The organism is Brevibacillus invocatus, assembly GCF_003710915.1.
GTDB lineage: Bacteria > Bacillota > Bacilli > Brevibacillales > Brevibacillaceae > Brevibacillus > Brevibacillus invocatus.
This window is the reverse complement of record NZ_RHHR01000019.1, coordinates 57,672-115,020: the sequence shown is the minus strand read 5'-3', so window position 1 is coordinate 115,020 and position 57,349 is coordinate 57,672. Positions and strand designations below refer to the sequence as shown.

Annotated in this window: 62 protein-coding genes and 1 pseudogene (2 of these 63 only partly in view); 45 read left to right on the top strand and 18 right to left on the bottom strand. The window is 47.6% G+C overall.

The window, feature by feature from the left end; translation table 11 throughout:
- Both EDM52_RS12860 and EDM52_RS12855 read right to left on the bottom strand, forming a co-directional pair.
- A protein-coding gene (locus EDM52_RS12860; RefSeq protein WP_122909378.1) for a multidrug effflux MFS transporter crosses the window boundary here: on the bottom strand, positions 1-159 show its 5' end (the start). 1,071 nt of this gene lie to the left of the window's left edge; only the first 159 of its 1,230 coding nucleotides appear in the window; its start codon is at positions 157-159; the stop codon falls past the left edge of the window.
- Positions 134-643 (bottom strand): MarR family winged helix-turn-helix transcriptional regulator, encoded by a 510-nt coding sequence (locus tag EDM52_RS12855; RefSeq protein WP_245996865.1) that lies wholly within the window; start codon positions 641-643, stop codon positions 134-136. Before EDM52_RS12855 ends, EDM52_RS12860 begins: the two co-directional genes overlap by 26 nt.
- Before the next feature lie 181 nt (positions 644-824).
- On the opposite strand from EDM52_RS12855, the gene infC reads away from it, so the two are divergent.
- A complete protein-coding gene (infC, locus tag EDM52_RS12850) occupies positions 825-1,313 on the top strand; it encodes a translation initiation factor IF-3 (protein WP_122909377.1) in 489 nt (162 codons plus the stop codon).
- Here infC and EDM52_RS12845 read toward each other — a convergent pair.
- Entirely contained in the window at positions 1,310-1,777 is a 468-nt protein-coding gene (locus EDM52_RS12845; protein WP_122909376.1) for a PH domain-containing protein, read from the bottom strand. The two genes, infC and EDM52_RS12845, sit on opposite strands and share 4 nt — an antisense overlap.
- 179 nt (positions 1,778-1,956) lie before the next feature.
- Here EDM52_RS12845 and EDM52_RS12840 point away from each other — a divergent pair, with 179 nt between their 5' ends.
- From EDM52_RS12840 to EDM52_RS12810, 7 genes are all read left to right on the top strand, one after another.
- Positions 1,957-2,919 (top strand): AAA family ATPase, encoded by a 963-nt coding sequence (locus EDM52_RS12840; RefSeq protein ID WP_122909375.1) that lies wholly within the window; start codon positions 1,957-1,959, stop codon positions 2,917-2,919.
- 49 nt (positions 2,920-2,968) lie between these two features.
- The gene (hflX, locus tag EDM52_RS12835; protein ID WP_122909407.1) at positions 2,969-4,261 is read left to right on the top strand and encodes a GTPase HflX; all 1,293 of its coding nucleotides are present in this window, start codon (positions 2,969-2,971) and stop codon (positions 4,259-4,261) included.
- Positions 4,262-4,268: 7 nt separating this feature from the next.
- Positions 4,269-5,546, top strand: a complete 1,278-nt coding sequence (locus EDM52_RS12830) for a methionine gamma-lyase family protein (protein WP_122909374.1) — start codon at positions 4,269-4,271, stop codon at positions 5,544-5,546.
- 190 nt (positions 5,547-5,736) lie between these two features.
- Positions 5,737-6,147: a MerR family transcriptional regulator gene (locus tag EDM52_RS12825; RefSeq protein ID WP_122909373.1), complete on the top strand. Its 411-nt coding sequence runs from the start codon at positions 5,737-5,739 to the stop codon at positions 6,145-6,147.
- Between the two features lie 34 nt (positions 6,148-6,181).
- A complete protein-coding gene (glnA, locus tag EDM52_RS12820) occupies positions 6,182-7,516 on the top strand; it encodes a type I glutamate--ammonia ligase (RefSeq protein WP_122909372.1) in 1,335 nt (444 codons plus the stop codon).
- A gap of 293 nt (positions 7,517-7,809) precedes the next feature.
- A complete protein-coding gene (locus EDM52_RS12815; protein WP_122909406.1) occupies positions 7,810-8,187 on the top strand; it encodes a PH domain-containing protein in 378 nt (125 codons plus the stop codon).
- Positions 8,188-9,287: 1,100 nt separating this feature from the next.
- Positions 9,288-9,965: an SOS response-associated peptidase gene (locus EDM52_RS12810; protein ID WP_122909405.1), complete on the top strand. Its 678-nt coding sequence runs from the start codon at positions 9,288-9,290 to the stop codon at positions 9,963-9,965.
- Positions 9,966-10,120: 155 nt separating this feature from the next.
- Here EDM52_RS12810 and EDM52_RS12805 read toward each other — a convergent pair whose 3' ends face one another.
- Entirely contained in the window at positions 10,121-10,759 is a 639-nt protein-coding gene (locus EDM52_RS12805) for a LysE family translocator (RefSeq protein ID WP_122909371.1), read from the bottom strand.
- Positions 10,760-10,983: 224 nt separating this feature from the next.
- On the opposite strand from EDM52_RS12805, the gene EDM52_RS12800 reads away from it, so the two are divergent.
- A complete protein-coding gene (locus EDM52_RS12800) occupies positions 10,984-11,466 on the top strand; it encodes a DUF456 domain-containing protein (RefSeq protein ID WP_122909370.1) in 483 nt (160 codons plus the stop codon).
- Between the two features lie 166 nt (positions 11,467-11,632).
- Here the strand turns inward: EDM52_RS12800 and lexA are convergent, their stop codons facing one another.
- Entirely contained in the window at positions 11,633-12,256 is a 624-nt protein-coding gene (gene lexA / locus EDM52_RS12795; protein ID WP_122909369.1) for a transcriptional repressor LexA, read from the bottom strand.
- Between the two features lie 188 nt (positions 12,257-12,444).
- Between lexA and yneA the strand changes: the two genes are divergently transcribed.
- The 4 genes from yneA to EDM52_RS12775 all read left to right on the top strand — a co-directional run bounded on the left by yneA (position 12,445) and on the right by EDM52_RS12775 (position 15,864).
- A complete protein-coding gene (yneA, locus tag EDM52_RS12790) occupies positions 12,445-12,828 on the top strand; it encodes a cell division suppressor protein YneA (RefSeq protein ID WP_122909368.1) in 384 nt (127 codons plus the stop codon).
- Between the two features lie 76 nt (positions 12,829-12,904).
- The gene (locus tag EDM52_RS12785) at positions 12,905-13,102 is read left to right on the top strand and encodes a DUF896 domain-containing protein (protein ID WP_122909367.1); all 198 of its coding nucleotides are present in this window, start codon (positions 12,905-12,907) and stop codon (positions 13,100-13,102) included.
- A gap of 110 nt (positions 13,103-13,212) precedes the next feature.
- Positions 13,213-13,587 carry a fluoride efflux transporter CrcB gene (gene crcB / locus EDM52_RS12780; RefSeq protein ID WP_122909366.1) on the top strand — a complete coding sequence of 125 codons (375 nt, stop codon included), beginning with the start codon at positions 13,213-13,215 and terminating at the stop codon, positions 13,585-13,587.
- Positions 13,588-13,623: 36 nt separating this feature from the next.
- Positions 13,624-15,864, top strand: coding sequence for a HelD family protein (locus EDM52_RS12775; protein WP_122909365.1), 2,241 nt, complete (start codon positions 13,624-13,626; stop codon positions 15,862-15,864).
- 56 nt (positions 15,865-15,920) lie between these two features.
- On the opposite strand, the gene EDM52_RS12770 is transcribed toward EDM52_RS12775, so the two are convergent.
- On the bottom strand, positions 15,921-16,223 hold the full coding sequence (locus EDM52_RS12770) for a HesB/IscA family protein (protein WP_122909364.1): 303 nt from the start codon (positions 16,221-16,223) through the stop codon (positions 15,921-15,923).
- Between the two features lie 111 nt (positions 16,224-16,334).
- Here EDM52_RS12770 and ltaE point away from each other — a divergent pair, with 111 nt between their 5' ends.
- Complete coding sequence (ltaE, locus tag EDM52_RS12765; RefSeq protein WP_276330115.1) at positions 16,335-17,375, top strand: low-specificity L-threonine aldolase; 1,041 nt, start codon at positions 16,335-16,337, stop codon at positions 17,373-17,375.
- Between the two features lie 109 nt (positions 17,376-17,484).
- A complete protein-coding gene (locus EDM52_RS12760; protein WP_183185062.1) occupies positions 17,485-17,676 on the top strand; it encodes a hypothetical protein in 192 nt (63 codons plus the stop codon).
- A gap of 12 nt (positions 17,677-17,688) precedes the next feature.
- Here EDM52_RS12760 and EDM52_RS12755 read toward each other — a convergent pair whose 3' ends face one another.
- Positions 17,689-18,423 (bottom strand): alpha/beta hydrolase, encoded by a 735-nt coding sequence (locus tag EDM52_RS12755; protein ID WP_122909362.1) that lies wholly within the window; start codon positions 18,421-18,423, stop codon positions 17,689-17,691.
- 326 nt (positions 18,424-18,749) lie between these two features.
- On the opposite strand from EDM52_RS12755, the gene pdhA reads away from it, so the two are divergent.
- The 5 genes from pdhA to EDM52_RS12730 all read left to right on the top strand — a co-directional run bounded on the left by pdhA (position 18,750) and on the right by EDM52_RS12730 (position 24,075).
- Positions 18,750-19,835, top strand: a complete 1,086-nt coding sequence (gene pdhA, locus EDM52_RS12750; RefSeq protein ID WP_122909361.1) for a pyruvate dehydrogenase (acetyl-transferring) E1 component subunit alpha — start codon at positions 18,750-18,752, stop codon at positions 19,833-19,835.
- Between the two features lie 3 nt (positions 19,836-19,838).
- Positions 19,839-20,819 (top strand): alpha-ketoacid dehydrogenase subunit beta, encoded by a 981-nt coding sequence (locus EDM52_RS12745; RefSeq protein WP_122909360.1) that lies wholly within the window; start codon positions 19,839-19,841, stop codon positions 20,817-20,819.
- Between the two features lie 105 nt (positions 20,820-20,924).
- Positions 20,925-22,334 carry a dihydrolipoamide acetyltransferase family protein gene (locus tag EDM52_RS12740; RefSeq protein WP_122909359.1) on the top strand — a complete coding sequence of 470 codons (1,410 nt, stop codon included), beginning with the start codon at positions 20,925-20,927 and terminating at the stop codon, positions 22,332-22,334.
- 6 nt (positions 22,335-22,340) lie between these two features.
- Positions 22,341-23,750 carry a dihydrolipoyl dehydrogenase gene (gene lpdA, locus EDM52_RS12735; protein WP_122909358.1) on the top strand — a complete coding sequence of 470 codons (1,410 nt, stop codon included), beginning with the start codon at positions 22,341-22,343 and terminating at the stop codon, positions 23,748-23,750.
- Between the two features lie 160 nt (positions 23,751-23,910).
- Positions 23,911-24,075, top strand: a complete 165-nt coding sequence (locus EDM52_RS12730; protein ID WP_122909357.1) for an aspartyl-phosphate phosphatase Spo0E family protein — start codon at positions 23,911-23,913, stop codon at positions 24,073-24,075.
- Positions 24,076-24,090: 15 nt separating this feature from the next.
- Here EDM52_RS12730 and EDM52_RS12725 read toward each other — a convergent pair whose 3' ends face one another.
- Positions 24,091-24,822: a hypothetical protein gene (locus EDM52_RS12725; protein WP_122909356.1), complete on the bottom strand. Its 732-nt coding sequence runs from the start codon at positions 24,820-24,822 to the stop codon at positions 24,091-24,093.
- 146 nt (positions 24,823-24,968) lie between these two features.
- Positions 24,969-25,118 (bottom strand): small acid-soluble spore protein P, encoded by a 150-nt coding sequence (locus EDM52_RS12720; RefSeq protein WP_122909355.1) that lies wholly within the window; start codon positions 25,116-25,118, stop codon positions 24,969-24,971.
- A 172-nt stretch (positions 25,119-25,290) separates the two neighbouring features.
- On the opposite strand from EDM52_RS12720, the gene EDM52_RS12715 reads away from it, so the two are divergent.
- From EDM52_RS12715 to EDM52_RS12705, 3 genes and pseudogenes are all read left to right on the top strand, one after another.
- Positions 25,291-26,154, top strand: coding sequence for a HEPN domain-containing protein (locus EDM52_RS12715; RefSeq protein WP_122909354.1), 864 nt, complete (start codon positions 25,291-25,293; stop codon positions 26,152-26,154).
- A 26-nt stretch (positions 26,155-26,180) separates the two neighbouring features.
- A complete protein-coding gene (locus EDM52_RS12710) occupies positions 26,181-27,752 on the top strand; it encodes an ABC-F family ATP-binding cassette domain-containing protein (protein ID WP_122909353.1) in 1,572 nt (523 codons plus the stop codon).
- Between the two features lie 130 nt (positions 27,753-27,882).
- Positions 27,883-28,624: pseudogene (locus EDM52_RS12705) on the top strand (VOC family protein).
- 40 nt (positions 28,625-28,664) lie between these two features.
- Here EDM52_RS12705 and EDM52_RS12700 read toward each other — a convergent pair.
- Positions 28,665-29,750 (bottom strand): phosphodiester glycosidase family protein, encoded by a 1,086-nt coding sequence (locus EDM52_RS12700; protein ID WP_122909352.1) that lies wholly within the window; start codon positions 29,748-29,750, stop codon positions 28,665-28,667.
- Between the two features lie 115 nt (positions 29,751-29,865).
- Between EDM52_RS12700 and EDM52_RS24690 the strand changes: the two genes are divergently transcribed.
- The 7 genes from EDM52_RS24690 (at position 29,866) to EDM52_RS12675 (ending at position 34,993) form a co-directional block, all read left to right on the top strand.
- Positions 29,866-30,009 carry a hypothetical protein gene (locus tag EDM52_RS24690; RefSeq protein ID WP_183185060.1) on the top strand — a complete coding sequence of 48 codons (144 nt, stop codon included), beginning with the start codon at positions 29,866-29,868 and terminating at the stop codon, positions 30,007-30,009.
- 116 nt (positions 30,010-30,125) lie between these two features.
- On the top strand, positions 30,126-31,409 hold the full coding sequence (locus EDM52_RS12695; protein WP_122909351.1) for a DEAD/DEAH box helicase: 1,284 nt from the start codon (positions 30,126-30,128) through the stop codon (positions 31,407-31,409).
- A 63-nt stretch (positions 31,410-31,472) separates the two neighbouring features.
- Positions 31,473-31,628, top strand: a complete 156-nt coding sequence (locus EDM52_RS24685; protein WP_183185058.1) for a hypothetical protein — start codon at positions 31,473-31,475, stop codon at positions 31,626-31,628.
- Between the two features lie 169 nt (positions 31,629-31,797).
- A complete protein-coding gene (locus EDM52_RS12690; protein ID WP_122909350.1) occupies positions 31,798-32,919 on the top strand; it encodes a DUF3900 domain-containing protein in 1,122 nt (373 codons plus the stop codon).
- 26 nt (positions 32,920-32,945) lie between these two features.
- A complete protein-coding gene (locus tag EDM52_RS12685) occupies positions 32,946-33,578 on the top strand; it encodes a DUF1444 family protein (RefSeq protein ID WP_122909349.1) in 633 nt (210 codons plus the stop codon).
- A 149-nt stretch (positions 33,579-33,727) separates the two neighbouring features.
- Complete coding sequence (locus tag EDM52_RS12680; protein WP_122909348.1) at positions 33,728-34,225, top strand: DinB family protein; 498 nt, start codon at positions 33,728-33,730, stop codon at positions 34,223-34,225.
- A gap of 123 nt (positions 34,226-34,348) precedes the next feature.
- Positions 34,349-34,993: a hypothetical protein gene (locus EDM52_RS12675; protein WP_122909347.1), complete on the top strand. Its 645-nt coding sequence runs from the start codon at positions 34,349-34,351 to the stop codon at positions 34,991-34,993.
- Between the two features lie 27 nt (positions 34,994-35,020).
- Here EDM52_RS12675 and EDM52_RS12670 read toward each other — a convergent pair whose 3' ends face one another.
- On the bottom strand, positions 35,021-36,070 hold the full coding sequence (locus EDM52_RS12670) for a DUF2515 family protein (protein WP_122909346.1): 1,050 nt from the start codon (positions 36,068-36,070) through the stop codon (positions 35,021-35,023).
- A 113-nt stretch (positions 36,071-36,183) separates the two neighbouring features.
- The gene (locus tag EDM52_RS24680) at positions 36,184-36,324 is read right to left on the bottom strand and encodes a hypothetical protein (protein ID WP_183185056.1); all 141 of its coding nucleotides are present in this window, start codon (positions 36,322-36,324) and stop codon (positions 36,184-36,186) included.
- A gap of 102 nt (positions 36,325-36,426) precedes the next feature.
- Between EDM52_RS24680 and EDM52_RS12665 the strand changes: the two genes are divergently transcribed.
- Positions 36,427-36,750 carry an iron-sulfur cluster biosynthesis family protein gene (locus EDM52_RS12665; protein ID WP_122909345.1) on the top strand — a complete coding sequence of 108 codons (324 nt, stop codon included), beginning with the start codon at positions 36,427-36,429 and terminating at the stop codon, positions 36,748-36,750.
- A gap of 5 nt (positions 36,751-36,755) precedes the next feature.
- Here the strand turns inward: EDM52_RS12665 and EDM52_RS12660 are convergent, their stop codons facing one another.
- Positions 36,756-37,205 (bottom strand): DUF441 domain-containing protein, encoded by a 450-nt coding sequence (locus EDM52_RS12660; RefSeq protein ID WP_122909344.1) that lies wholly within the window; start codon positions 37,203-37,205, stop codon positions 36,756-36,758.
- Between the two features lie 130 nt (positions 37,206-37,335).
- Positions 37,336-37,644, bottom strand: a complete 309-nt coding sequence (locus EDM52_RS12655) for a YfhH family protein (protein WP_122909343.1) — start codon at positions 37,642-37,644, stop codon at positions 37,336-37,338.
- Positions 37,645-37,739: 95 nt separating this feature from the next.
- On the opposite strand from EDM52_RS12655, the gene EDM52_RS12650 reads away from it, so the two are divergent.
- Complete coding sequence (locus EDM52_RS12650) at positions 37,740-38,504, top strand: SDR family NAD(P)-dependent oxidoreductase (protein WP_122909342.1); 765 nt, start codon at positions 37,740-37,742, stop codon at positions 38,502-38,504.
- Between the two features lie 301 nt (positions 38,505-38,805).
- Here the strand turns inward: EDM52_RS12650 and EDM52_RS12645 are convergent, their stop codons facing one another.
- Positions 38,806-39,423 (bottom strand): cell wall hydrolase, encoded by a 618-nt coding sequence (locus EDM52_RS12645; RefSeq protein WP_122909341.1) that lies wholly within the window; start codon positions 39,421-39,423, stop codon positions 38,806-38,808.
- A 274-nt stretch (positions 39,424-39,697) separates the two neighbouring features.
- Between EDM52_RS12645 and EDM52_RS24345 the strand changes: the two genes are divergently transcribed.
- Positions 39,698-39,844 carry a GrpB family protein gene (locus EDM52_RS24345; protein ID WP_148038751.1) on the top strand — a complete coding sequence of 49 codons (147 nt, stop codon included), beginning with the start codon at positions 39,698-39,700 and terminating at the stop codon, positions 39,842-39,844.
- A 196-nt stretch (positions 39,845-40,040) separates the two neighbouring features.
- Here EDM52_RS24345 and EDM52_RS12640 read toward each other — a convergent pair whose 3' ends face one another.
- Entirely contained in the window at positions 40,041-40,739 is a 699-nt protein-coding gene (locus tag EDM52_RS12640) for a peptidylprolyl isomerase (RefSeq protein ID WP_122909340.1), read from the bottom strand.
- A 143-nt stretch (positions 40,740-40,882) separates the two neighbouring features.
- On the opposite strand from EDM52_RS12640, the gene EDM52_RS12635 reads away from it, so the two are divergent.
- The 5 genes from EDM52_RS12635 (at position 40,883) to EDM52_RS12620 (ending at position 45,117) form a co-directional block, all read left to right on the top strand.
- Entirely contained in the window at positions 40,883-42,028 is a 1,146-nt protein-coding gene (locus tag EDM52_RS12635; protein WP_183185054.1) for a trans-sulfuration enzyme family protein, read from the top strand.
- Positions 42,029-42,159: 131 nt separating this feature from the next.
- Entirely contained in the window at positions 42,160-42,732 is a 573-nt protein-coding gene (locus tag EDM52_RS12630; protein WP_122909338.1) for an RNA polymerase sigma factor, read from the top strand.
- 87 nt (positions 42,733-42,819) lie between these two features.
- Complete coding sequence (locus tag EDM52_RS24675) at positions 42,820-42,990, top strand: hypothetical protein (protein WP_183185052.1); 171 nt, start codon at positions 42,820-42,822, stop codon at positions 42,988-42,990.
- Positions 42,991-43,297: 307 nt separating this feature from the next.
- Positions 43,298-44,728, top strand: coding sequence for an ATP-binding protein (locus EDM52_RS12625; protein WP_122909337.1), 1,431 nt, complete (start codon positions 43,298-43,300; stop codon positions 44,726-44,728).
- A gap of 83 nt (positions 44,729-44,811) precedes the next feature.
- Complete coding sequence (locus tag EDM52_RS12620; RefSeq protein WP_122909336.1) at positions 44,812-45,117, top strand: DUF1292 domain-containing protein; 306 nt, start codon at positions 44,812-44,814, stop codon at positions 45,115-45,117.
- 63 nt (positions 45,118-45,180) lie between these two features.
- On the opposite strand, the gene EDM52_RS12615 is transcribed toward EDM52_RS12620, so the two are convergent.
- Positions 45,181-45,555, bottom strand: coding sequence for a YflT domain-containing protein (locus EDM52_RS12615; protein WP_122909335.1), 375 nt, complete (start codon positions 45,553-45,555; stop codon positions 45,181-45,183).
- Between the two features lie 170 nt (positions 45,556-45,725).
- On the opposite strand from EDM52_RS12615, the gene EDM52_RS12610 reads away from it, so the two are divergent.
- The 7 genes from EDM52_RS12610 to EDM52_RS12580 all read left to right on the top strand — a co-directional run bounded on the left by EDM52_RS12610 (position 45,726) and on the right by EDM52_RS12580 (position 55,871).
- A complete protein-coding gene (locus tag EDM52_RS12610; RefSeq protein WP_122909334.1) occupies positions 45,726-46,595 on the top strand; it encodes a hypothetical protein in 870 nt (289 codons plus the stop codon).
- Positions 46,596-46,629: 34 nt separating this feature from the next.
- On the top strand, positions 46,630-47,769 hold the full coding sequence (locus EDM52_RS12605; protein WP_245996863.1) for an Rv1355c family protein: 1,140 nt from the start codon (positions 46,630-46,632) through the stop codon (positions 47,767-47,769).
- Between the two features lie 447 nt (positions 47,770-48,216).
- On the top strand, positions 48,217-50,208 hold the full coding sequence (locus EDM52_RS12600) for a DNA gyrase/topoisomerase IV subunit B (protein ID WP_183185066.1): 1,992 nt from the start codon (positions 48,217-48,219) through the stop codon (positions 50,206-50,208).
- 2 nt (positions 50,209-50,210) lie between these two features.
- Positions 50,211-52,736: a DNA topoisomerase IV subunit A gene (gene parC, locus EDM52_RS12595; protein WP_122909332.1), complete on the top strand. Its 2,526-nt coding sequence runs from the start codon at positions 50,211-50,213 to the stop codon at positions 52,734-52,736.
- Positions 52,733-53,071, top strand: coding sequence for a hypothetical protein (locus EDM52_RS12590; protein ID WP_245996852.1), 339 nt, complete (start codon positions 52,733-52,735; stop codon positions 53,069-53,071). Before parC ends, EDM52_RS12590 begins: the two co-directional genes overlap by 4 nt.
- A gap of 72 nt (positions 53,072-53,143) precedes the next feature.
- The gene (locus tag EDM52_RS12585; protein WP_183185050.1) at positions 53,144-53,347 is read left to right on the top strand and encodes a hypothetical protein; all 204 of its coding nucleotides are present in this window, start codon (positions 53,144-53,146) and stop codon (positions 53,345-53,347) included.
- A gap of 145 nt (positions 53,348-53,492) precedes the next feature.
- On the top strand, positions 53,493-55,871 hold the full coding sequence (locus EDM52_RS12580; RefSeq protein ID WP_122909401.1) for an AAA family ATPase: 2,379 nt from the start codon (positions 53,493-53,495) through the stop codon (positions 55,869-55,871).
- Positions 55,872-56,119: 248 nt separating this feature from the next.
- On the opposite strand, the gene EDM52_RS12575 is transcribed toward EDM52_RS12580, so the two are convergent.
- Positions 56,120-57,349 carry the 3' portion of a PucR family transcriptional regulator gene (locus EDM52_RS12575; protein ID WP_122909330.1) on the bottom strand. The gene runs 420 nt beyond the window's last position, so 1,230 of the gene's 1,650 nt are visible here — the last part of the coding sequence; the start codon falls outside the window, past its right edge; its stop codon occupies positions 56,120-56,122.

Genomic DNA, 57,349 nt, shown 5'->3' with positions numbered 1-57,349 from the left:
CTGCATATCTTCGGACAGCAGGGGCAAAGCAGGCAAATACATATCGAGCGAAAGCGGGCCAAAAGCAACCAGTGAACCCAGGACGGAGGCCATCCATAGTCGTCTTTTTCGGTTCAATGGCTGTGGGTCATATTCAAGTTCCTTTGTTGTCAGATTCATGAAGAATGTCATACCTTTCATTCTCGATTTCAGTGGAGAGGGATTCCCGCTTGTAATCCTCCATTTCGATTTGGATTTTCAGAAGCATGCTTTTAAACAGTTCTTTTTCCTCATCACTAAAATTCTCAAAACACTTCTTTTCTAAATCCCGCATGACTTCCTTGACAGCAAGTGCTGCTCGATGTCCTTTCTCGGTCAGAAAAACGCGTGAAATCCGTTGGTCTTGGGAATCAGTCTGCCGTGTCACCATTCCGGATTTTTCCATGCGGGTAAGCATCGTGGTAAGGCTGGCAGGTTTGATCAGGATATGCTCCGCTAAATCTTTCTGTATAAGTCCATCCGTCTTGGCCAATCTCAGTAAAATCGGTGGCTGTCCTGGAAAAACATCGTATTGCTGAATGAGCGTATCAACGTTACGACGATGCTGCTTTAAAACGCGCCGCATCAAAACCATCAAAGCTTGGGAATGATCATAATCTTCCACGGATTTACCTCCAGATAGTTAGCATGCTAATTAAACGCAACTATAATGGAAGCGTGCAAGCGTGTCAATACTCAGACTGCATGACAAAACGTCAGGTTTTAGATGCTTCAGTAGAAGATACCTTGTATATTGGATAAAATGGATAAATGCCTTTTCAACTTGCATATAGGAGAACAAAACGATGATAAAGAATGAAAAAATTATAGCTTTTGAAGTGCTGTTGACCGGTGTACATGGGGAAGATCTAGGTATCGTGGAGACCAAAGAGGCTCTTCGTTTAGCAAAGGAACTGGGTGTAGATTTGGTATGCCTGTCTCTTTCAACAAGTCCGCCTCCTTGCCAGTTGGTAAGCCATACTGTACTGAAGGAACAATCCATCAAAGACAAGGCGATGACCAAGAAGCTGGAAAAAGGGGCAAAAGTAAAGGAGATCCGCCTGAGTGCATATATCGAGGAGCATGACTACGATACAAAGAAACGTCAGGCGGAGCGGATTTTGTCTGCCGGGGATGCCGTGCAATTTATTGTAAAGCTGGAGAAAAGGGAGAGCCAGGAAGCCAAGCAATTGATTGAAGTGCTGGTGCGCGATTTGAAGCATTGCGGAAAACAGGACAAAGGAATTCAGGTGAGCGGCAAACAAGTGATTGCAGTGATGAAGCCACTAGACTAGAAGGTCTTTTGATCGATCTGGAAAATGGCATTTGGACAACGCTTTTTTAGTTCCACCAGAAACAAGTCGATTTCTTTGGGTGAGATTTTGACACTGCCGAAAAAAGCTGTCCGATAGTGGATTTCGATTCCTCTCTTTGATGTCAGGAGTTTATACCCCGTGTACATATCCAGGCTGGAAGCGACCCTGGTGATGTCGGAATACCGGATGTGGCTGCGGAAAGGTCCTCCTTGTACGTAAAGATGGTCATCATACAGTGCGTACTTGATACCAAAGAAAGTCCAAAGCATAAAACCAACAGAAGCCAGATAAATCGACAGAATGATGGTCCATTCCCCTGTGGAAAAGATTCTGCCACTTGAAAGGTCGAGGCCGAGCGGTACCAGAAAAACCGCAGAAATGACCACAATGATGACCGACAATACGATGACGAAGAACGAATCGATTTTAGGTTGGAAGTGCATGGTAACATTTCGCTCCTTTGCTACCTAAATATTCCTATCCATTTTACCACAAGCAGCAATGGTGTCGGGAAGTGCTGTCTTGCTTGTTTGCTTTAAACAGCAAGGTACATCAAAAAATAGGGCAGGTTTACCTTGTTCATGAGTATACTAATGTATGACCATGAGGCAGGTGATCACAGGTGAAACCGACCGGCTATCAACCTTCAGCGGAAACTCAGGATGAGAAGGTACCGCATCGTATTCAGGTGGTATTTCACCGACCGGAGCGGGTCAAGCAACCAGAAACGTTGGCTGATCGGGTTCGGACTACGGCGCCAGGAAACGTGGCTGCCGCCTTCGAGGATTTGGAACGCCTGATCGGCTTGCAGGAAGCCAAAAAGCTGATGTACGAGATCCATGCTCTGTTGAGAATGAATAAAGAACGGGAAAAGCACCACTTAAAATTGGAAAAACAGGTATTCCATATGGTCTTCAAAGGGAATCCGGGGACTGGAAAAACGACTGTTGCACGAATTTTTGGCCGGATGTTCCGTGAAATGGGAATCTTGAGTAAAGGCCATTTGATCGAGGTAGAGCGAGCAGATTTAGTCGGAGAATTTATTGGGCATACGGCCCAGAAAACACGAGAGTTGGTAAAGAAAGCATTGGGCGGCATTCTTTTTATAGATGAGGCTTATTCACTGGCGCGAGGTGGCGAAAAGGACTTCGGTAAAGAGGCAATTGATTGCTTGACGAAAGCCCTCGAAGATCATGGTAATGACTTTATTTGTATTCTTGCTGGGTATACAGATGAAATGGAAGCCTTTCTCGAACTAAATCCCGGAATGCCTTCCCGTTTTCCGATTCACTTGAAGTTCGCGGATTACAGTGTAGAGGATTTGCTCAAGATTGCGGACAGTTTGCTGGAAGCAAAGGAATATCGGTTGTCATCTGGAGCCAAAGATAAGCTTAGACACCATTTAACGCGGATGCGTGTGGATATTTTCGAAACGAACTTCAGTAATGCCCGATATGTACGCAATGCCCTGGAGCAAGCGATACGAAAGCAGGCGGTGAGATTACTTGCCGTTCAGGAATTAACTCGCGAGGACATTATGACTTTACTGCCAGAGGATTTTGTCTGGTCGTCCACGTCCACGTAGAGGTTCGGGAAAAATGTGGTATGATAGGATGAAGAAAGGGCGGGATTCCGTGAACGATATCATCAAAACAAAAGAGACGGCGATAGTGGTTGGCTGTCTATTAGATAATCGGGACACAGAACGGATGCGGCTATCCATGGAGGAGCTCCATGAATTGGCGGATACTGCTGGCGTTGAGGTACTGGATGTCATTACCCAAAACCGGGAGCGGGTAGATTCCGCCTGGTACCTGGGTACCGGGAAAATTGAAGAAATCGCGCAACGGGCAGAAGAGCTGGATGTGGATGTCATCATTTTCAACGACGAACTGTCACCCAGCCAGACACGCAATCTGGATCGGGTATTTGACTGCAAGGTGATCGACAGAACGCAGCTGATCTTGGACATTTTTGCAGGACGGGCGCAATCGCGGGAAGGGAAGATTCAGGTAGAGCTGGCACAGTACAACTACCTGCTTCCCCGCCTCGCCGGGCAAGGGAAGCAGCTATCTCGTCTAGGCGGCGGGATCGGTACGCGTGGTCCCGGGGAAACCAAGCTGGAAAGCGACAGACGCCATATTCGCAAGCGGATCAGCGAATTGAAGCAGCAGCTCGAAGATACGGTACGCACGCGGCAGCTGCACCGTGAGCGTCGGAAGAAAAACAACGTTTTCCAAGTGGCACTGGTAGGCTATACAAACGCAGGGAAGTCAACCTTGCTCAATCAGCTGACCGCTGCAGAAACCCTCCAGGAAGACAAGCTGTTTGCTACTTTGGATCCGACAACTCGCCAGCTTACTCTGCCGAGCGGGATGGAAGTCCTTCTGACGGATACAGTAGGCTTTATTCAAGATCTGCCCACGACATTGGTTGCGGCATTTCGTTCCACATTGGAAGGGGTAAAGGAAGCCGATCTGATCCTGCACGTCGTAGACATCAGCCACCCGGATCTGGGTATTCACATGGAGGTTGTGAACCGGATCTTGAAGGATTTGAAGGCTGAGCAAATTCCGGAGCTAGTCGTCTTTAATAAAGCAGACTTACTGACAGAAGGGACTTATTTGCCGCCAGCGGAAGCTTCGATCCTCGTATCCGCCTTACGTGAAGAGGACCAGAAAAAGCTGCTGGATCGCATCGAGGACTTTGTCATGTCATCCTTCGACCGATTTACACTCAAGGTGCCGATAAGTCGTGGAGATATTTTATCTATGCTGCATCGCGAAGGTGTGGAGATGGACCAGGAGTATCAGGAAGAAGAGGAGTCCTACCGGATCACGGTCCGGGTCAATCGGGATCATCCCATCTACGGACGCATTGCTCCGTTCCTCCTGGATCCACCAGAGACTGTAGAAGAGAGTTGGTAAGATTATCATGTTTCAATATTTTTCTCACGGGGAGCAGCTTCGTCCCCTCGTAGCAGAAGTGGAAACCATGGTCGCAGGTCGACACAAAGAAATCGCAGAAGTCGTGGACAGCAATCAATTGAAGGTCCTGCGATCCTTTCAAAAACATGGAGTCAATGAATTCCATTTCGCTCCATCGACCGGATACGGATATGATGATTCCGGACGCTCTACATTGGAGTCCATCTATGCGGATGTTTTTGGGGGAGAGGCGGCACTCGTCCGAAATCACATTATTTCTGGCACCCATGCCATCGCTATTTCGCTGTTTGGCATCCTGCGTCCGGGAGATGATTTGCTCTACATTACAGGCAAACCGTACGATACGCTGGAAGAAGTCGTCGGTGTGCGTGGTGAGGGGCAAGGGTCTTTGAAGGACTACGGAACTGGCTACAGCTACGTGCCGTTGACAGAGGACGGGCACATTGATTTTTCCGCTGTCGCAAAGGCGATTACTCCAAAAACCAAGGTCATTGGGATACAGCGTTCACGTGGATATGCAGATCGACCTTCCTTTACCATCGAAAAGATCGAGGAAATGATCCGCTACGTGAAAGAAATCAATCCAGAGCTGATTGTTTTCGTAGACAATTGCTACGGTGAATTTACCGAACTGCGCGAGCCCTTGCAGGTTGGTGCAGACATCATGGCGGGATCGCTGATCAAAAATCCGGGTGGCGGACTCGTGAAAACAGGCGGGTACATCGTCGGACGTCAGGACCTGGTTCAACTAGCCTCCTACCGCATGGCTGCACCGGGGATCGGAGCAGAAGGGGGCGCTTCACTGTACTCCTTGCTGGAGATGTATCAAGGATTTTTCCTTGCTCCTCACGTCGTGGGAGAGGCTTTGAAGGGAGCGGTCTTTTCCTCAGCTCTGTTGGAACGGCTCGGTTTTCAAACCAATCCGCTCTGGCACGAGCCTCGTACAGATTTGATCCAGTCGGTAGCATTCGGGACGGCAGAACGCTTGATTACGTTTTGCCAAGGGATTCAGAAAGCTGCACCCGTCGATGCGCATGTGACCCCATACCCAAGTGAAATGCCTGGCTACGCGGACCCCGTCATTATGGCTGCCGGTACATTCATACAGGGCGCAAGTATCGAATTCTCGGCAGATGGCCCCATCCGACCGCCATATCTCGGATTTGTTCAGGGAGGTTTGACTTACTCCCATGTGAAAGTAGGGATTCTAACCGCTCTGAATGGCATGCTGGAAAAAGGGTTGCTTGAGCTTCCGCATGCATAAGACGTAAAGACAATAGCGATGGCCACATTTGGTTGGCTGTCGCTGTTTTTTCTTTAGTTCATGCACCATTTAATTGAATTCCAGATTTGCTAATGAATGCGTTTGCGTAATATTTTCTAACATCCATTGACAGGATTTGATGGATTGCATAGAATGAGTGATAAGAAATACCATAGAGGAGGGACAAGTCATGAGTGATGACATTCGCCGGAATATGGCCCTCTTTCCCATTGGGATCGTCATGAAGTTGACTGATCTTACTGCGAGGCAAATTCGCTATTACGAACAAAACGATCTTATCCAGCCTGCCCGCACCGAAGGGAAACAGCGCCTCTTTTCCTTTAATGACGTTGACCGTTTGTTAGAGGTTAAAGCACTGATTGAGAAGGGACTCAACATCGCAGGAATCAAACAGGTCTTGCAGTTGAATGAACCCGCCCCGGTACAGACAGAAATCACAACAACGTCCGAGACAAAACGGAAAGAGATGTCCGACAAGGAGCTGCACCAGTTGTTGAAGCAACAGATCATGTATCGCAATGCTTCGCGCTCAGGCGAGAATGCATTGATACGTGGAGAGCTTTCACGCTTTTTCCACTGATATAAGCTGTAAATAGAGACAGGAGGAGAGAAATGTGAGCAAGTTTACAAAAGAAGACATCATGCGTCTAGCACAAGAAGAGGATGTACGTTACATCCGCCTGCAGTTTACAGACCTGATGGGATTGATTAAAAACGTAGAGATCCCACTGTCTCAGCTGCCAAAAGCATTGGACAACAAAATGATGTTCGATGGTTCGTCCATTGAAGGTTTTGTTCGTATCGAAGAATCTGACATGTACCTGGTTCCTGATTTGGATACTTGGGTTGTCTTCCCTTGGGGTACCGAGCATGGCAAGGTAGCGCGTCTGATCTGTGATATTTACATGCCGGATGGAACTCCGTTCGAGGGGGATCCTCGCTACATCCTGAAGCGCGCTCTGAAAGAAGCGGAGGATATGGGCTTTACCGCTTTCAACGTAGGTCCAGAACCAGAATTCTTCCTGTTCAAACTGGATGAAAAAGGCGAACCAACCCTTGATCTGAACGACCAAGGCGGTTACTTTGACTTTGCTCCACTCGACTCCGGTGAAAACTGTCGTCGCGATATCGTTTTGACCTTGGAAAAAATGGGCTTTGAAGTAGAAGCTTCCCACCATGAAGTAGCTCCAGGTCAACACGAGATCGACTTTAAATATGCCAATGCCCTTCAAGCGGCTGACCAAATTTTGACCTTCAAGCTGGTAGTTAAAACCATTGCTCAAAAGCACGGTCTGCATGCGACATTTATGCCAAAACCGCTGTACGGCGTAGCGGGCTCCGGAATGCACGCCAACCAATCTCTCTTCCGTGGCAAAGAAAATGTATTCTACGATGAGAAAGACGAAATGGGATTGAGCGAAACAGCGAAGCAGTACTTGGCTGGAATCCTGATGCATGCTCGCGGATTTACTGCCATCACCAACCCGCTCGTCAACTCCTACAAGCGTCTCGTTCCCGGATATGAAGCACCTTGCTATGTGGCTTGGTCTGCGAAAAACCGTTCTCCGCTCATCCGGATTCCGGCTTCCCGCGGCTTGAGCACTCGTATTGAAGTGCGCAGTCCAGACCCAGCTACCAACCCTTACTTGGCTTTGGCAGTCATGCTCCGTGCAGGTTTGGATGGCATTAAAAACAAATTGCAAGCTCCTCCTGCCATTGACCGCAACATCTATGTCATGAATGAAGAAGAGCGTGAAGAAAACGGCATTGCAAATCTGCCAGCTAGCTTGAAGGAAGCACTCGAGTGCCTCAAGGCAGACTCCGTTATTTGCGAAGCGCTGGGTGAGCACGCGCTGATCCACTTCGTCGAAGCAAAAGAAATCGAATGGGATATGTTCCGCTCGCGTGTCCATGAATGGGAACGCACGCAGTACATGACGCTGTATTAATACCTCGAACCCCTTGTGCCTGTTGGTGCAGGGGGTTTTTCGTTTGGTGTTAAAAGTTTGTACAAGTTCGATTAATGGTAAATCTGAACAGATGCTGACAGCGCCAGTTTGTCCTCGGAGGAAACGGGAGTGATTCAGAATGACCAAAAGGGTTGTAGAGCTAATCGTTATTATGATTGAGTGGTCAAAGGAAGCCGGTGCGGATCATAAAGTAGTAGTAACAACCAAAAAAGTAGGAGAATTGTTCTATTTGGAGAATATGAATGATCAAACATTCGATTGGGGGAATTACTGTGGGTTTGTTAGACGGTTTAATGGGTAACGCTTCTGAGGTTAACATAACTGATGTTCAAAAAGAGTACGCGAAAATCCTAACGAAAAATGAGAATGTTGAAAAAGCGTACAAATTAATCCGTGACATGTTCATTTTCACAAACAAGCGATTAATACTTGTAGATAAGCAAGGGATTACCGGAAGAAAGATCGAGTACCACTCCATTCCATATAAAAGTATCCATCATTTTAGCATTGAAACAGCCGGGAATTTTGATTTGGATGCGGAACTGAAAATTTGGGTTTCAGGAAGTGCATTGCCGATCCAGAAGCAGTTTAACAAAAACCTGAACATTTATGCAGTACAAAGTGTATTGGCCGAATACGTTTTGGATTAGAAAAAAACCCGCCTTCAAAATTAGGCGGGTTTTGCTTTTAGTTGATTTTTCCCGAAGAAGGTAATGCGCTAAGTAATCATGAGTGTAAGCAGATGTAGGGACACAAGCTCAATTGTGATAGTGAGGTAGGCCCTATAAAAGAATGGTAAAGAAAAATGAAACGAGCCATACTGCAACACTTGTTAGGCAATACCTCCAGATACTAGATGACTTTCGGGCAAATAGAAAATTGCTTCCCAAACAAATGAATAAGTAAATCAGGATAACCAAATACCCGAGGGGACTAGTACTTGGAGATCGGCTACCATCAAGTGCACCTCCGGTCATTATGACAAATATTAGAACATAAACTCCTGCGATTCCAAAGAGGATGTTCAAAGCGACAGCAGATAGCTTCATCCACAAAGGTATTCACCTCGAAAAAGTTGTTATTTGTTTGACGCGCTTTAATCAATAATGTTGTCTCATGCTACAAAACAACATCCTCAATGATGTTAAATAGGCGGTGAATCGAACGAGGATGCTGTCGCTATTCACCGGCATCGGCGAAATTGATTTGGCAGCGACCTATTGACATTATTTGAGGAAGATACCCTTGCCAGAGGAAATATCAGCGATCGAAGGAGAGAGGGTTTTATCACAATGTGTAAAAGCAATAACCCTGCAGCAGCTTCTCCGCAGGGTTTCTATTACTGTTGCTGAAAGAATCCAGCCGAGACAATTAGAATGGTCTCCTAATCACGGGAATTCTCCGTGCTCCATTGCGAAGGAGCCTCTGAGCTTGTTCCCGGTTGATTCTTACAAGTACTGAAGTATCTGTTGCGTTTTCAACGTCGAAAACGGAGAAAAACTGGCGGTACTGAGATGGACAAGGGCATCCCCACAATTTTCGATTTTTGGTATTTTGACTAGAAGAGTGGACGGTCTACAATTCTACAGAGAAATGGGGGACAAATTGTTCTCTGTAGGTGTAAGAGGAGGAGTCATTCTTGTTTAGGTCATGTTCACTTCCACGTTTTACCTGCCTCGATTGAGAGCACATTCAAGACAAAAGTGATTTTCTATATGGAGTCGGTTAAGATATGGTTGAGGTGATGGGGATGTGTGGACGTTTTTCGCTTGTGACTGATCCGAATCAGTTGGTTCTACGCTTTGAACTGGATGACATGCCCTTCGTGTGGCAGACACGATACAACATCGCACCTGGACAACTCATACCAGCTATAATCGAGGATAGAGGGAAGCGCCGTATTGGGCACCTCCGCTGGGGATTGGTTCCGACTTGGGCGCAGGATCAGAAGATTGGTGGAAAAATGATTAATGCACGCGCTGAAACCTTGCATGAAAAGCCGGCTTTCCGACGCTTGCTGGAGCGAAAGCGATGTATCATTCCCGCAGACGGTTTTTATGAGTGGAAACAAACAGGACGATCCAAGCAGCCCATGCGAATCATGATGAAGAGCGGTGAACCGTTCGCATTCGCTGGTCTTTACGACACCTGGACAAGCCCGGATGGCGAGAAAGTACATACCTGTATCATTATTACGACAAGCCCGAATGCAGTAGCTGCCACGATTCATGAGCGGATGCCAGTCATTTTGCGACGAGAGGATGAGCAGATCTGGTTAAACCGCGAGATGTACGATTTGAAATTATTGCAGTCCTTAATGGTTCCATATGAAGCCGAACAAATGAAAGCATACGCAGTGCCAGCTAGCGTTGGCAGCCCCAAGAATGATGGGCCAGAGTGTATTCAAGCAATTACCGATCCCGTATAAAGGACAACTTAGTAGAACCCACCTTTACATGGGCGTGAGATGGAATAGGATTTCTTCCTTTTCCATAATTAATTGAAAAAACCAGCTTATCACGATCGATAATCTGGTTTTTGCTGCTGTATCGAAAAATCAGGGTTATCCTCTGTACTTCAAGCTCACTTTGACTCCAGCGCCACCTTTAAGCCCAGACTGATGTAAATAAAGCCGACAATTTTGTTCTTCCAAGGGCCAAGCCATGTGATTTTTTTGACCAAAACGCCAAGTGGGCGGATACTGCATGCGATGAGGGATGTATACAGCACACTAAGTCCGACGAAGATCAGACCTAAAACCATGAACTGGATAAAGGATGCTCCGCGCTCCGGATGAACAAACTGTGGGATGAAGGCCAGAAAGAATAATGCTGTTTTCGGATTAAGGACCTCTGCTACGATTGCCTGCCAGTAGGCTTTAAAAGATGTGACATCCTTCGTACCGGAGTCAGAGACTTCCTGATTGTCATCCTGCGGCTTCTCCATGATCGCGCGAATTCCCAGATAACATAAGTAAATGACCCCGGCATACTTGACGATGTTGAATGCAAGTGCTGAGTGCATCAGGATCGCGGACAGTCCCAATGCAGCAAAGAGCGTATGGATCAAATCGCCTGTGGCAATGCCCAGTCCAGCCAGAATGCCAGCTCTACGTCCACCCTGCACGGTACGAGTGATCGTAAGCAGCACAGCAGGGCCAGGGATTAAGAATAGGCCTATCACGAACGCGATGAATGTTCCCAATGTTGAAAGCTCAAACATGTTGATCTCCCCCAAAAAACGACTCTCGTTTTATGTTCTGAATCTATTTTTGCAGATGTAAAAGGAAATAATGAACCATTATCCCATGAAAACCACAGAATCCTAAGTGGTATTATCGCATAGGGCTTCCATAATAAATAGATGTTCTTTTTCTAGAAGCAGGCACAACATGCAACGAAGAAGAGGGTTGGTTCGTATACCACTAGAAGAAAGGAGTGCAATTCATGGAGATACTGCTGTGGGTTATCATCGTGGCTCTCTTCCTATTAAGCATCGCTGGAATATTCTTGCCTGTGCTTCCTGATACGGTGCTGTTGTGGGGAGGATTTTTACTTTACCACTTTTTTGTGGCGGGACCTGGAGAGGGATTGCCAGCATCCTTCTGGTGGGGCATGGTAGTGTTAAGTATACTGATGTATGGTGCGGATCTTTTGACCAATATGTATTTTGTCAAACGATACGGTGGATCGAAGTGGTCGTCGTTCGCTGCCGTTGTAGGGATCATTCTGGGGATCTTTATCTTTCCGCCATTTGGGATGATCATATTGCCGTTTGTACTGGTAGTTGTTGTGGAGCTTTTGCAAAATCAGCCTATTGAGCGAGCAGTAAAGGCAGGGGTGGGATCCCTAATCGGATTTCTCAGCAGTGCGGTAGTGAAAGTGGTCATTCAAATTGCAATGATCATCTGGTTTTTCCTCGCGATCTGAGGATGCAAATCGAATGGAGGAAAGCAAAAAGACAGCCGAGGCTGTCTTTTTTGTACGATCGGAAAGTTTAAGTGCGCTAAAGCGCTAAAAAGATTAGCGGAAGATAGTATAAGTGCAACTAAGGCTCCGCCAAAAGCTTGGCGTAGCCAAGTTTTCTAAAGTGAAATTAATGCATCAATCGATAGACACCGATCACTTTGCCCAAGATAGTTACAGTGTCCAGGATGATCGGTTCCATCGTCGAGTTTTCCGGTTGCAGGCGGAAGTGATTTTTTTCTTTGAAGAATCGCTTTACAGTCGCTTCGTCTTCTTCAGTCATAGCTACGACGATATCGCCATTGTTCGCAACACTTTGCTGGCGAACAATCACATAATCGCCGTCCAGAATACCCGCTTCAATCATACTGTTACCAGAGACTCGCAGCATATAGACCTTGTCCGCTGTGACGATGCTCTCTGGAAGTGGAAAATACTCTTCCACCTCTTCGATCGCGGTAATCGGCTGACCAGCCGTAACTTTACCGATGACAGGAACACGAACCACAAAATCTTCAAAATCGTCTTGAAAGCGATCCTCTTCGGACAATAATTCAATCGCCCTTGGCTTGGTAGGGTCGCGACGGATGAGGCCCTTTTTTTCCAGTCGTGCCAAATGGCCGTGTACAGTGGAGCTGGAGGCTAGTCCGACAGCTTCGCCAATTTCGCGGACAGACGGCGGATACCCTTTTTCACGAACTTCCTTGCGAATGAAGTCGATGATGGCTTGTTGCCGATTGGATAGTTTTGACATGAAAACACCTCTGTTTTCTCGAACATGTTTTCTATATTGTACCATGGGATCTTGCGTTCGACAAACATAAGTTCGACTTTTTTCTCGAATTGCTAGAAAAAGTTTGTCAAATGCGCTTGACATGAACAAGTGTTCGCATTTATGATGAGAACAAGAAAACAGAACGTACGTTTGTAGGAGGGTTAATCATGCATGCTACTCATTTACATAACCGATTTGCCAAAAAGGAAGTACGCCGTGTGCGATTTGGCGTTACGAGAGGACAGGCTATTCTCTTTCTCATCACTTTTTCTCTCTTTTTTTACTTGTTGACCGAACTGGTGTTTGCTTCGGTGGCAGAAGGCTCTGCAGGAAAAGAAAATGAAGCGGTAGTTGCGAGCGCTCCTTCTCTCATAGTACAAGAGGTGACAGTACGTGAGGGTGACAGCCTGTGGAAGCTGTCAGTCCGATATCAGGAAGAAGCGAACATGGATGTGCAGCGATTAGTAGAAGAGATCAAGGTCATCAATGAACTGGAAGATGTCGTGATCTATCCAGGCCAGACCTTGCTGATTCCGATCCCTCAATCTTAGACGGCTCTTAGATTTGCGCTGGATAGCCTGTGTGGTATAATAGAGCGGCATACCTGCAAAGTGGGAGGAACCAGCGGTGGTAACTGACGCAGAAATCAAACGTATTAACGAGCTTTCCAAAAAATCTCGCGAAGTGGGATTGTCGGATGAAGAGAAAAGCGAGCAAAAAGCACTTCGCCAAAAATATATCGACGCTGTTAAGCTTTCGTTGCGAGCTAATTTGGATTCCATTCGTTACGTAGAAGACCTTGAAGAAAACGGTCCAAAACAGTAAGATAACAGATACCGATATTCAACAGACATCCACGCATGAGGCTTGGGTGTCTTTTTCTATGAATAATGGATCGGGCAAGGTTGTGATTCTTCACGAATGGAGGAGAAGCAATGGGGTGGCTAGCAGTAGCGGTTGGCGGTGCCGTCGGTTCGTTGTTGCGTTACGCACTGTCATTGGTGGCTAATCAACCCGGTTGGCCGTATGGAACTTGGATCGTAAACATAGTTGGATCATTTTGTATAGGCGTATTTGCGGTCTGGGGAAAGGAACGGGGAGTGCTTTCTCCGGAATTGTACCTCTTGTTCGCAACTGGCTTGATGGGAGGGTTTACGACGTTTTCCACTTTCTCACTGGAGGTTGTCGCGTTTTGGATGGAGGGTCACTACAGTAAAGGGATTACCTATGGTTTGACCAGCGTGGTCGCGAGTATACTGGCGTGCGGTGCAGGGATTTGGCTGGCACGACAGTTTTCAGTGACAGTATAGCTGTCCATCAACCAAACTTTGAGAGGAGGATGACAGTTGGCTATACAGCATCGTGATTATGATCAGGAGCAAAAGAAGCTAGAGGAGACCGTTTCCATCATCGATAATGAGATTGCTCAATTACGCGAGGATATTCGGGACGCTACTGATGATTATGTGAAGCAGGTAGTGAATTTCTCCAAAGCAAAGGACCTGCGCTATTTGGAAGATCAGGGGCGAGAAAAGCCTTATTTTGGTCGAGTGGATTTCTTGAAGGATGAGGTCTATGAACTGGACTCGGTCTACATAGGAAAGCGCGGCATTGTGCGAAGTGATACATTTGACTCCATCGTGGTGGACTGGAGAGCACCGATTGCCAGTCTGTATTACTCCGGTGAAAGTAAGGATGCCTTTTACCGAATGGGTAGAGAGATTGTTCGTGGAGAAGTGAGACTGAAGCGTAATTTTGCGATTGAGCATGGAAAAATAACCGGGATCTATGACGGAGCGGTCAAAGAAACGATCAACCGGGAGATGGGACATCCTGACGAATTTTTGCAGGAGGGTTTTATCGACGAGTTTCTTGCAGCGAACTTGAATGAGACGAACGACAGTCGATTGAAGGACATTGTCGCTACGATTCAATCGGAACAAAACGATATCATTCGTGCTGAAAAAGAAAGGCCGATCGTGGTTCAGGGGGTTGCCGGTAGCGGAAAGACGACGATCGCCCTGCACCGTTTGTCTTATTTGATCTATAACTACCAGGACACCATGCTTTCGAAAAAATTCATGGTGTTTGCACCGAACCGCATGTTCTTGACGTATATCTCCGAGGTTTTGCCAGAACTCGGCGTGGATGACGTCCAACAGTCTACCTTTGTAGATTGGGCTGCTCGTCTGGTCAAACCCATCATGCCAAAAGGCTGGCGAATTACGAGCCCGGATAAGCCGTTGACGCTATTCTTTGAGGAAGATCAGAATCCAAGAGAACAGGAAATGGCGCGAAACCGTCTGAGATTCAAGGGTTCGCTGGTATGCCGTGACACTCTGGAACAGTATATACGGCATATTGTAGGGACAAGAATCCCCTTTAAAAAGCTCAGCTTCGTCTACACGAGGACCAAACAGGTTTTTGCCATTGATGGTGAGTTTATTAAACAGAGCTTTTTGGAGCTATTCTCCAACCTGCCGTACCAGCGACGGCTTGATGCCTTGCGCAAGCACCTGAAGCAGGAAATGAATAAGAAGTTTTACGCGCATTTACGTGAATTAAAAGTAGATCTGGATAAACAGGGCTTGGCTAAATTTGAGAAAATGCTCGATCAAATTCTCGATCAGTACATGACTTCGTTTCCGCGACTTGAAGTGTTTGCCTCATACCGTGAGCTGATGACTGACGAACAGCTTCTGCGCTTGCTGGCACCTGCAGACATTTCAGACGAGATCGTACACGATGTCAGTACGTCAACAATAGAGCTATTTGAACAGGAACGACTGGAAGTAGAGGATATTGCTCCGCTCCTGTACTTGCAGCATCTGATTGAAGGACTGGATAAGGCGGGACATTTTGACCATACGGTGATTGATGAAGCGCAAGATCTGAGTGCTTTGGAGATCGGGGTCATTGCCCTTATGACCAAGGGACATTCGATAACCGTTGTCGGAGATATTGCTCAGGGGATTCACGCATATAGGGGCATTCATTCCTGGGATGAACTGACACAGGGAATCTTTCAGCAACCCCGTGCAAGCTATTACACACTCTCTCAAAGCTATCGTTCTACTGTTGAAATTATGCGCTGTGCCAATGAGATCTTGCGCCGCATTGAATTGCCGGAAACCATTTTAGCGAAACCTGTCTTGAGACACGGTGAAATGCCATCTCTACTTACATCTTCTGCCGAAATAGAGCAGTGGAAAATGGTTGCCGATCGCGTAGAGCAGTATGTACGGGAAGGACTTCAATCGATTGCGATTGTCGCAAAGACCATTCAGGGAAGTAAAAAAGCACACAAGGCACTCAAAGAAAAGCTTCCAAATATAACCTTGCTAGGCAGTAAAGACAAGCAATATCCCGGAGGCATTACCGTCATGCCGGCCTTTTTGACCAAAGGCTTGCAATTTGATGCGGTGATCCTACTCGATGTCCATCAATACGAAGAAAATGAATGGGATGCGAAGCTGCTTTACGTAGCGATGACGCGACCTGTCCATCGCTTGGTGTTGACTGTAAGGCAAGGAGAAAACGCGCCGTTATTGGCAGATCTGCCGGTAGATTACTATGTAAATGAGTAACCAAAAGACCCCCAGCAATGCAAAAAGGAGCTGGGGGTCTTGTCATTCGTTAGAGATTAATGATCGCCGTGGTTACCTTTGGAAGGATTGGTAATCACGAAGCCTTCTTGCGGCAGGTATAGATAATCAATCGTGATTCCATCGAGCAAAGGATCATCCTTTTTTAAAACGACGTCAATTTCTTTGTCCGTCGAAATCACAACATCGTCCTCAGTAGGCTTGTCCAAAGCTAGGCCATAATGTGCATGGTCGCCATGCGCATGTGTTATGTAAGCGCGAAGCTTTAGTTCTTTGTCTTCTTCCTGATCCAAAATGGGCTTGAGTTGCTTCGCCGCATTACGCGTGATTTTTACTTTCATGAGGCAAGTCTCCTAACTTTGATAAAGTCTCTTCTACATTTTAGCAAAGAGGTAAATGCAGATGCAATGTTGAAACTCTAGAGGGAGTCACGGAAGAGAGGGGATAGAGCTGTGAAAAAGATAGATTTGCGCAGTGATACCGTAACAAAACCGACGGAAGCCATGATTGATGCGATGGCCCAAGCGGAAGTCGGCGATGATGTATACAAAGAAGATCCAACCATCAATCGTTTGGAGGAAATCGCAGCTGATTATTTAGGAAAAGAAGCTGCCTTGTTTGTTACCAGTGGAACGCAGGGGAATCAGGTTGCCGTGCTTACCCATTGTGTAAATGGCGATGAAGTGATTCTGGAAGCTGAGTCCCACCTGTTCTATTACGAAGCTGGGGCGATGGCGGCTTTAGCGGGCGTGCAGACACGTACTTTGCCTGGGGTCCGCGGGGCGATGCAAGCAACAGATGTCGAGAAGGCCATTCGCGGGGTGAATATTCATTATCCTCGTACCAAATTGATCTGTTTGGAAAACACACATAATCGAGCGGGTGGGGCTGTCCTTACCCCTGACCAGATGAAAGCCGTATACGATGTAGCATCTGCAAGGCATATTCCAGTCCATTTAGATGGCGCTCGTCTGTATAATGCAGCCGTAGCTTTAGGGATCGATGTACGTGAGCTGACTCGCTATACCGATACAGTTCAAGTCTGTTTGTCAAAAGGCTTGAGTGCACCGGTAGGCTCTGTTTTGGCGGGTGATCGCGACTTTATTGAAGAAGCGAGATGGTGGCGCAAAAAGCTGGGCGGAGGTATGCGGCAAGCGGGGTATCTGGCCGCGCCGGGTATTCTGGCCTTGACAGAGATGACCCAGCGTTTGCAGGAAGACCATGATCGTGCCAAGCAGCTGGAGGTTGGCCTTCAAAAATTGCAGATTGAAGTAGAACCTGTAGAGACAAACATCGTTCTGGTGAACACGCATTCCCTGAAACTTACAGCAGAACAATTTATTTCACGTCTGCGGGAAAAAGGAGTACTTGCCAACGATTTCGACCAGTACGTAACCCGCTTCACGACACACCGACATATTGAAGAACAGGATATTACCCGCGTGCTCGAGATCATGGAAGGCATCGTGGAAGAGACAAAGGCCCTCCGTTAAGTGGGGGCTTCTTTTTTGCGCTGCAAGTGAATCCGTCCATCTTGCGTGTAAATCATCAAAGCCAAAGAAATACTAAGGGTATCCAATCATTAGGAAATGAGGGATAACCATGATTTCAGCAAAAGACAGAGAACGCATCCAAAACCAGATGCAACGTGATGAAAGCAAAATAGTCAATATCGTGCTCGGCAATGATACGCAAGTGGCTGGAGAAATCGATAAAGCCACCCACCAAGGAATTTACCTGGCAGATGGCCGCTATTACAGCTATGAAGATATTCAGGAAATTAACGGCTTGTAGCCTGGGTGAAGCCTACAGGCGGAGAGCAGGGAAAAAGTGACGAAGTCCATCAGGCAATTCCTTTTGCCACAAACCCCAGACATGATCCCCTGGTTTTTCACGGTAGGAGATAGCTGCACCTTTTTGCTCCAGCACATTTTTGGCGAGTCGATTCCAGTGGACGAAGTCATACGTGCCTGTGTGTGTTTCGACGGCTGTTTCATCCAGGCCGACGACCATCCAGATGTTCAGCCAGGAAAGGCTTTCTGCTTGCGCAAGCTGGTCTTGGGTCGTTTGGAAAAAGGCGCCTGATAAGGAGAGAACCCGTCCGAATAGGTCAGGGCGATCCAGTGCAAGATGTAACGATACGGTGCCTCCAAGCGAATCACCAGCCAATACTCGTGCCGAGGAATCCCGGCGGACAGGGTAGCGCTCCTCGATATAGGGGAGCAATTCTCCTGTAAAGAAACGCTTGTACGCTTCGTTGCGTGAACCAGTAGCGGCATATTCACTGGTGCGTTTGCTGCGCTCAACCGAGACGCCGACGATCAGGAATGGTTCAATGCCTTCCTCCAGAATAAGCTGGTTGGCGATCGTAGCAATTCGTCCCATCGTGAAAAAGTCGTTTCCATCCTGACAGTAGACAACGGGATAGGAGAGAAGTTCATTATATCCAGGTGGCAAATAAACTTTGACCAAACGTGGTGAATCCACGTGAGTACTGGGTACTTCTTCTTTGACAATCGTGCGTTTTACATAATCAGACACGTTTTTTGGCCCCCCTGTTTTCATCAAATATAAAACTAAGGCTTGAAAAAAACTGATACAGCTTTTATAGTAAATGATAACAGAGAGGAAATAAACCCTGTAATATCAATACTATAACACATTGAACAGACTTTTCCCTGAGGTATAACAGGGTAGTGTAACAGGTGCTTGAAAACCGATTACACAGATCAATTTTTCTTCTGCTTTCCCAGGGATTCTTCCTTTGGATCATCTATCGCCCAATGACTGAGCAATCGCTTGGTTCATTTGTCCGGCGAGCGAAGGTTACAGGAAAAGCCCTTAAACTAGTGACGAGGTGAAATGTGATGAGCGTATCCACTGCTGTTGAACAAACAGGCAATAACACCCCGCTGCAAATTCTTGCACCGGATGGGACTGTAGTCCGTCCTGACTTGATGCCCAATCTCTCTGATGATGAATTGCGCGAACTCATGCGTAAAATGGTATTCACACGTGTGTGGGACCAACGTGCGATCAGCTTGAACCGTCAAGGTCGTCTTGGCTTCTACGCACCTGTAGCAGGACAAGAAGCGAGCATGATCGGTTCCGAGGCTGCTCTTTCCAAAGAAGACTTCATCCTGCCTAGCTACCGTGACATTCCACAAATGGTGTGGCACGGCTATCCGATGCATAAAGCATTCCTATACTCCCGCGGACATATCGAGGGTGGACGGATTCCAGAAGGCGTCAATGTTCTGATGCCGCAAATCATCATCGCAGCTCAATGTACGCAAGCAACTGGTGTTGCAATGGGCTACAAGCTGCGCGGTGAAAAGCGCGTTGCGATCAACTACTTCGGTGATGGAGCAACTTCGCAAGGTGACTTCTACGAAGGCATGAACTTTGCAGGCGTGTACAAGCTGCCTGTCATCTTCTTCTCTCAAAACAACGGCTATGCGATTTCTCTTCCGTTCGAAAAGCAAACGGCTTCTGAAAACATCGCTGTAAAAGCGGTTGCAGCAGGGATTGCAAGCGAGCGCATCGACGGTATGGACATCATGGCGGTTTACTATGCTGTACAAAAAGCAAAAGAGCGCGGTGTTAACGGCGAAGGTGCAACACTGATCGAAGCTTTGACTTACCGCTATGGCCCTCATACGATGGCAGGGGACGACCCAACTCGCTACCGTACAGGCGAAGAGCAAAGCGAGTGGGAACTGAAAGATCCATTGATTCGCTTCCGCAAATACCTGGAAGGCAAAGGCCTCTGGAGCGAAAAAGACGAGGAAGCTGTCATTGAAGAAGCGAAACAAGCGGTAGCTGACGCCATCAAAAAAGCAGATGAAACACCAAAAATGAAAGTATCCGAGCTGATCGATGTAATGTTCGAGACACTGCCACCTGCATTGGAAGAGCAAAAGGCAGAATACCTGGCGAAGGAGTCGAAGTAAGCCATGGCACAAATGACAATGGTTCAAGCCATTACGGATGCAATGCGCGTAGAGTTGAAACGCGACGAAACCGTACTCGTCTTTGGGGAAGACGTAGGGAACAACGGCGGGGTATTCCGCGCTACTGAAGGACTGCAAGCAGAATTCGGCGAGCAGCGCGTATTTGATACGCCGCTCGCTGAGTCCGGAATCGGCGGACTGGCAGTAGGACTTTCCATCAACGGATTCCGTCCTGTAGCCGAGATCCAATTCTTCGGGTTCGTATTCGAGACATTTGACGCGATTGCTTCCCAAGCAACTCGTATGCGTTACCGTTCCGGCGGACGTTTTTCCAGTCCTGTTACATTCCGCTCTCCATTTGGTGGAGGCGTGAAAACACCTGAGCTGCATGCTGACTCCCTCGAGGGCTTGATGCTGCAAACCCCAGGTCTGAAAGTCGTCATTCCTTCCAATCCATACGATGCAAAAGGCTTGCTGATCTCTGCAATCCGCGACAACGATCCAGTCGTTTTCCTGGAGCATATGAAGCTGTATCGTTCGTTCCGCCAAGAAGTTCCAGAGGGTGAGTACACCATTCCGCTGGGCAAGGCGAACATCGTCAAAGAAGGTAGCGACGTTACCATTATTACGTATGGTGCGATGGTGCATACCAGCCTGAAAGCGGCTGAAGAAATCGAGAAAGCACGTGGAGCGAAAGTAGAAGTAATCGACCTGAGAACGATTAGCCCACTCGATATCGACACGATCGTGGAATCTGTGAAGAAAACCAACCGTGCCATTGTTGTACAGGAAGCTCAAAAAACTTCTGGTGTAGCAGCGGAAATCATCACGCAAATCAATGAGCGTGCCATTCTTCACCTGGAAGCACCTGTCCTGCGCGTAACAGCTCCTGATACCGTATATCCTTTTGCACAGGCAGAGGATGTATGGCTCCCAGACGTGAAGCGTGTTGTGGACGGCCTGACCCAAGTGCTTGACTTCTAATGGCTTAACAAGGATACAATTGGCGGAAAAGTTGAGAGCTTTCCGCCTTCTTTTGGCACAAACCTGTTGAAAATACGGCAAGTGTTTATGAAGGAGGAGAATAGCGTGAGTCGTTTTACATTCAGACTCCCAGAGCTTGGTGAGGGTATCCATGAAGGCGAGATCGTCAAATGGCACGTCCAGCCGGGGGATTCCGTAGAAGAAGACCAAGTGATCATGGAAGTACAAAATGATAAAGCAGTAGTAGAAGTACCTTCTCCTGTAAAGGGAAAAGTCATTGATCTGAAAGTAACAGAAGGCACCGTAAGTGTCGTAGGTGATCCATTGATTGAATTCGAAGTGGAAGGGGAAATCCCGAACCTGCCTGACCACGGTCATGGTGAAGCACAAGCAACAGAAGCAGCACCAGCGCCTGCAGCAGATGAAAAGATGGAGCCAGGGTGTGATATTGGCTCCCAAGTGAGTGCAAACGCGAACCAGTCTTTGGAAACGCCTTTGGCATCTGCGGCAACAGCTACAGCAGTAGCTGCACCGATTGATCGCAAGCACGTATTGGCCACTCCATCTGTGCGGAAATATGCACGTGAAAAAGGAGTTAGCCTGAACACAGTACCGGGAACCGGCAAGCTGGGACGCATTACTCGTGAAGACGTAGACCGTTTTGTAGCAGGCGGTGCAGTAGCAGCGTCAGCTCCAGCAGCAGAGCAATCCAATGCGGCAGCTGTGGCTCCAGCAAGCGAAGCGCAAGCAGCGAGAGGTGTTTCCCAAGCAGCTGCGACTCCTACTGTTCATTACACTCCTACCCAAGGTGGAGAGATAGAAGAGCGTGTACCACTCAAAGGCATGCGTAAAGCGATTGCCAAAGCGATGGTCAAGTCCGCTTATACAGCACCACATGTCACCATCTTCGACGAAGTAGATGTGACAGCGCTTGTTGAAATGCGCAAAGAAGCGAAGCCTTTGGCAGAAGAACGCGGCATCAAACTGACGTATCTGCCTATGATCGTGAAGGCTGTAGTAGCAGGATTGAAGAAATTCCCTGAGCTGAACGCTTCCATCGATGATGAAAAACAAGAAATCATCTACAAAAAATACTATAACATCGGGATCGCGACTTCCACCGAGGATGGTCTCTTGGTACCAGTCGTGAAAGGTGCTGACAGCAAATCGATCTTCCAAATCTCGGCGGAGATCGGTGAACTTGCGAAAAAAGCTCGTGACCGCAAAGCAACTGCGGATGATCTGAAAGGTTCCACATTCAGCATCACCAATATTGGTTCTGCCGGTGGCATGTTCTTTACCCCAATTATCAACTATCCAGAGGTTGCCATTCTGGGAGTCGGCCGCATCACCGAAAAACCAGTGGTGAAAAACGGAGAAATCGTAGTGGGTCAAGTCCTGTCTCTCTCGCTCAGCTTTGACCATCGCTTGGTGGATGGCGAGCCTGCACAGCGTTTTGTCAACTACGTGAAGCAGCTTCTGGAAAACCCTACGCTGCTCGTCATGGAGGGATAAACAACTATGGTAGTAGGAGAATTTACAACAGAAGTAGACGTCCTCGTCATCGGCGCTGGTCCCGGCGGATATGTAGCAGCCATCCGTGCGGCTCAACTCGGGAAAACAGTTGCTGTGGTGGAAAAAGCAGAACTAGGCGGTGTGTGCCTAAACGTGGGTTGCATCCCTTCCAAGGCGATGATCCATGCAGCTCACACCTATGAGCATACGCAGCATACCGCATCTATGGGGATTACCATGGATAACGTACGAGTGGATTTTGCCAAAGTACAAGAATGGAAGGGCGGCATTGTCAAACAATTGACAGGTGGAGTCGCTTCTCTGTTTAAAGGACACAAAATCCAGGTTATCCCTGGAGAAGCCTTGTTCGTAACTGAAAATGAAGTTCGTGTATTCCACGGCTACGATGTAAACCGTTATCGCTTTGAGCATTGCATCATCGCGACAGGCTCTCGTCCAATCGAGCTGCCGGCATTCCCGTTTGGCAAACGTGTGCTGTCTTCTACAGAAGCACTCTCCCTCACGGAGCTGCCTAAAAGCCTCGTGATCATCGGTGGTGGATATATCGGGATTGAGCTGGGTACCGTGTTTGCGAAATTCGGTACGAAAGTGACAATCCTCGAAGGTTCTGATCAGATTCTGCCGGGCTTTGAGCCGGATATGCCGCGATTGGTGGAGCGCAAGCTGAAAAAGCTGGGCGTGGAAATCAAAACCAAGGCTTTGGCTCAAGGTATGGAAGAGACCGAAAATGGCGTCATTGTTTCCGCTGAAGTGAAGGGCGAACAACAGAAAATCGAAGCTGAATACATCCTGGTTACCGTAGGACGTCGTCCAAATACAGATGAGCTTGGTCTACGTGAAGTGGGAATGAACCTGACAGACAGAGGTCTGGTCGTTGTCGATAAGCAAGGCCGTACGAACATCCCGAATGTCTACGCGATCGGTGATATCGTAGCTGGACCAGCTTTGGCTCACAAAGCATCCTATGAGGCGAAAGTGGCGGCTGAAGCAATCGCGGGCAAACCTTCCGAAGTAGATTACAAGGCAATTCCTGCTGTTGTTTTCTGCGATCCGGAAATTGCAAGCGTTGGAATCAACGAAAGAGAAGCCAAAGAACAGGGTATCGATTATATTGTCGGTCGTTTTCCTTTCGCAGCAAACGGACGTGCGCTGTCCGTTAATGCAGGCGAAGGCTATGTAAAACTGATTGCCGATAAGGAATCTAAGCTCGTTCTTGGTGCGCAAATCGTGGGACCAGAAGCGTCCAATATTATCGCTGAAGTAGGATTGGCTATTGAAATGGGTGCGACCTTAGAGGATATCGAGTTGACCATCCATGCGCATCCAACTTTGGGCGAAGTTACGATGGAAGCTGCCGAATTGGCATTGGGTCATCCGATTCATGTAATGAAGTAGGCTCTATTCACCACGAGTGCAGACATAACTATAAACGTACAAATCAATAGCCTTGTACCAAAAAATCGGTGCAAGGCTATTTCTTCCACATATACCCTTTCCAGTATATCGTATATAATGTAAAATAGTGGGAGACTTAGTGCGGGTGGGGGTCGGCAGCATGGAGATTACGAGTAAGATGATTGATGACTTGCGGCATAAGCTCGAAAGCGCTGCAAAAAACGCAGGTTACAATTTTCTTGACCCAGAAATCGTGAGAATTAGCCAACAGCTGGATAAACTCATTGTTGCACACATGCGACAATACGAAAAACGCCCATCGTAGGGCGTTTTTATTGGGTTAACGGCTTGAATAGCTGAGTGGGTAAAGCAGATAGAGGCTCGTTTTTTTCTTTGAGTGGGAAGTGGAACAGGTAAAATAACTGGGCTGCAAGATCAGGCTTTGTACTTGTTCATCAGGGTCAGAAGTGTGTAAGGCAAGCATGTTCCTTTCCTCTTGAAATGAGAATGATGGGAAAAGTTTGTATAGATAGGATTGTAGAGTCGGAAAGTCTGCACAAGCTTGCTGAATTCTTTCCGCTTCAGTAACAAAAAGCGGGGCTATTTTTTCCCAGGTCGCTTCAAAAAGCAACTGCCAGTACGAAGACATAAACAGGTTGAAGCGGCCTTTGACAAAGTCAGGGTCATTTTGTATGTCGTCAGCGACTGGAGGACGTTCATGATAGTGGTTCCAACTGGCAATAAGCGGCTTCAAGCTTTGAGCAAAGGCATCTGTTGTGAGTGTGACAAAATATTGGTACAGCTCAGAAACGCTCATTACTCCTTTGGTTTGATCCGCTTCGAATAGATCTGGGATGCCGTATCGAAACAGGGGACAAAGATAATCCCAATCATTGAACAGACCTTCCATACGAAACCTCTCGATGACCTCGTTCGTCCATACTTGATATGGCTCTGGTGGTTCGATCTGTGCCAACGCGTGTAGACTCGCCGCTAATTCATACAGCGGAGAGACATGATAGCTGACATGATTGGATAGTGGGCTATTGCCCGACAGAGGAATGAGAATCATCTTTAGCTTTAACCTCCAATCAAAATGGTAAATTAATCATAGTTCAACCAGATGGGACAATTCAATCTTTTTTGTTGTAAATAAAAGGAAAAACACCCGGCTGTCAGGGCCGGGTGTCGTAGTTTGAACTCTTTTGTAGAAAGTCCTTATCCTTCTCTTGTTTTAATCTGTCGGGAATGATTTTGCTGTTTCACTTTTTTTGAGCCTGGAAGCGGTTCTCCAGTCTGCTCTAGTGGTTGTGCCTCGTTGTTGTACACTTGATGTGGGTTTTCCTCAAAATTAGGATCGTTTCTCATCGAATTCAACTCCTTCTCGCATAGTTTGATGCAAGTGAAGGATGACGAAACATAGGAAATGCTGGTATTCTATAAGGAAGCTTGTACGCACCATCGATATATAACATAATAATTATTATGTTAACTGATAAAGAGGTAATGGACAGTACTGGGATCAGAAAGGAGCGATTATATGCCACTGTTGATAGCACCCGTTTTCAATTCGACTGCGACAAAACCGTTCCGCATTGAGCTGCCTAATTCCTACTACCTCGTAGCTGGTGCCGAGAAGCCATACGAGCTGGCATCCAAGTATCTACGCAATGAGATGGACGAAAACAAACGTCTATTCGATAAACGAGTTGAACCGACTAGCATGTTCCTTGTAGCAGATTATCCTGACATGAGGATTACAGAGGATCAGGATTGGATTGAAGAAATCGAAAGCAAGCTGAACATCTCGGTTATTAATGGAATTTGCTCCATCCCGTATGTCATTACCATCGAGAAAAATATGTACGGGATTACGTATCTCAAACGTTCGCTAGACGGTCCCAAATATATATTTGATCAGGATGCCGAGACTATATTCATGTCGTTGCTTGATCAAAAGTTACCCTCGCTTGCCTTTCGCCGTTATACGCTTTCTCTGGAAAAAAAGAGCCCCGAAGATCAACTGCTCGATTTGTGGATTGCGCTTGAATCCTTGTTTGTACCTGATGGAAAAAAGGGCGAAATCACCTACAAATTACGGCTTCGGATGGCGTATTATTTTGGAGCAACGTTTGAGGAACGGCAAAATATTGCGGAGTTCATCAAAAAATCGTATAATCATCGATCAGAGATCGTTCATAGTGGAAAAGTTTTCGGCAAAAAGATTGTCAATGAAGTCAATTTGCTGAGGATGATGGCTCGGGCTGCCATTTTGAATACAGCGATGGAAGGCATTACGATTCAGGATTTACGCAATCGCTTGGATGAATTGATCATGTCAGGCGAGAATTATGTACAGCGCTATGCACCGCAACGCTTTGAAAGAATTACTTTAAACGTCTAAGAGAGGTTACGAACCAGGAGGAACCTATGAGTGTATTGATTGTGGAAAATTTGTCCCACGGCTTTGGGGATCGTATTTTGTTTCGCGAAGTATCATTTCGTCTGCAGCCCGGAGATCGTGTAGGTCTCGTCGGTGCGAACGGTACAGGAAAATCAACGATGATGGGTATTCTGACCGGTCAAAACATGCCTGATCATGGCCGGATTGAATGGATGCCCAAGGTCCAATACGGATACTTGGATCAACACACCAAGCTTCAAGCAGGAAAAACGATCCGTGATGTACTGAAGGATGCATTCTTGCCACTGCTGGAGCAGGAAGCAGAGCTGATGGTGATAGGGGAGAAGATGGCAGAAGCATCTCCTGAAGAACTGGAAGAACTGCTGGAGCGCATGGGTGAAATCCAGGATCGTCTGGAAACCAGCGGCTTTTATCTGATCGATGCCAAAGTCGATGAGATTGCCAATGCTTTAGGGCTTAGCGCCATCGGTCTGGAACGAGATGTCGCTTCTTTATCGGGTGGACAAAGAACCAAAGTTCTGCTGGCCAAACTGCTACTGGAACGTCCTACGGTTCTGCTGCTTGATGAGCCGACAAACTACCTGGATGAAGAGCATATCGTATGGCTCAAAAACTATCTGAAAGAGTATCCGTATGCGTTTATGCTGATTTCTCATGATACCTCCTTCATGAACGAGGTAGTTAACGTCATTTACCATCTGGAATTCACCAAGCTGAATCGGTATACCGGAAACTACGAGTCTTTCCTGGCGCAGTCAGAAACGAAGCGTACCCAGCATTTTGACGCATTCGAGAAGCAACAGGAAGAGATTGCTAAAATGGAAGACTTCATCGCGAGAAACAAGGCTAGGGCGTCTACCACCGGACGCGCGAAAAGCCGCCAGAAGCAATTGGATCGTATGGATCGCATCGACAAACCTGAGACAGCAGCCAAGCCGACCTTTATCTTTAAGGAATCCCGCGCCAGCAGCCGCTTTGTGGTTGAAGCAGAGGATCTGGAAATCGGCTACAGCCACACGCTTTTACCGAAGCTGACTGTCAAGCTGGAGCGAGGCGAAAAAGTAGCGATCGTCGGTATGAACGGTGTGGGTAAATCTACTTTGCTGAAAACGCTGCTGGGTATCATTCCACCACTAGGAGGCAAGTTGGATCGAGGAGATTTCCTGCATCCAGCCTACTTCGAACAAGAAGTGAAGGCGAAGCCCCTTACCGCCTTGGAAGAAGTCTGGAATGAATTCCCTGCGATGAACAACCACGAGGTTCGCGGAGCGCTTGCTCGCTGCGGACTGAAAAATGAACACATTAACCGGAACATGAACGCTCTCTCCGGTGGCGAGCAGGCAAAGGTCCGCCTCTGCAAACTGCTTCAACGGGAAAGCAACTGGCTTGTCTTTGACGAGCCAACGAACCATTTGGACGTTGTAGCCAAGGAAGAGCTGAAGCGTTCCTTGAAGGAGTTTAAGGGAACCGTCCTCCTGGTATGTCACGAACCTGAATTTTACGAGGATTGGGTTACACAGGTTTGGAATGTGGAGGAGTGGAGCCAGGCTCAAGCCAAAGCTCCAATTAAACTCTAGGATGTAAAGATAACAGGCACTCCCGGCTGAAGGGGAGTGCCTGTTTTTGGTGCGGACTTTAAGGTGAAGGGGCAACCGGAATATGGTAATGTTAAACTGCCAAAATTTTCAAAAGGAAAAGGTGAGCCTTATGATCACACATTTTTCAAAATTGACATTACAGACAGTATCTATTCAAGGAGTTCAGCAAGTGTATGCAGACCGTCTCGGTTTCACAGTTTTATCAAAAACGGATCGAGAGATTACATTCAAGGTAACACCACATGTTTCTTTATCCTTCGTAGAGGCAAGTGAACCAATCTCTCCGGCTCATTTTGCTTTTCAAGTGCCATATTCAAGGTTTTATGAATCCGCCAAAAGGATTCATGAGTCTGGTCTGCTCATTGCTAAATGGGCAGATGGTCATGAAATTGATGAGGAGGATGGCAGATTGAATCTGTATTTTCGTGATGGGGATGGAAATCTTCTTGAAATCATCGCCCATGACTATGTGTCCAGTGGAGAGTGTTCCATCTTTTAGAGAGTGGTTAAAATCCAATTTAGGCATGAAAACCTTATCCGATAGAGAAATATTTAATTTCGTGATCAGTGGAACCGCATATATTGTTGCGAATTGGAGAGAAAGACCTTGGATTCCCATTGCAATGAAAGCTCTTCCACCCAAAATGCAGGTCACATTTGGAACACCTGATCTTTCATTTTTGCAGGGAATACAGAAAAAACTTGAAAATGGCAATATTCCCTTTGAATCTAGCGAAAGTGAACTATCCTTTTATTTAGAAGGGTATTTATTTTCTGTACAGTACACTCCGAATTTTTCCTCCGATATTCCGAGAAAATTGAAAATCCCCCTTTCTGTTGAAGAAAAATAAACACGCGGCAGAAAGCGAGCTGCCGCGTGTTAGGGTCATATTATTCCACACCCTCCGCCATAACGGCCCATGCATTCGGCAAATAACGGCCCCTGTGGTAGGGAGAGGAAGTGCTGGTGATAGCTTCACCCTTATAAAGCATCATCGAGCTGGAACCGCCGTCCATCGCCATTGCCGTAACAACACCACGCTCCGCCAATAACTCGGCCATGTCATTCATGCTGGCTCCGATGGAGTGACTGGGCTGACGTCCATCTATGACGGCGAAAACGATGGTGCCGTCTTCTTTTTGCCCAATCGCGGTGCGCGGTTGAATGCCCCAGCTCTTGGCGGGCTTGTCTGCGAACAGGTTTTTACCATTGACGATCAGCTGCGGGCGGAAGCTCATGGCATCACGAACCCCCATTTTCACCAGTTGCTCGGCGCTGTAGCTGCCTGTCACCAATTTCCCATCGTACGTGATCCCCAGTGCGGTTTCGCCTGTTTTGGGATTGTAGCTTTGCAGGATCTTGCCGTCTTTAATAACCACTCCGTACGCTTTCGCTCCCTTGCCATAGCCGTCCGGATCGTGGAAGCCACTTGCGTTTACGATTCCGATGGCGTTGGTTTTCTTTACGAATTCGTCCAAGAGGTCTCCGCGATCTTTCCGATTGGTAATCAACAGTTCTACTCGTTTGGGGTCATGAATGTACATGATTTTTCCCCTGAAGAAATAATTGCTCTTGGTCACATAGATGTCTTCTATTTCAATGAGTTCCTTGGGTTTCTCAGGTTCCGGGTCAACTACCTGAGGGAGAGTGGGAAGAGCCATTGCTGGCTTATCGGGCTCCGACTCTGAATTGATCACTTCCGGATTCTTGATTTGCTGCCGCAGGGCATTCAGCTTTTCTTCTGGTAAAAAGGTATAGGGTGCCCAATAGTCATGCTGTGTGGTCAAAAGTGTACCTGCGGCCCATTCGCGCAGTTCTTCACCCACTTTGGTTCCGAAAAGAAAGATCATCCCAATAAGTGCGAAAGAAGTGAAAGTAAGCGTGCTTACAAGTAAAAAACGTTTAACCCAGCGAACGGGTCGTCGCCGAGAGCCTTTCTTTCGCTTGTGTGTCCTGGCCCGTGATAACGTCTGCATCGAGTTCACTCATTTCCTAACTGTGTCTATAGGTAAGGACGTAAAAATGGGTAAAAAGTTTCAGGGAATGAACGTAAAGGAATGCAGGGCAAGCTAACTCCAGGAGGTGAGGCGTGTGCGTGGATATGACGACCAGTTTCAAAAAGAAGTAGAGGAGTACATGGAGAGTGAAAAGGGGACGCGGAATCAGACGACAAGCCGGGATCGACACGACCAGATGGAAAAACAAGAGACCCGTATGGATTCCAATAACGGTTAATGAATGGCTGGCGAGGTCCGCATTTGGATTTCGCCTCTTCGTTGTGACCACTGTTCCGTCCGGGCAAAGTGTGGTAAGCTTACCCAATGCAAGATTTTCAAGCCAGGAGGGTTCTTGTGAGTACCACGTTTGCTGATTTACACATTGGAGCATCATTACTGCAAATTTTACATGAGCGTAAAATGGAAACGCCTACCCCAGTTCAAGCGGAAGCGATTCCTGTCATATTGGAAGGAAAAGACGCCTTTATCGAATCACCTACGGGGACAGGCAAGACATTTGCTTATTTGCTGCCAATCCTGTCCAGGATGGATCTCGATAAAAAGGATGTACAGGCGATCGTTTTGGCACCCACGCATGAACTAGTCATGCAAATCGCCCGAGAAGCAGAAGGACTGCTCCCGTCTCAGGATTCAGCCGTTCTCCCTTTGATTGGGGGAGTGGATGTCAAACGTCAGATAGAGCGCCTGAAGAAAAAACCCATTCTGATCATCGCTACACCGGGAAGATTGCTGGAGTTGATTGATCAGCGCAAGCTAAAGGTCCACGAAGTAAAAGTCGTCGTAGTCGATGAAGCAGATCGCATGATGGATGCTGGCTTTGGCAAGCCTGTTGCAGACGTAATGAAGCGAACACTGCGAGATACACAGCGCCTATTCTTTTCGGCTACAATCCCGACGGAAGTGATTCAGGCAGCCTCGAACCTATCCCGTGATGCGGTAGTCATTCGCGCTGCTGCACCAGAAGGAGCAGCAGGAGTTGCTCATATGTATCTGGTAACAGATCCGCGCAGAAAAGTGGATACACTGCGAAGGTTGCTTCGACTGGTAAATGTACGGTCATCAATCGTGTTCGTCAATCAGATTGAAAAGGTTGACGAGATCGTATCCAAACTCAACTATCACCATCTGCCATGCCGTCTCCTTCACCGGGAGGCTTCAAAAGAAGAGCGTGCACGTACCATTCAGCAATTTCGCGACGGAGTTTTTCCTGTATTGATCACGACAGATGTATCCGCCAGAGGGATTGATATCCCCGGTGTAGAGTGTGTTGTCCACTACGATCCTGCACCTGATGCTGATACCTATGTGCATAGAAGCGGACGTACCGGACGGATGGGAAGAGCAGGACTTGTCTTTTCTGTTGTGACCAACCAGGAACTGTTTATCGTTCGCAAGTTCGCCAAACAGACCGGGATCTCCATCACGGAGAAGCAAATGGCGTATGGCGCTTTGGAAGCTCCAAAAGCCGAGCGAAAGCCAGAGCAACGAGGAAAAGCCGGCAGTGAGCAAATCAAGCCGACCAGACAAGGAAGTCCCGGTAAACCGGAAGGAACAAAGACTGGTCAGGGTAGACCAGATGCTCTGAAGAATCGGAAGCCAGGCAAGACACGTACATAAGAAGGACGACTTTGGAACAAAGTAGGACATGAGTACCTCATTCTTGTCATGATGGAGGTTTTCATGCGCAAAGATCGCTTGTATGAAGAAGATTTGCTGGTAAATGGCCCGGTTGGCGGAGAAGTCCTGTCCAAGCAAGAACGGCAAGTGTTGAAGCGTGAAGCTGGAGAGCTGAAGGAAAAGATGGAGAAGGCGAAACAAGAGCCAATCTCTGAGTAAAGGCAGAAGAGCAGTGCGGAAGTGGTGCGTTGTCACTACAGAAGTCCTGCTCTTTTTGCGCAGGAAAAGGTTGCTATCGCCAAGCAGTCAATTTGCATGAAAAGCCTGACCGTTTGACCTCATTTTGTTATAATCATTTCGTTGCGATGAAGTGAGGAGCGAAATGACAATGAAATTTAACATAGATTGGTTATCTTTTTATTTGATCGAGCAGCCAGAGAACGAGGATTCTCCCAAGCAGGTGCGCATGACTCGGTACCTGAGCCATGATGATTACGAGAAAAGCGAGCTTCACGACTTTTTAGACGGAGAATTTGCCCGTATTGCAAAAAGAAAGGTAGAGCTGAATCCCAAAAGTGAAGGCTCGCCTACGAAGCTTGGACAGTTTGTGCTCGAGCCTGGACATCCGCTCGAGTCCAATCCCAACTACGCCCTTTTGTCCAGAATGCTGAGTGCAGAAACAACAGGAGAGAGCAAGGAGCCTTGTCAGGAGCTGGTTCAATCCTATCTGCGCACCTCGCAAGTTAGAGGCGGCGTTCTAATCATCGTAAGAACCCGATTGGACCTGTTGGATGAGCGCTATCTGTTTATCCTCAAGTGTGATTTTGAACAGAAAACAGCGGTGATCACGGATGAAAAAAGTCTGATCGCCAATGTTCAGATGGCCATCAATGCGAAGAACATGAAGTCACTGATGTACCCTTACATGATCGAATCTGGGATGAATGATCCTTACCATGTGAAGATTCATCAGTTTTCGCACGCCAAATATTTTGAGGAATTTCTGCGGTTTATTGAATACCCGCAGACGATCACGCAAATGGTCTCCGAAGAGGTGATCTCGCTGGCGAGGCAGCATATTGAATATTCTTATCCAGAGCAAACAGAGGAAAGACAGCGGGAAGAAGAAGCGATTGAAATCATGGCGGCCAGTCCCAAGCGAGAGCTAGCGGAGAAGTGGGAGCACGAGACCGTCATGGAAGCGATGCAAATCATTACGGATCGTCAGCCTGAGGTTGAGCTGAAATTCAAGCTGGACCATATGCAGGTACGAACGCTGCTGGCTGATTACGGTAGCAGCCTTCACATCGCAAAGGTAAATGGACGTTATTTGGTATTGCTCGAGGGGGAAATGCTCCAGTTCGAGCGTGGAGTATCTCCCGTGGAATTCGTCAAGCCAAAGGCATTGTCTGAGATTGTGCAGGAGATCGAAGCGCGTGGTCCTGTTAGCAGACAGCCGGAGCCCCCTACGAAGCGGAGCGACGATGAGGAGCGCCCCCCCTGGGAGTAAGATCGAAAAGGGAGTTGAAAGCATAGATGGCTGAAAGGAAGAATGAGAACCAGCAGCGTATCAACACCTCGCTCATCGGACAGAACGAACGTATCTATCCGGTCTTGCGTCACGCAGGTTTGGTACAAAAGGAGAGGGAGCGCTGGGTATACCAACCCCATACGGCAGACACGGTCATGCTCTATGCGCTGGATCAGGGCGATGGATATTCGTTGATCGAGCAGCGGATGCTTCAGGAGGCTGGATGGTCAGAAGAAGAGCTGCATCGGCTGGCGATGGACAATTTACAGCAGCTTCCATTTACGGTGAAGACACAGGAGGTTGGCGGAAATCGCATTCATTTTATCAGTCCGGCTGACGGATATGCAGCAAGTCGAATTTTGCTCGAACCGCTCTTGCGCGATTTTGACCGGCAGAAAACAGGTGATACGCTCGGAGTTGCTATCCCTCATCAAGATGTGTTGATTGTAGCCGATCTGGTTGGAGATACCGGCGCACACTTGCTTGCGAGATTGACGTATGATTTCGCGTCGAAAGGACAGGTGCCGATTTCAGTATTGCCATTCTTTTGGGAGGATAGGGAATTGACTCCATTCCTCGTGGTGTCGCATGGAAATGAGACGCATATCAAGCGCAGTCCTGAAAACGAAAAAAGATAAGCAGTCAGAGCAGATATAGGCTCAAGTACCTGGTGTAAGCGTTCCTCTTATACCAGGTTTTTCTTTTGCTATGGGTTCAAGATAGGTGTTTGAGATTCGACAGATGATTGTGGTAGGATGGAAATATACAATATCTGGGAGTTGAGCCTATGGATCACGATCGTACACTGCTTTCCTTTCAAGGAATGGCGGACTGGATAGAGGGATTGCGAGATGTAGACGATGAGATTTGGATAAAGCCGACAGCGACTGAGAAGTGGTCGATTGCCGAAATTTTATCCCACCTGATGTTTTGGGATCGCTATTTGATTTCAGATGTTCTTCCATCCGTTGTGAAAGGGCAGGAGGTTTCGTTTCCGGCCTTTGATTCCTATAATCAAAGGGCTGCGGATTATGTGCGGTCCGGCTTATCCAAGACCGAGTTGATCGAGGAAGCGATCCTGGTCAGGGATCGACTGGTATTGGAACTGCTTGAAATGCCAGCTGACTTCCGAAACAAGCATGTGCTGGTAAATGGGGATGCTCATTGCCCTCGTACTGCGGTGCCCTATACGCTCTCATACCTCGTTCACGAGTTCTACGAGCATGACCAGCATCATAAAGCACAGATCGAACATTTCCTAAATGAGCTGATCCAGCCTAAATAGAGAGGATCTTTTCCTATGAATACATTTTCATCCGCTTCGAGCACGAGGACAGTCCTTGCGAGATGCACTCTTCATGGATCAGGATGATGCCACACGTCAGCGTTTGAGGAGATCCAAGCAGAATTGGAATCCGTAAAGGAGCTCAAGCCGGCCTATGTCTTGTTCCATTATCCAAAACCGGTCATTCTCGATAATAGGGTGAATTGGGAGAAGTGGAGGTTTGCAGATCGGCGAGAATACGTCTATGAAAGCGAGTACTCCTTGGCAGAGTTCGCAGAAAAGAGTGCCTGTCTGTTTGCATGGCTAGACAAAAAAAGTGAAGAATATCTCTTCACTCCTGTTTTAGAACTGGATGCATGCAACCGCTATGTGTATGATACGCAGATCGTTGAGGACTTACTGCTCAAGCACCCCCGCGTAAAGCTATGCCTGGATACGGGTAGATTGTTCCTTCAGGAATGGATAGATCCGTATTTTGACGCCAAGAAAGTTTTGAAGAAATACGCGAGGTACGCAGAGACGATTCATCTGTGGACCACAAAAATTACAGGGGATGAAGTCGCATACAACCATTTTCCCGCCCTTCCAGACTGTCAGCCAGGAGCTGGATGGGCTCCGATTGAAGAGTATTTGAAAATCATCCGGACGGAAAATCCGACTGTTAAAATCGTTTTCGAGCATCGCTCTGAGCAAATTAGCGCGGAGCAGCTCGAACGCTGCTACAGATGGGTGGATCAGCTTCTTCACGGAAAAATGGTTGAGGCTTGATCGTGATACGGCTTTCGACATTCAGTTTTAATCAAAGAGGGACACAGCTTTCACACCGTATTCCATCCAACGTAGCGTCTGATTATAGGTATCGGTATCGATGGAGGGGAGATCAACCGGCTCATCAACCACTTTGAGCCAGTCATCATCACGAAACCAGTCTATCCCATCTGCAGCAGAGTGAGTGGTATCAGGCCACGCTTTTGTTAACGATGGGCTATACAATTTTGAAGCTCCCTCTCTTCGTTCATCTCCGTTTAGACGGAGGCGATAAACATGTTCATAGTCCACAGAGGATGGTTTTACCGGAGTAAAAAGATGTGGCCAATAATCGGCTCGAGATCCCGTGTGGGGGATCCGGAATGCAAATTGACGGATGCTGTTTAGGCGGACCGCATTTTTGTAGAGAAGCTCGTACAAGGCCTTCCCGATCGCGATACGTGCGGAGAGCGAAGGGAAGTCATGGACTGTCATTCCGACTAGCTGGAGACGTTTGTCTGTAGGGTGTTCTTTGTACGGAAACAAGATCTGGGTTAATGAGAACCATGACTGCGCGAAATAGGTGAGCGTTGAAAAGATGCGATGGACAGTGATTGGCTTTTGCACCACACGCTGCTCAATGTACTGTTGTTCGTTCACAATCAAGGCTTTGGTCAGCTTTGCGCTGTCCTGTGTAGTTAAAAACGCTTGCCAGAACACACGCATGAATGTAGAGACTCCGAGAGGTGCTAGAAGGGACGTCAGGTCTCTTTTCGTCCGCTTCATTTCCGCATAGAGCAGCAGCTGAGCATAGGCATCGTGAAATATGAGCCAATTGCACCGTTCCAAAAACCAGAAGTATGACTGTATTGATGACTCGTCCATCAAAAAAGGCAGCCATTCTCCACGCAGATCCGTCATATTCCAGCCGCCGTTGCGTGATACCAAATGGGCGAGCAGCGCCCAATGGATCTCCTCATGTTCTTGGTAGAAATGGAGATAAGCCTGAGTTCGCGTCACATTGTTGCGATTGAGCTTGGCTGTCTGCTCCCGAATCTTGGCCACGAGAGCTTGTCCATCTAATGTGATCACATGCATAACCTGAATATGCTCCTTACTGTATGTGAGTGAGGGGGGTGTCAAAGCACGGGGCAAGAGACTTTCATTTGGCGGTGAAAAAAAGCAGGTCTTGGTGGCGACCCGCCTTTCTATTAGCCAATCATTTCTAATACAAGTAATCGAACAAGTAGTTTTTCTTTGGCTTCTTCCCATGTGTTACCAAAGATGACGACTTGCTCGGACAAGTATTCAGTTTCTGCAATGTAAATACCATCCTGTTCGTAGATGTTCATAAAAGATCGTCCTTTCTGCTGCCTTTCAAGCATTTTATGCTAAGATGTGTAAGATGATGCATACTGATGCTTGAAAATGTGTTTTTAGAAAGGTGAGAAAAGATGAACATCATGCTGACAGAAGAAGCCCGGCAGCGTCTAGAGGAGCTTGTTCATGAGACCCAAACCATTCGAATTAACGGAGAGCTGGTCGGTGGCTGCGGGATGAACGTAGAGTACTTTATTTGGTGGGATGAGGCCTTACCAGATGATCTGGTCAAGAGAATCGGCAACTGGACGTTCGTGGTGGACAAAGAAACGATTGGTTATATCAGTGACGATCAGTTGAAAGTGGATTATCGCCCCCAACAAGGGTTTCGACTAGTCACTCCTCAGCAAATCCTCGCTTATGGTTTACAGGTCAAACAACGGTGGACAAACGCCTAACGGACTTATTTAGGCACAAACTGCAGGATAAAGGCCAGGATCCCTGCTGCGATCAGTGGACCTACCGGAACTCCCCGGAAAAACGTCACTCCAATGATGGTTCCAATCAATAGACCCGTGACGACCAGCGGATTATCTGTCATCAAGGAGGTCCCCTTGCCTGCCAGATAGGCGACGAAAATGCCGATTGCTACAGCCAATAACGATTGCCAGTTCGTAAAGATGAGCAAAAAATTCTCAGCCTTAACTTTGCCGCTGGCAAGTGGAGCAAGTACTCCGATGGTTAAAATAATAATACCAATCTGTAAACCGTACTGCTCAAGGATCGGAAATACCTTATCTAAATGCATCAGCCTGCACAATAGCAGGATGGCGACAGCGATGGAGACGGTTGGATTGTTTCCGATGACACCGAGTGCAAGAAGAATGAGCAGGAGTATATTGATAAAATCCATAGCTAGGGTGCTCGCTTTCTGTTTTTTTCTAGTATATCCATCTCCTATTTTCGTGTGATGATAATGAAATACCATCAGATATGAAAAAACCGGCCCGAAAAAGGACCGGTTTCTTTACTTTTACTAAACTTTAAAACCAGGGTTCCAACATCCCCACGGGAAAACCGGTTGGCTCGTCTGAATCGGGAAAGCGACCCCAAGCAAACACGCCGTTGAAGTACTCAATTGTAAAAGGCTGATCATAATCAGCAACACTGTATTTTCCACCGATACGGAACTCATTGGTACCGAGATAGTACGATTTCGCCATGAAGTACTTTTGTTGAATAATGGCAAACTGAGAATTGTCACCAGACTTTTTTTTCTCTTCCGCCTGTTGGTGAAGCAACTCCATTTCTTCCTGCAGTTCTGCCAAGGTCATTTGACTGTATAACCGCACCGTATTGACCTCCTTTCCACACAGGTATATTGTAGCAAAAGACAAGGGAAAAGGCGATGGATGGAGAATCACCTACATGAAGAGGGGGAACGATGATGACCAGATTTGATTTGACGAACAGAACAGCCATTGTGACAGGAGCTGGCAGAGGGATTGGACGAGCACTTGCGGTTGGAATTGCAGACGCAGGAGCGAAGGTAGCCGTGGTGGCACGCACAGCTACTGATCTGGAGGAGGTAGTGCAGGAGATCGAACAGAAGGGCGGAACAGCATTCCCGATCGCAGCCGACCTGACAGCTTCGGGGACAGCGGACGAAGTGGTTGCCAAAACGATTGAGACACTGGGAGGTCTGCATATCCTGGTGAACAACGCAGGGATGAACATACGTAAAAAGGCACATGAAGTATCCGAAGAAGAATGGGATCGTGTCGTGGATCTGAACCTGAAGGCCACTTTCCAGCTAAGTCAGGCGGCGGGCAGGGTCATGTGTGAACAAAAGTACGGCAGGATCATCAATATTGCTTCAGTAGGCGGAATCGTAGCACTTCGTACAGGAGTGGCGTATGGCTCCAGCAAAGCGGGTGTGATCCAGATGACACGTATCCTCGCATTGGAATGGAGCAAATTTGGTGTGAATGTGAATGCGATTGCACCTTGGTATTTCCGCACACCTTTGACAGAAGGGGTGCTGAGTGACGAGACGTTTTTGCAGGAGGTGCTGCAGCGTACGCCAAGCGGTCGTATTGGAGATGTGGAGGAGCTGGTCGGACCTGCGATCTTTCTTGCGTCGGATGCTGCTGCCTACATCAGCGGGCAAACATTGGCAGTAGATGGCGGAATGTCTGTTTACGGGTTTTAGTGAAAATAAAAAAAGGGCATTCCTATGCAGGAATGCCTGAGTCAATTGGGGGCGATTGAGAAAGAGAGCTGATGAGATCTCCGTTTGGTTTTGCTCTCACCCAAAACCAAATGCAAGATCCAGTTTTCATCACCGTATGCATAATTCATGGAGCGAACCATCTAACCATGCATACGGTGATGAATTCCAGTCGTGAACACGACATCAGTTCACTTCTCAATGCGTTGAAAAAGAGCTTACGAAGAGATCATAACAGAAGAAAGTAAACTGTGGATAAAAAAATAATAAAGTATTGTTAAAATTATTTAGCAAAAATATGGTTGGATATTCTTAGCGTTTGCGTTCTTGACCAGATCCAGGACGATGTTGCCGTGTTTGGATTGAAAAAATAGAGAGAGCCATTCGTTGGATCATGTCCTGCTACAGCATCCCGTACAGCCTTTCGTGTGCTTTCATTTGATTTAGAGCTCAGATTGCCGTCATGGACGGGTGAAAACGCATTGGGAGCATAAATAACCTCCCGAACCGTGTTAGGAAATCCAGGTGACGCTACCCGATTCAATACAACAGCAGCAATTGCCACTTGTCCCTCATACGGTTCTCCCCGGCCTTCCGCATATACCAACCGGGCAAGCAGTTCCATTTCCCGCTCCGAGATTTTGACTTGTCCGTTACGGGCAACCGTGCGTACAGCATCTTCCCGGCTGACCTGAACTTGTTTTCGATCTGGTGCAGGATTGGTAGATTTGGTTTCAGTCTTTTCCAATGTATTCTTTTCAGCAGGAAGCAGTGCTGGTCCTGCGAATGCTATTGGTTGTGGAGCATGCGCACTCGTTGGTGTCACAAATAGACATAAAAGCAACAAACCAAAACTGTTGAAATAGAAGAAAAAGCGCAAATGCGCTTCACGTTCAAACATGTAGGAACCACTCCTTTTCGCTTATTGCTAAACATTGCGGAAGCGAATCGGGTCTTTGCATAGTTTAGAGGTAAAAAGGGAAGAACGCAAGAGGGAATCGGTACCAAGGTACTATTTACTTTTTGGATAATCGTTATTTTTAGGGAAAAAGTAAGCGTTTCCCCCTAGTTCTTTCTGGGCCGATTTGCATAGCGGGGAGATGTCAGAAGAAAATAAAGGATTAGACTGACGTGGGTGATTAAAACCAATGTGAAAGGATAAAGGGGGGTGGTATATGTTGGGTTTGGACGAAGAAATAACAATTAGTGAATATGATTCTGAGTGGCCATCATGGTATATCGAAGAAGCATCGTTGTTGGCACACTCTGATCAGAAATCAGATTTCGTTGCTGACCTTCTAAGACGCGCAAAAAATGAATAAAATAACAGCGATAGTCTAAGAATTTATTTTCTTTCTCAAGACTATCGCTTATTTTTTTGGCCAGTCTAAAACTTTTTTCGCGAAAGCTGTATGATTTAATATCGGAAAAGAGGATATCATCAACATGTGAAGTCTATTCCAGCGGAGGAACATGAAAAACACCGCGTTTCGCGCGGTGCTTTTCTGCTTGTACCTTTTATTTTTCGATAATGGTAACGGATTTGATCGTAATCGGTTGCTCGGGAACACTTTGTTCGTTGGTTTGCGGATTTGCTTTTACTGGAACTGCTGCGATCTTTTGAACGATGTCCATCCCGCCTGTCACTTTTCCAAAGATCGTGTAGTTCGGAACATGCTCCAGACCCTCAACCTCTTTACCAGAACCGATGAAGAACTGGCTACCATTCGTATTCGCGCCAGCGTTTGCCATCGCGACTACACCGGGTTCGTACTTATGACCATTGTTCAGCTCGTCTTCAAACGTATACCCAGGTCCACCAATTCCTGTACCGAGTGGGTCACCAGTCTGAATCATGAAATCCTTGATGATACGATGGAAAGTAACATTGTCGTAGAACTTGTCTTTCGCTAAGAAAACGAAATTGTTCACTGCGATGGGTGCATCTTTCTCAAAAAGATCGATAGTGATATCACCCATGCTGGTAGAAATGGTAGCTTGGTAATCTTTATTCTTGTCAATCTGCATTTCCGGAGCTTTGTCGTACTTCTTCTCACCTGTTGGTCCAGGCGGTTGTGCCGGCTCTTTAGAGACAGGTTCCTTCGCAACAGGAGGCGGCGGCTGTGTGGTTTCGGCTTCATTGCCGCCACTTGAACAACCAGCGACCAAGGCGATTGCCGTGAGACAGGCCAGAATAGTAGGAAACAGTCGTTTCATCTCATGCACCTTCCTTCGCTTTTTAGCTGTGAGTGAGCTACGGTTTCGAATTATAGCACAATCTATAGGTAAAATGCCAATCCTCTATGTATCTATTTTCGATTCATGTTATGATGTAAGGAAAAATGACAAGGGTGAGCGGAATGGGAGAAAAATTTGAAACAAAGGCAGTACACATCAGCCATCAACCGTTGCGACATGCAAGAAGCAAATCGACTCCAATCTATCAAACCTCCGTATTTTCTTTCCAGGGGTTGGAAGAGGTGGAGCAATATTATGCAGGTGAAGGGGAGTACTTGTATTCTCGAAACGGAAATCCCAACCCTACGGAGCTGGCCGATGCGATCACAGCTTTGGAGTTCGCAGAAGAAGGGGTCAGTGCAGCTTCAGGTATGGGAGCCATCATGGCAGGCTTGCTGGCTGTGCTGAAAACAGGGGATCACGTGCTAGCATCCCATGAAATTTACGGTGGGACCTATGCATTGATGCACAAGGAGCTGTCCCGAGTAGGCATCGAGCTGGAATGCATCAATCTCAATGAACTGACCACACTTGAAGGATATGTACGTCCAAACACGCGCCTGTTTTTCCTGGAAACTATCACGAATCCTCTTCTGACTGTTGTGGATATGCCGTATTGGATCAAACAGGCCAAGCAGTTTAACCTGACAGTGATGGTAGATAATACATTCGCGACTCCATACCTGGTTCAACCTTTCACGCTCGGTGCGGATCTGGTTGTTCATAGCGCAACGAAATACATTGGAGGACACAGCGATGTGACATCCGGGGTTCTCGTAGGAAAAAAAGAACTGGTTAGTCGTGCGCGAGAAATCGTCGTCAACTACGGCGCATCTCTTAGCCCGTTTGAAGCCTGGCTGACGGCACGTGGACTCAAGACCTTGGCGATTCGGATGGAACGGCAATGTGACAATGCCAGCCAGGTAGCTGACTTTTTGAGAAACCATCCCGCGGTCTCGCAAGTGTATTATCCAAGTGAAGCGCACACCCGTTTTTTTGCCCGTAATAAACAAGGAGCGATGATTTCCTTCTCTCTAGCAGATGAAAGCCAAATCTATTCCTTTTACCGCAAACTGAATTGGATATCCTTTGCGCCGTCTCTTGCGGGGGTAGAGACTTCTGTTTCACACCCCGTCACAACCTCCCACCGTGCCTTTACGGAAGAGCAACGAAAAGCAACGGGGATCACGATGGGGCTGGTTCGACTTTCGGTCGGGATCGAAGCGGTAGTCGATATCGTTGCTGAGCTGGATCAAGCATTGAAATAATAAAGAAGTATAAATTTTTTGTAAAATTTGTCACTTTATGCCCCGTCATTCGTATTACCGAGTTAGAGTATAGGTAGAATATTCACTTATCTCGGATAATACGGAGTGCTTCCAGGTTGGAGGATTTCAAGATGGGTATGGCAGTGCAGACGATTGCTCCCCCATCGGCAACTACCAAAGCGGACGGAAGTTATTATGAATCGCGCACTTTTTGCGAATTGTACAGCGAGTTTTTTGGACGGATCAATTGTTATCTGCGTTCCCGTGTGCGAAATCGCTGGGATGCGGATGACTTGACTACAGTCGTCTTTATGAAAGCGTGGGAAAAGTTCGAGCAATACAGCCGGGCGTATCCATTTGCATCCTGGATTTTTCGAATTGCACATAATACGTATGTTGATTATGTTCGCAAACACAGGGAGGTTCCCGTCGATCAGGCAGAAATGCTGGGCAGTGAAACAGATGACACCTGGCAGCCAGAGCTGCATGCGCTGACGAGTGAGGAGTTCAGTCTGCTTCGAAATCGCCTAGACTTGTTGTCCCGCAGTCAAAAGGACGTGCTGACTCTCCGCTATTTTGCCGGTCTTAAGATCAGTCAGGTTGCCGATGTGTTGGGAAAAACAGAATCGAGTATCAAAATGATTTCACATCGCGGGTTGCGCAGGCTGCGCATCATGTATGAGCGACGTGCTCTTTTGGAATGACGCGATGACCGATAAGGAATGAGTTGGAAGAAAGCGACTCATCGTGTAGAATGAAAAACGTGTTGAGAGAAAGGGAGGTTTTCATTCGTGGGTGATCAAGAAATTCAGATCATTGATTTTGAGGAAATGCTGAGATTCATAGAAAGTCGACTCGCGTCTGCGGGATTGTACGCGAAGCGAGATGCCATTATTGCGATTTTGCAGGCCGAGGAAGCATTCCTTATGGAAAAAGGTGTTTTGCAAGAATACAACGAGTAGGTCATCCGACAATCTGCCCAAACGGCGGATTGTTTTTTGTTCTACTATCGGAAAGTTTAAGTGCGCTAAAGCGCTAAAAAGATTAGCGGAAGATAGTATAAGTGCAACTAAGGCTCCGCCAAAAGCTTGGCGTAGCCAAGTTTTCTAAACATAGAAGTAATGGATTTCTTGTGCATTTCCAAAAGCTAGTCGCTGCCGAGCTTTCTGATCAGGCCCATTTTGCAGAATGTTTCTGACAAAAAGAGGAAAATACAGCCGAATGGTGAATAATGTCCCAAAAGCATTTGCGTAAAGAGGTGCATGATCTTTGCAAGCACGTGTAGCGGGGGTTAGCGAGATTCCTTTCACGGATGAATTGTTGCGCACAGTGGAAAATGTGCACAATCAGATTTTCAAGTATTCTCGAAATCACGAAGGGCAATTTGTGGTCACGCTATCAGAAGGGAAGATAGCTCAGGAATTTGGATTGACGACCCAGCATTTGCAGGGCAAGCGGATCGAAGAGATTTTGTTGACATGCAAGGTGACTGATATTCTACCTTTGTTTGAAAAAGCGTACAATGGCCATGTCGTGGAGTATGAATCGAGCATCGGGGCTAGAACCTTTACCACTACATTATCCCCAGTTATTGTAGGGGGAACAGTCCGCGAGGTAGTAGGTTCCACTACGGAGATTACGGAAAGAAAGTGGATTGAGCAGCAATTGCTTGAAACGCAAGAGTTGTATCGCAGCTTGGTCGAGGATACGCTGATCGGTGTATACATCGCCTATGTGGAACAGCCGGGCTTTGTCTACGTCAATCCCTCCCTTGCAGATATGTTTGGTTATACCCAGGAAGAAATGGTACGCATGACAGCGGTTGAACTGGTTGTACCCGAAGACAGGACGATGGTGCGGCGAAATCAGAAGCGCAGACTGGAAGGAGACAGTTCCAATCTTCGCTATCAGTTTCGGGGAATGTGCAGAAATGGCAACATCATTGAAGTCGAAGTGCTCCAGAAGACGAGTTCCTATAAAGGACAGCCCGCTGTTATTGGTTTTTTGCAGGATGTGACAGAGCGCAAGCAGGCCGAGGAAATGATTCGAAAAACAGAGCTGCTCTCTGTCGTAGGTCAAATGGCTGCTGGCGTAGCACATGAAATCCGCAATCCGTTGACGTCGTTGAAGGGCTTTGTGCAGCTTCTGAAAACCCAAGGTGGAAAGCCAGAGTACTTTTCCATCATGCTGTCTGAATTGAATCGCATCGAGTTCATCATCAGTGAATTCCTAGTCCTCGCCAAGCCTCAGGTAGTCGTTCACCGACAATGTGAAATCAAACCCTTGCTGGAACATATCATTACGTTGGGCAAAACCCATGCGATCATGCATAATGTGCAGATCGTCACACACTACGCACCTGATCTGCCAGCGATCAACTGTGAGGAGAATCAAGTAAAACAGGTCTTTCTCAACTTGTTAAAGAACGCCATCGAATCCATGCCAGGCGGTGGAACAGTGACGGTATCAGTCGGTCGTGAAGAAGGGATGCTGGTGATATCCTTTACGGACGAGGGGTGCGGGATTCCGGAGGATCGGATCGCAAAGCTGGGTGAGCCGTTTTACACGACGAAAGCCTCAGGGACAGGCCTTGGATTGATGGTCAGCTTCAAGATTATTTCCCATCACGGCGGTACGATCACAGTGAAAAGTAAACTTGACGAAGGCACTACCTTCGAAGTACGATTGCCTGTTGAATAGCATCATTCGCCTGTTTGCGTCTACCGGAAAAAAACGGTATGATGTAGTCGAAGAGCCAATAACATCGTAAGGACGTGAACGCAATGACGGAAGAGAATAAAGACCTCGAATTAGGTGACATCATCACACTGGATGACGAAAATGGTGAACCGTTGGGTGATTTTGAAGTAATTGCCCTGTTTGATCTGAACGGTAAAGAATATATCGCTTTGACAGAAGCTATCGAGGATGATGATAGCGAAGAAGAACTGGACGAGGAAGTAGATATCTTCGTATTCCAGGTGGATGGCGGCGAGATGGTTCCACTGGAAGAGAACGAAGAGAATGAGGTTTATGAGAAGCTGAATGAGGTACTGGAAGGCATCGAATTGATCAAAGATAACGAATAGCTTTTCTGCTATATGGAGAAGTCACTGCAATTGTTTCCTACAGTGACTTCTCTTTTTTCTGGTCTAATGCATTTTTATAATTTCATCCTTCAAATCGCGGACTACCAATAAGCAGGTGTAGTCTGTCTCCTGCAACTCCCGAAATAAAGTGGATGCTTCGTCTTTGGTCAAGCCTAGCTTTTCCAATCTGGTGCGTATCTCCTCTCCGCCGTTGTCGAAGAAGTGAGCTTTGCTGTCGATGTCGCCGACTGCACTTTCAAAATGGGTGCTGAATTTATAGAAATTGTCTCGCTGATTGGAGTGGTTTTTGTCAGGGTTCCACTTGATCACCCAGATGTCGTCCTTGTGATAGCCAGACGAGTTAAGCGCTTGAATATCGGAAACCAGCTCCTGGTCGTAGCGATGAAATTTGACGAATGGCTTGGTGGCGCTGATCACAAAAATCCCCCCTTTTGTCAATCGCAGCATTGTGCCTTACTAGGTTGCCCTGAACGGACGGGGTCATAATTGGAAAATATTATATAAAAATGGAGGAAACTATCAAAATTTGTAGAATTTTTCGTTTATGAAAAACCTTTTTATACATGGCTATAGATTGGAGGGGAGTCATGAATATGTCCGTACATTCCACAACAGCTGTTGTTCCGTTGCCACAGGAAGTCCCGTTTGCTTCCAGTAAGTACGCTACCATCCCTTTGAAGGTATTGCTGGAGGTGCCGCCGCCCTCTTTTCGAAACGAACAGCTTACGAGCATGTATGACAGATTGACTCAGCATGGGGAGGCGTTTGAGAACGCATCGTTGGATGCAGCAGCGTACGTTTGCAGAAGAGTGGGAAGAGAGGATGATCGGTTGCAGCAAACCGTAAAAGACATCGTGAATTGCAGTTATAATGCCCATTATTTGCACGATCAGCTGACGTTTGAAGATATTGCTACCGACAGCCATAAAAAGACAGAAGTCTTTATCATTACCCAGCAAATGGAGGGGGTATTACTCCCTTTGGTCAGTGTCAGGGTGTTGGTCGACAAAGAGCTTGATTGTTTTGAGATCTTTTCCAAAAGCAGTGTCCAAAAACGCGCGGCAGAGTTTTCTCGCTTTGCCTATCATCCTCTGTTGGACGTGCCCGCATCTGAATTGGATGAACAAACTCGAAAACGTCTGGATTTCCATAAGCGACATCTGTTTCGAATCCTACTTCGAGGAGCATTTCGCTTTCTGAAAAGTCGCAAATTCCAAACCAGCTATCTGATTATGCCGCCTCATGTAAAACGTTATATGGATGGCTGCGGCTTTCGTTTGACCGATATGCCGGAATCACATCTGCTCCCCTCAACCTCTCATGACGCGGTACGTCGCGCATTTTATAAATATTGGAGGCCTGAGTCCCCTGTGCACGAACAGCCTGCAGTCTATAACCTCGATTTCCGTATCAAGCCATTGATGAAAATGGTCTCGGGTCAAAGGATTTATCTGTAGTACATACCCAATCTGCAAAAAGAGGTGAATACTGGTGCAAAGCATAACTGCATTGCTGCAAACCTTAACTAGAGAAGGACAGGAGCAATGGACCTACAAACCGAGCTTTTTCCGCCTTTCGCAACAGGAGGATAGTGAGCGCCTGCAGGAATTGATGGAAGCCAATCCAAATTTGGATGTGGTGGATTCCTTCCTGGGCCAAAAGGAGGAGTGGGTCAAGGCAACGAATCCAGATCGAAGGTGGAGCCAGGAAGAATTACAGGCGGAAGTAGCTCGGCAGGTAGGGGACGCCCGTATCGAAGAACTGGGGGTTTGGGTTTATTATCCCTGGAAGAACACAATTGTTCACTTGCTGGATGAAGAAGAATTCGTGTTTGTACGCACAAACCGCAACCGGAACAAAATAACGATGGCAGAACAAGCTATCCTCTGCCAGCAAAAAGTCGGCATTATTGGTCTTTCAGTAGGTCAATCGATCGCGATGACACTAGTCATGGAACGGAGCGTGGGGGAACTTCGCCTGGCCGATTTTGACACGCTGGAGCTGTCCAATCTGAATCGCATTCGCGCAGGTGTCCATGAGCTTGGGGTACCGAAAGTCGTCGTGAGTGCCAGAGAAATCGCAGAAATCGATCCGTTTATAAAAGTGGTTTGCTACACACAAGGAATCAACGAGGAGAACATCGATCTTTTTCTGATGGACGGAGGAAAGCTCAATCTCGTATTGGATGAATGTGACAGCCTGGATGTCAAGGTGTTAATTCGGCTGAAGGCTAGAGAGCTGGGCATTCCGGTCGTCATGGATACGAGCGACAGGGGATTGATTGATGTCGAGCGGTTTGATCTGGAACCCAACCGGCCCATTTTTCACGGACTGGTGGAAGATCTGGATGTGGAGAGCCTGAAGAATCTGAGCAATCAGGAAAAAATTCCGTTTGTGATGAAAATCGTCAGCTACGAGTCCATGTCTTCACGGTTGAAGGAATCGTTAAAAGAGGTTGGGACGAGCATCTTGACTTGGCCGCAGCTTGCTTCCTCTGTCATGCTCGGTGCTGCCAGCGGTGCTGACGTGTGCAGGAGAATTGCTCTGGGACAATTTCGCGATTCTGGAAGGTATTATATCGATTTGGAAGAATTATTAAGGAATCGTCAGCAGAATGACACAAATGGATAGTCGTTGCGTCTTTGACCTTTCCTGATGTCTAGTGCTACACTATACAAGATTCCTTGCCTGTAACCATGCCGAGAACACGGATTCAACACTTTTGAGCATATGCATGTTTGAGTGTCTAATCGTGACTCAAACAGCCATCTCGCTACAGGTGAGGTGGCTTTTTTGGTCCATCGGGTGTATTTTGTACAGACCACGCGATACAGGTTCAGTCGATTGATCCGGTGTATGCAAGCTGGCTTTTCTCCACGAAAAAAGCATGGGCGTTGTATACAAGAGGAAGCATACGGTACAATAGCGATTAAGTGTTCGCGTTTTTTGACCGATATGTGTAAAGGACAGGATTTTTTAATCCTCACACTTGAAAATGTTGGATGAATGGATCATGACAAGGCAGTGGAAGTCTTGCTCATTGGCTTTTAACTGCAAGTCTTTCCAGTGAAGTTGCAAATGGCAGAGGGGAGAGCGCGATTGAAGGAAACAGACACACTCCACACACTAACGTATACAGAAGAAGATATTCAGGTCCTGGAAGGCTTGATCGCCGTTCGCAAACGGCCTGGAATGTACATAGGCTCTACCGGTAGCAGAGGTCTGCATCATCTGCTTTGGGAGATTGTTGACAATGCAAAGGACGAGGCGCTGGCCGGTGTGAACGACAGTATTATTGTGACTTTGTACAAGGATGGCAGTGTCAGTGTAGAAGACCACGGCCGTGGAATTCCTACTGGCATGCACAAGACCGGACGTCCGGTTCCTGAGGTCATTTTTACGACGCTTCATGCGGGAGGAAAGTTTGGCGGTGGCGGCTACAAGAAAAGCGGTGGCTTGCACGGCGTCGGCTCCAGTGTCGTTGTTGCCTTATCCAAATGGCTGGAAGTGGAGATCCATCGTGAAGGAAAAATCCACAAGCAGCGCTTTGCCTATGAAGTGGACGAAAAGGGCATCGAGCATGTAGGCAAACCAGTAACCGATTTGGAAGTGGTCGGGAATACCAAAAGAACAGGGACAACGGTCCGCTTTCTCCCGGATGAAGCTGTCTTTGGGAACACCAGATTTGATTATGAAACCATTCGTGACCGTTTCCGTGAAACAGCCTTTTTACTGAAAAAACTGCGCATGGTGCTGATTGACGAGCGCGGTGCCGAAAAGAAACGGGAAGAGTTTTATTTTGAAGACGGCTTGAAATCCTATGTGGACTATCTGAACGAAGGAAAGCAAACCTTGCATCCCATCATCTATTTTGAAGGGGAAAGGGATAATATCTACGTGGAGCTTGCCTTCCAGTACAACGATGGCTATGCAGAAACGCTAGTTTCCTACGTCAACTCGATTGTGACCACAGATGGTGGAACGCATGTCACCGGTTTTCGAAATGGAACGACGAGAATTTTTAATGAATTTGCCCGTAAAAAAGGGTATCTGAAAGAAAAAGATCCCAACCTGACTGGAAATGATTTGCGCGAAGGTTTTCTGGGTGTGCTGTCCTTGCAGATGGCAGACGTCCAGTTCGAGTCGCAAACCAAAGACAAGCTGGGCAACGAAGAAGCACGGACCATTGTCGAACAGATTATCTCAGAAAAACTGGGCTTCTTCCTCGAGGAAAATCCGGAAGTAGGCAAGCTGTTGATTGACAAAGCCCTGCGTTCTGCTGAAATACGCGAGGAATTGCGCAAACAGCGGGAAGCACTCCGCGGCGACAAAAAAGGGAAGTCTTCCAAAAAGCGCAAGTCTATTTCGGAAAAGTTCACACCTCCGCAGTATAAAGACCCGAAACGCAATGAATTGTTCTTGGTGGAGGGGGATTCTGCAGGCGGTTCTGCTAAACAGGCGCGAAACTCCGAATTCCAGGCTTTGTTCAGCTTAAGAGGAAAGCCGTTGAATACAGAGAAGGCCAAGCTTTCCGATGTATTGGCCAACGAGGAATTCCGCACCATTCTTGAGGTGCTGGAGACCGATATCGGGGAAGAGTTTTCGATTGAAAACTGCGCTTTTGACAAAGTCATTATCATGTCTGACGCAGACGTAGATGGTTCTCACATTCAAACTCTGCTCCTTACTTTTTTCTTCCGCTACATGCGACCGATGATTGCGGCGGGTCATCTGTATATCGCACAACCCCCTCTCTATCAGGTGAAAAAAGAGGGCAAGTCCAAAAAGGCCGAGAACATTTATTGCTGGAGTGACTTTGAGCTGGAGCAAGCCCTGAAGCAGCTTGGACGCGGTGCAGAAGTACAGCGCTACAAAGGTCTGGGTGAAATGAACGCAGACCAGCTGTGGGAGACGACGATGGATCCGGAAACGAGAAAGCTGATCAAAGTGCAGATTGATGACCTCGCTCTGAGTGAAAAGCTGGTCACTGTCCTGATGGGCGATAAAGTACCTCCACGACGCGAGTGGATCGAAAGCCACGTCACCTTTGAAGTGGGGGAGGATGAATAAGGATGCTTTCCAATCAGATTATTGAACAAAGCTTTGCTGAAATCATGGGCAAGCGTTTTGGAGATTACGCCAATCTGGTTATTTTGTCTCGGGCGATTCCAGACGCACGTGATGGGCTGAAGCCGGTACAGCGACGTATTTTGTATGCGATGTATCAGGAAGGCAACACCTTCGATAAACCGTACCGCAAATCCGCAAAGACAGTGGGATACGTCATGGGTACCTATCACCCTCACGGCGATTCTGCGATCTATGAGACGATGGTTCGTATGGCGCAGTGGTGGAAGATGCGCCAGGTGCTTATTCAAGGTCACGGAAATTTCGGTAGCCTGGATGCTGACCCACCTGCAGCGATGCGTTATACGGAATCCCGACTATCTGCCTTGGCGAGTGAGATGCTGCGCGATATTGAAAAGGATACCGTCACGTTCATTCCCAACTACGACAATTCGGCACAGCAGCCTGCTGTACTGCCTGCTCGTTTTCCCAACCTGCTGGTCAACGGGGCTTCGGGTATTGCCGTGGGGTTTGCTACTGACATTCCGACGCACAATCTAGGTGAAGTGATCGATGCGGCTATCGCTCAAATGAAAAACCCGAACATCTCATTGGATGAACTGATGCAGCATGTAAAAGGACCGGACTTTCCAACTGGTGGTATCGTTCAGGGGATATCGGGGATTCGCAAAGCGTTTGAAACCGGACGGGGGCAATTCATCATCCGTGGCAAGACGCATGTCGAGGAACCAAAAGGCAGCAAGATCAAGAAGATCGTCATCTCCGAGATTCCTTATGAGGTCATCAAATCCAAGCTGGTTGCGCAGATTGATGAGCTGGTGATGGAGCGCAAAATCGAAGGAGCGCTTGCGGTACGAGACGAGACGGGACGCAAGGAAGCCGAGCTCAAGCAAGTGCGCATCGTCATCGACATTCGCAAAGAAGCGGATGAGCAGGGAATCCTTCATTATCTATATAAAAATACAGATCTGCAAATTTACTACAATTACAACATGAACGTGATCTACGAGGGAACCATCCGACAAATGGGTCTCAAAGGCCTTCTGGGAGCGTACATCGATCACCAGAAGGAAGTCGTTACTAGACGTTCTCAGTACGATTTGGACAAGAAGACCAACCGTGAGCACATCGTTCAAGGTCTGATTCAGGCCAAATCGATACTCAGACAGATCGTGGACACGATCATGGACTCGGAAGATCGCGCAGACGCCAAGCGCAATATCATGGAAAAGTACGGTTTTACGGATATTCAGGCAGATGCTATTCTCAGCATTCAGCTGGCATCTTTGACACGGCTGGACATTGTGAAGCTGGAAAAAGAACTGGCTACTCTGGGTAAAGAGATCAAAGAGCTGGAATCGATTCTGGCTAGCGAGAAAAAGCTGATTCAGGTGATTACAGCCGAATTGAATGAGTGCAAAAAGAGATTTTCCGAAGAACGACGTACCGTGATTCAGGGTGAAATCGAGGAGATCAAGATCGATATCGCCATGCAGATCAATGCGGAAGACTGCATCGTGACCCTCACAAATGAAGGCTACATCAAACGGACGAGTCCGCGTTCCTTCAAGTCGATGGGCGGGACGATCGAGACCTGTGGCGTCAAAGAAGGAGACAGGGTCCGTCATTTCGTAGAGACGAACACATCCCATACGGCTCTCTTCTTTACGCAAGACGGGAAGTACTTTGCCACCCTGGTGAATTCTTTCCCGGATGATAAGTGGAAGGATATCGGCTCAGCACTCGTCAACGTGATCCCACTGGAAAAACAGCAGCGTATTGTGGGCTTTACCGTTGTCGAGAACTTCAAACAGCCGCTCTTCGTTTATCATGTCAGCCAAAGTGGGCTGATCAAGAAGACGGCTTTGGCGGAGTACGAAACCAATCGTTCGAATGCCTTGGTAGCGGCCAAGCTGAAATCGGCAGATGATGAGTTTATTGCGGTTTTCGTACGCGATGATCAAGGTGGATTCCTCGGGGCAACCCGTGATGGTATGGGCATACGTTTCTTGACCAGCGAAGTTGGTGCAACTGGCCGTGCTTCAAGCGGCGTGAAGGCCATTACGCTGGCAAAAGAGGATGAACTCGTCTCTGTGCTGCCAATCGAATCGGATGACTCTCGTATTTTCAGTTTGATTACGACTGATGGGGTCGTGAAACGCACGAAGATCGCTGACATTCCTCTGCAAGGACGAGCAGGAAAAGGCGTACAGTTGATCCGTAAAAGAAAGACTAGCCCGCATCAGCTGCTTGCTCTCAACGTGGATGATACCATGTACGCTTTGACTGCCACGAACGAGTGGCAAATCGTGCAGACGGATCAGGTAAATGTCAACGAGCAGGGTGGCATCGGACGAAATCTGATCGAAGGCGTCGAAACGATTGTTTTTGAGACGGTGCTTCCATCGGATGATGCAAAGGAAAATGCACCTGCAGGTGAAGCTGCGGATAAACGGACAGAAGCGCAAGGTAGCTTGTTTGACAATGAACCAGGTGACAAAAAGGGATGATCGATTACATGACAAGTCCGTTTGAATCTTTCCATTCACCACTTAGCTGGCAGCAGGTGGCCTTGTTGCTGGACACTGTGGAGTATTTTGAAGAGGCGTTGAAGTGGCTGTCCATTCCTGACGAACAGGGAGCAAGTGTGGCTGTACCCCTGACGGGCGATACCTTGCGGGTGATGCTGGCTGCGCTGAGCGAAGACGATGCATATTCTCGTCAGCTCTTCTCGTTCGGATGGTTACCTGGTGAGAACGAGGATACTGGTACCTTGCAGGTCGGACTTCCGACAGGCGAGGTAGTAGAGAAATCGGTCGTGCTTTCTCAATTCTCTCCGGTTTAGGAAATGAAGTTTGCCCCTATCTCTGGGTAAAATAGGTTCATCCTGCGCACACTATGGCGGGAGGTGACCACTGTGGAACGAAAGTTGAATGTGAATGGCAGAGAGTATAATTTTGCCTCTACCTACGACGGGGATTCGCAGTATCATGTGCAGGTTCGCAGCGGTGCGAAAGTGGTTACGTCATTCAAAATTGCTGCTGAGTCAGAAGAGGAAGTTTTTGACGCTGCACGAGCGCACTTTTCCGCAGACGTGGAAATGGGCAATATTCAGGTATAGGACACGATAGAAGAAAGCGTAGTTCCAGTAGTGCATGGAGCTGCGCATTTCTTTTTTTGTACTGCCGGAAAGCAAGGCTTTCTTTTCAGGAAAGGATAATTATGCTACAACAGGAAGGAAGGTTTGGAACGGGAGGAGCATGCATATGCATCAGCAGCAAGAACAGGATCTGTTCGCTACGATCGAGCGGTGGCGGATCGAGCCTCCAAAAACGGGAGAAGTATCGGAAGGGACCTGCATCGGGTATTTACAGGAAATCGAGCAGCGGAGGAAGTCCGCTCCGGATATCCGATTAGACCAGGCAGAAGCGGTGGTCCTGACCCATTTGTCGTCTATTCGGCTCGGCAAAAGTGGCGGCCATCGATTAGCACTGGAGTGGTTGGAGAGGGCCATGCTCTTGGACCCTGCATATCGTCCAGCCATGGAGCTGATGCTGCGAGTGAAGACGAGTCAACTAGCAGCAGAGCAGACGTTCGCTGACACCTTTCCGACTCTTCGTGAGACAGATAACGTCGTTACGCGAAGAAGAAATGTAGAAGTCCTGATTAACCTTGCGAATCAGGAGAAAAGCGCCCTTTTGAATTGGCAATCTGATGCTACTTCCATACATGAGCTGGCTATGGAATTATCCGATCCAGAGTACGAGGATTTGGCACAAAGTCTCCTCCAGCTGTATCAGGAGCGGGAACAGCTGCTGCAGCGTTTGGAGCAGCAGGTAGACGCATATGCTTCATCGTTATCTGGAGTGTTTTTTTCATCCGAGCTATTAGGGCAGTTGCAGGAGACGATACGAATCCTGGTCGGACAGCAGGTGAGACTACAGTCTCTATGGCATAGCCGGTCTGTGATGGAGAAGCAACAGCCGAAGCTTACACACGAACCCTCTGCACTGGATGAGCTTGAGAACCTTATTGGCTTGGACGAGATCAAGGAGCGGGTTCGTCAGCTTGCCCAGTTTTTGCAATATCGGAAAAAGCGCGAGGAAAAGGGCTGGCATATGCAGGATGAATTGCCGCTTCACCTCGTCTTGATGGGAAATCCCGGTACAGGCAAAACCACACTAGCCAGGCTGATTGCACGATTGTACAAAGAGCTGGGGCTCTTGACACAGGGGCAGCTCATCGAGGTAGACCGTTCTCACCTGGTAGGCGCGTATGTCGGACAGACCGAGCAACGTGTCATGGATGCGGTCAAACGTGCTGACGGTGGCGTGCTTTTTATTGATGAAGCCTATAGTCTGAAGAGGGCAGACAGCTCGGGCAGTGATTACGGACAGGCCGCCATCGACACCTTGGTTGCAGCAATGACAGGTGGCGAATATGCGGGACGTTTTGTGGTCATGCTGGCAGGCTATCCCGAAGAAATGCGCCATTTCCTTTACACCAATCCGGGGCTGTACAGCCGTTTTCCTGAAACAGGACACTTCCTGCTCCCTGATTATGCAACCGAAGAATTGGTCATGATCGCGCAGCAGGTCGCGGATCGCAACGACTTTACCCTGACGGATGAGGCGATAACTCAGTTGCGTCAGCGTATCGAAAAATCGCGGGTCGATGATTCCTTTGGCAATGCCAGAACGGTTACCAATTTGATTTTAGACGCGATTTTTGCCAAAGGGAGATCCACGGCAGGAAACGACTTGCAGTGGGATGACTTTACCATCCTGTATCCTGAAAATATTTCGTCTGAAGGATCAGAGACAATGGATCAGACAGCGAGAGATCGTCTGCAGCACTTGATCGGATTGGATCAGGTGAAAGAAGAGCTGAAGAAAATCGCGGCGTTTGTCAGCGTACAAAAAGAGCGCAGCCTTCGCGGTTTGAAGATGAGTCCCATCGAGCTGCATGCTGTATTCACCGGAAATCCGGGAACAGGAAAAACAACTGTCGCCGCACTGTACGCCGAAATTTTGCACGAAATCGGGTATTTGAAGCGAGGCCATCTGGTGACAGCAAGCCGAGCCGATCTGGTAGCGGAGTACGTAGGACAGACAGCGGCTCTTACCAGGAGAAAGGTGAGACAAGCCCTGGGCGGTGTTCTTTTTATCGACGAGGCCTATGCTCTGTTGGGCGGAGGACAAGATTTCGGAAAAGAAGCGATTCACACGCTCGTAGAAGAAATGACCAGACATGCAGAAAATCTAGTCGTGGTTCTGGCAGGCTATCCGGATGAGATGGCGCGGCTGATGATGAGCAATCCGGGACTTGCCTCGCGTTTCAAGAAGTACATCCACTTCCCGGACTATACCGCCGCGCAGCTGGTGGAAATCGTGGAGCAAGGTGTAACGAATGCAGGTTATTTGATCAGTGCTGAAACGAAGAAAGAGCTCACCGTCAAACTGCAAGAGATTTTCACGCGGCATGGTGTGGAGGGGAATGGTCGTTTTAGTTACAATCTGGTGCAGGAAGCGATGCAGCATCAGGCTATTCGATTGATGGACACACCAGGCGACCTTTGGAACCAGCAGCTTCTAATGGAGCTGATCTGGAGCGATTTTCTGCCGGTAATGGAACGGATTGAATAGAGATAAGGTACCAGCTGGAATTTTTTCCTATTTTTTATATTTTGTGATTTTTTGTCTGGATTTGGCAAGATTCTCAAAACCAACGAGCAATTAAGAATCGTCCCTGCAAAGTAGATCAGAAAAATTTCCTCATAGATTACATCACACTACTTTCCCCGTAATGATTATCCTCCTCCATAGTAAGAAGGCGTGAACGAATCTCGAATGATTCGCACGCCTTTTTTCTTTGGTATCGTGAAATCAGACGATCATTTCGTTCGGAATTCATGTTTGACATGGTCTTGATGTACCAAATGCAAGGCCCGCAAGGCTATCTCGAGGCAGATTCTGCGATCGGGTGAGACGTAATCTTCCCCGAGACACTCAGCGATTTTCTCCAACCGATGGTACAGGGTTTGCCGATGGATAAACAGCTTTTCGGCAGCTTCTTGCTTGGAAAGGTTGGAATCCAGATAGACACGCAGCGTGTGTACAAGCGCCGATCCGTGCTCTCCGTCATGCGATATCAAGGGGCCAAGATAATCGGTGATAAAGGTATTCAGGACGGGTTCGTGTGGGATGTAGAACAGGAGGCGAAACAAACCAAGCTCGGAAAAATAGGGACTGTTTGATTCATGGCGAAATGAAAGTGCCTGCTCCGCTTCCGCCAAATGTCTTCCTGCATCTGACAGGCGTTTGCCTGCTCTTCCTACTCCAAACCAGATTTGCATATCTGCACCCATGACCTTTAAAAAGATCCTCTTCATTTCTGTCATGGCCCTGTTCAAAAGCTGGCGATGATTCGTACCCGGTTTTTTTTCGATGAGCAGAAAATAAAAGCAGTTTCCTATACAGCGAATAAAGGGACGGAAGCCCAAACGCGTGAGTATAGAACGAAAAATGGCTGTGAGGTCATGTGGAGGATGTGCTTCTGTCTGGGTGACCGCGAGTTCAAAAGACATCATGATGGTGTGGTAAATAGGTGCGCGTCCTGTGCCGGAGATGCCAAGCATGGCACGAATCTGGTCTTCCGACAAAGGGCGCTGGGCGATCAGGTCATCAAACAATCGATTTTCCATTGCCAAAGCCTGCTCTTCCACAAACATTTTTCGCATCAGGATTTGCGCTGTGGCTTGTACGGTATTGTCCAGGGTGAGGAGCAGGTACTCGTCTGCTTTGCGCTCGTACAAGACCATCCCCATATAGGCGAGAAGATGTCCCATCGCTACAACAGGCTGATAGACGATCTGCTTCTTTTCGTTTAGGCGAAGAAATTGCGTGCTGGCATCTGCAGATAATTCCGCTGAAAAATGGGTGCGCATGATGTCCACAAGCTCCGTTTGAACGGTTTGTGTTACAGGAGGAACAAAAGTGGGAGCTGCATCCGGCGTATAGAGAAATATTTGGGTCTGGACTGCTGTTTGAAAGTACTGCAACAGCTTGGGTATTCCTTTTGCTTGCAGACTGAGCTGCTGAAGCCCCCGCGAGTATGCTTCCAG

Coding starts and splice junctions, on each gene's coding strand:
- infC (WP_122909377.1), top strand. CDS start 825: ATGATAAAGAATGAAAAAATTATAGCTTTTGAAGTGCTGTTGACCGGT.
- EDM52_RS12845 (WP_122909376.1), bottom strand. CDS start 1,777: ATGCACTTCCAACCTAAAATCGATTCGTTCTTCGTCATCGTATTGTCG.
- EDM52_RS12830 (WP_122909374.1), top strand. CDS start 4,269: ATGTTTCAATATTTTTCTCACGGGGAGCAGCTTCGTCCCCTCGTAGCA.
- EDM52_RS12825 (WP_122909373.1), top strand. CDS start 5,737: ATGAGTGATGACATTCGCCGGAATATGGCCCTCTTTCCCATTGGGATC.
- EDM52_RS12810 (WP_122909405.1), top strand. CDS start 9,288: ATGTGTGGACGTTTTTCGCTTGTGACTGATCCGAATCAGTTGGTTCTA.
- EDM52_RS12805 (WP_122909371.1), bottom strand. CDS start 10,759: ATGTTTGAGCTTTCAACATTGGGAACATTCATCGCGTTCGTGATAGGC.
- EDM52_RS12800 (WP_122909370.1), top strand. CDS start 10,984: ATGGAGATACTGCTGTGGGTTATCATCGTGGCTCTCTTCCTATTAAGC.
- lexA (WP_122909369.1), bottom strand. CDS start 12,256: ATGTCAAAACTATCCAATCGGCAACAAGCCATCATCGACTTCATTCGC.
- yneA (WP_122909368.1), top strand. CDS start 12,445: ATGCATGCTACTCATTTACATAACCGATTTGCCAAAAAGGAAGTACGC.
- crcB (WP_122909366.1), top strand. CDS start 13,213: ATGGGGTGGCTAGCAGTAGCGGTTGGCGGTGCCGTCGGTTCGTTGTTG.
- EDM52_RS12770 (WP_122909364.1), bottom strand. CDS start 16,223: ATGAAAGTAAAAATCACGCGTAATGCGGCGAAGCAACTCAAGCCCATT.
- EDM52_RS12760 (WP_183185062.1), top strand. CDS start 17,485: ATGATTTCAGCAAAAGACAGAGAACGCATCCAAAACCAGATGCAACGT.
- pdhA (WP_122909361.1), top strand. CDS start 18,750: ATGAGCGTATCCACTGCTGTTGAACAAACAGGCAATAACACCCCGCTG.
- EDM52_RS12745 (WP_122909360.1), top strand. CDS start 19,839: ATGGCACAAATGACAATGGTTCAAGCCATTACGGATGCAATGCGCGTA.
- lpdA (WP_122909358.1), top strand. CDS start 22,341: ATGGTAGTAGGAGAATTTACAACAGAAGTAGACGTCCTCGTCATCGGC.
- EDM52_RS12730 (WP_122909357.1), top strand. CDS start 23,911: ATGGAGATTACGAGTAAGATGATTGATGACTTGCGGCATAAGCTCGAA.
- EDM52_RS12725 (WP_122909356.1), bottom strand. CDS start 24,822: ATGATTCTCATTCCTCTGTCGGGCAATAGCCCACTATCCAATCATGTC.
- EDM52_RS12720 (WP_122909355.1), bottom strand. CDS start 25,118: ATGAGAAACGATCCTAATTTTGAGGAAAACCCACATCAAGTGTACAAC.
- EDM52_RS12715 (WP_122909354.1), top strand. CDS start 25,291: ATGCCACTGTTGATAGCACCCGTTTTCAATTCGACTGCGACAAAACCG.
- EDM52_RS12710 (WP_122909353.1), top strand. CDS start 26,181: ATGAGTGTATTGATTGTGGAAAATTTGTCCCACGGCTTTGGGGATCGT.
- EDM52_RS12700 (WP_122909352.1), bottom strand. CDS start 29,750: ATGCAGACGTTATCACGGGCCAGGACACACAAGCGAAAGAAAGGCTCT.
- EDM52_RS24685 (WP_183185058.1), top strand. CDS start 31,473: ATGCGCAAAGATCGCTTGTATGAAGAAGATTTGCTGGTAAATGGCCCG.
- EDM52_RS12690 (WP_122909350.1), top strand. CDS start 31,798: ATGAAATTTAACATAGATTGGTTATCTTTTTATTTGATCGAGCAGCCA.
- EDM52_RS12685 (WP_122909349.1), top strand. CDS start 32,946: ATGGCTGAAAGGAAGAATGAGAACCAGCAGCGTATCAACACCTCGCTC.
- EDM52_RS12680 (WP_122909348.1), top strand. CDS start 33,728: ATGGATCACGATCGTACACTGCTTTCCTTTCAAGGAATGGCGGACTGG.
- EDM52_RS12670 (WP_122909346.1), bottom strand. CDS start 36,070: ATGCATGTGATCACATTAGATGGACAAGCTCTCGTGGCCAAGATTCGG.
- EDM52_RS24680 (WP_183185056.1), bottom strand. CDS start 36,324: ATGAACATCTACGAACAGGATGGTATTTACATTGCAGAAACTGAATAC.
- EDM52_RS12665 (WP_122909345.1), top strand. CDS start 36,427: ATGAACATCATGCTGACAGAAGAAGCCCGGCAGCGTCTAGAGGAGCTT.
- EDM52_RS12660 (WP_122909344.1), bottom strand. CDS start 37,205: ATGGATTTTATCAATATACTCCTGCTCATTCTTCTTGCACTCGGTGTC.
- EDM52_RS12650 (WP_122909342.1), top strand. CDS start 37,740: ATGACCAGATTTGATTTGACGAACAGAACAGCCATTGTGACAGGAGCT.
- EDM52_RS12645 (WP_122909341.1), bottom strand. CDS start 39,423: ATGTTTGAACGTGAAGCGCATTTGCGCTTTTTCTTCTATTTCAACAGT.
- EDM52_RS24345 (WP_148038751.1), top strand. CDS start 39,698: ATGTTGGGTTTGGACGAAGAAATAACAATTAGTGAATATGATTCTGAG.
- EDM52_RS12640 (WP_122909340.1), bottom strand. CDS start 40,739: ATGAAACGACTGTTTCCTACTATTCTGGCCTGTCTCACGGCAATCGCC.
- EDM52_RS12635 (WP_183185054.1), top strand. CDS start 40,883: ATGGGAGAAAAATTTGAAACAAAGGCAGTACACATCAGCCATCAACCG.
- EDM52_RS12630 (WP_122909338.1), top strand. CDS start 42,160: ATGGGTATGGCAGTGCAGACGATTGCTCCCCCATCGGCAACTACCAAA.
- EDM52_RS12620 (WP_122909336.1), top strand. CDS start 44,812: ATGACGGAAGAGAATAAAGACCTCGAATTAGGTGACATCATCACACTG.
- EDM52_RS12610 (WP_122909334.1), top strand. CDS start 45,726: ATGAATATGTCCGTACATTCCACAACAGCTGTTGTTCCGTTGCCACAG.
- EDM52_RS12600 (WP_183185066.1), top strand. CDS start 48,217: ATGGCAGAGGGGAGAGCGCGATTGAAGGAAACAGACACACTCCACACA.
- parC (WP_122909332.1), top strand. CDS start 50,211: ATGCTTTCCAATCAGATTATTGAACAAAGCTTTGCTGAAATCATGGGC.
- EDM52_RS12590 (WP_245996852.1), top strand. CDS start 52,733: ATGATCGATTACATGACAAGTCCGTTTGAATCTTTCCATTCACCACTT.
- EDM52_RS12580 (WP_122909401.1), top strand. CDS start 53,493: ATGCATCAGCAGCAAGAACAGGATCTGTTCGCTACGATCGAGCGGTGG.